Annotated in this window: 52 protein-coding genes, 1 tRNA gene and 1 pseudogene (1 of these 54 cut by a window edge); 8 read left to right on the top strand and 46 right to left on the bottom strand. The window is 68.0% G+C overall.

Annotated elements, in window-relative coordinates; translation table 11 throughout:
- From A2X88_01890 to A2X88_01715, 36 genes and pseudogenes are all read right to left on the bottom strand, one after another.
- Positions 1-525, bottom strand: a pseudogene (locus A2X88_01890) (hypothetical protein); it reaches 36 nt to the left of the window's first position.
- Positions 522-989, bottom strand: a complete 468-nt coding sequence (locus A2X88_01885) for a deoxyuridine 5'-triphosphate nucleotidohydrolase (protein ID OGP33849.1) — start codon at positions 987-989, stop codon at positions 522-524. Before A2X88_01885 ends, A2X88_01890 begins: the two are co-directional and overlap by 4 nt.
- 4 nt (positions 990-993) lie before the next feature.
- Positions 994-2241: a hypothetical protein gene (locus A2X88_01880; GenBank protein OGP33848.1), complete on the bottom strand. Its 1248-nt coding sequence runs from the start codon at positions 2239-2241 to the stop codon at positions 994-996.
- Between the two features lie 36 nt (positions 2242-2277).
- A complete protein-coding gene (locus A2X88_01875; protein OGP33847.1) occupies positions 2278-4485 on the bottom strand; it encodes a polyribonucleotide nucleotidyltransferase in 2208 nt (735 codons plus the stop codon).
- Positions 4486-4554: 69 nt separating this feature from the next.
- Positions 4555-4824 (bottom strand): 30S ribosomal protein S15, encoded by a 270-nt coding sequence (locus tag A2X88_01870; GenBank protein OGP33846.1) that lies wholly within the window; start codon positions 4822-4824, stop codon positions 4555-4557.
- A gap of 89 nt (positions 4825-4913) precedes the next feature.
- The gene (locus A2X88_01865) at positions 4914-5801 is read right to left on the bottom strand and encodes a tRNA pseudouridine(55) synthase TruB (protein ID OGP33907.1); all 888 of its coding nucleotides are present in this window, start codon (positions 5799-5801) and stop codon (positions 4914-4916) included.
- Positions 5801-6763, bottom strand: coding sequence for a hypothetical protein (locus A2X88_01860; protein OGP33845.1), 963 nt, complete (start codon positions 6761-6763; stop codon positions 5801-5803). The genes A2X88_01865 and A2X88_01860 overlap by 1 nt, the downstream gene beginning before the upstream one ends.
- Positions 6753-7121: a ribosome-binding factor A gene (locus tag A2X88_01855; GenBank protein ID OGP33844.1), complete on the bottom strand. Its 369-nt coding sequence runs from the start codon at positions 7119-7121 to the stop codon at positions 6753-6755. The genes A2X88_01860 and A2X88_01855 overlap by 11 nt, the downstream gene beginning before the upstream one ends.
- On the bottom strand, positions 7118-7420 hold the full coding sequence (locus tag A2X88_01850; protein ID OGP33843.1) for a hypothetical protein: 303 nt from the start codon (positions 7418-7420) through the stop codon (positions 7118-7120). Before A2X88_01850 ends, A2X88_01855 begins: the two co-directional genes overlap by 4 nt.
- Before the next feature lie 40 nt (positions 7421-7460).
- Positions 7461-9938 (bottom strand): hypothetical protein, encoded by a 2478-nt coding sequence (locus tag A2X88_01845; protein ID OGP33906.1) that lies wholly within the window; start codon positions 9936-9938, stop codon positions 7461-7463.
- 58 nt (positions 9939-9996) lie between these two features.
- Positions 9997-10290 (bottom strand): hypothetical protein, encoded by a 294-nt coding sequence (locus A2X88_01840; GenBank protein ID OGP33842.1) that lies wholly within the window; start codon positions 10288-10290, stop codon positions 9997-9999.
- A complete protein-coding gene (locus tag A2X88_01835) occupies positions 10274-11563 on the bottom strand; it encodes a hypothetical protein (GenBank protein OGP33841.1) in 1290 nt (429 codons plus the stop codon). Before A2X88_01835 ends, A2X88_01840 begins: the two co-directional genes overlap by 17 nt.
- A complete protein-coding gene (locus A2X88_01830; protein OGP33840.1) occupies positions 11560-12048 on the bottom strand; it encodes a hypothetical protein in 489 nt (162 codons plus the stop codon). The genes A2X88_01835 and A2X88_01830 overlap by 4 nt, the downstream gene beginning before the upstream one ends.
- Positions 12049-12152: 104 nt before the next feature.
- Complete coding sequence (locus A2X88_01825; GenBank protein OGP33905.1) at positions 12153-13070, bottom strand: dihydroorotate dehydrogenase B catalytic subunit; 918 nt, start codon at positions 13068-13070, stop codon at positions 12153-12155.
- Positions 13064-13870 carry a hypothetical protein gene (locus tag A2X88_01820; GenBank protein ID OGP33839.1) on the bottom strand — a complete coding sequence of 269 codons (807 nt, stop codon included), beginning with the start codon at positions 13868-13870 and terminating at the stop codon, positions 13064-13066. The genes A2X88_01825 and A2X88_01820 overlap by 7 nt, the downstream gene beginning before the upstream one ends.
- Positions 13871-13874: 4 nt before the next feature.
- A complete protein-coding gene (locus tag A2X88_01815; protein OGP33904.1) occupies positions 13875-14291 on the bottom strand; it encodes a ribosomal-protein-alanine N-acetyltransferase in 417 nt (138 codons plus the stop codon).
- A 60-nt stretch (positions 14292-14351) separates the two neighbouring features.
- Positions 14352-15344: a 3-oxoacyl-ACP synthase gene (locus tag A2X88_01810; protein ID OGP33838.1), complete on the bottom strand. Its 993-nt coding sequence runs from the start codon at positions 15342-15344 to the stop codon at positions 14352-14354.
- A gap of 10 nt (positions 15345-15354) precedes the next feature.
- Positions 15355-15894 (bottom strand): arginine decarboxylase, pyruvoyl-dependent, encoded by a 540-nt coding sequence (locus A2X88_01805; protein ID OGP33837.1) that lies wholly within the window; start codon positions 15892-15894, stop codon positions 15355-15357.
- An 11-nt stretch (positions 15895-15905) separates the two neighbouring features.
- The gene (locus A2X88_01800; protein OGP33836.1) at positions 15906-16793 is read right to left on the bottom strand and encodes an agmatinase; all 888 of its coding nucleotides are present in this window, start codon (positions 16791-16793) and stop codon (positions 15906-15908) included.
- A 13-nt stretch (positions 16794-16806) separates the two neighbouring features.
- Entirely contained in the window at positions 16807-17262 is a 456-nt protein-coding gene (locus tag A2X88_01795) for a hypothetical protein (GenBank protein OGP33835.1), read from the bottom strand.
- A gap of 13 nt (positions 17263-17275) precedes the next feature.
- Positions 17276-19015 (bottom strand): single-stranded-DNA-specific exonuclease RecJ, encoded by a 1740-nt coding sequence (locus tag A2X88_01790; GenBank protein ID OGP33834.1) that lies wholly within the window; start codon positions 19013-19015, stop codon positions 17276-17278.
- Positions 19016-19079: 64 nt separating this feature from the next.
- Positions 19080-19994 (bottom strand): protein-export membrane protein SecF, encoded by a 915-nt coding sequence (locus A2X88_01785; GenBank protein ID OGP33833.1) that lies wholly within the window; start codon positions 19992-19994, stop codon positions 19080-19082.
- 52 nt (positions 19995-20046) lie between these two features.
- Positions 20047-21642, bottom strand: coding sequence for a protein-export membrane protein SecD (locus A2X88_01780; GenBank protein ID OGP33832.1), 1596 nt, complete (start codon positions 21640-21642; stop codon positions 20047-20049).
- A 40-nt stretch (positions 21643-21682) separates the two neighbouring features.
- Entirely contained in the window at positions 21683-22030 is a 348-nt protein-coding gene (locus A2X88_01775; GenBank protein OGP33831.1) for a preprotein translocase subunit YajC, read from the bottom strand.
- 26 nt (positions 22031-22056) lie between these two features.
- Positions 22057-23166: a tRNA guanosine(34) transglycosylase Tgt gene (locus A2X88_01770; GenBank protein ID OGP33830.1), complete on the bottom strand. Its 1110-nt coding sequence runs from the start codon at positions 23164-23166 to the stop codon at positions 22057-22059.
- A gap of 67 nt (positions 23167-23233) precedes the next feature.
- Positions 23234-23461: a hypothetical protein gene (locus tag A2X88_01765; GenBank protein OGP33829.1), complete on the bottom strand. Its 228-nt coding sequence runs from the start codon at positions 23459-23461 to the stop codon at positions 23234-23236.
- A gap of 20 nt (positions 23462-23481) precedes the next feature.
- Entirely contained in the window at positions 23482-24531 is a 1050-nt protein-coding gene (locus A2X88_01760; GenBank protein ID OGP33903.1) for a tRNA preQ1(34) S-adenosylmethionine ribosyltransferase-isomerase QueA, read from the bottom strand.
- Positions 24528-25736: a hypothetical protein gene (locus A2X88_01755; GenBank protein ID OGP33828.1), complete on the bottom strand. Its 1209-nt coding sequence runs from the start codon at positions 25734-25736 to the stop codon at positions 24528-24530. The genes A2X88_01760 and A2X88_01755 overlap by 4 nt, the downstream gene beginning before the upstream one ends.
- Positions 25737-25753: 17 nt before the next feature.
- A complete protein-coding gene (locus A2X88_01750; protein OGP33827.1) occupies positions 25754-26554 on the bottom strand; it encodes a hypothetical protein in 801 nt (266 codons plus the stop codon).
- A gap of 43 nt (positions 26555-26597) precedes the next feature.
- A complete protein-coding gene (locus A2X88_01745; protein OGP33902.1) occupies positions 26598-27872 on the bottom strand; it encodes a serine protease in 1275 nt (424 codons plus the stop codon).
- A 26-nt stretch (positions 27873-27898) separates the two neighbouring features.
- A complete protein-coding gene (locus tag A2X88_01740) occupies positions 27899-29092 on the bottom strand; it encodes a hypothetical protein (protein OGP33826.1) in 1194 nt (397 codons plus the stop codon).
- 2 nt (positions 29093-29094) lie between these two features.
- Positions 29095-29691, bottom strand: a complete 597-nt coding sequence (locus A2X88_01735; protein ID OGP33901.1) for a hypothetical protein — start codon at positions 29689-29691, stop codon at positions 29095-29097.
- A gap of 50 nt (positions 29692-29741) precedes the next feature.
- Positions 29742-30932 carry a phosphopantothenoylcysteine decarboxylase gene (locus tag A2X88_01730; protein ID OGP33900.1) on the bottom strand — a complete coding sequence of 397 codons (1191 nt, stop codon included), beginning with the start codon at positions 30930-30932 and terminating at the stop codon, positions 29742-29744.
- An 8-nt stretch (positions 30933-30940) separates the two neighbouring features.
- Positions 30941-31555 (bottom strand): MBL fold metallo-hydrolase, encoded by a 615-nt coding sequence (locus tag A2X88_01725; GenBank protein ID OGP33899.1) that lies wholly within the window; start codon positions 31553-31555, stop codon positions 30941-30943.
- A gap of 26 nt (positions 31556-31581) precedes the next feature.
- The gene (locus A2X88_01720; protein ID OGP33825.1) at positions 31582-34080 is read right to left on the bottom strand and encodes a nucleotidyltransferase; all 2499 of its coding nucleotides are present in this window, start codon (positions 34078-34080) and stop codon (positions 31582-31584) included.
- Between the two features lie 31 nt (positions 34081-34111).
- Positions 34112-34798 (bottom strand): hypothetical protein, encoded by a 687-nt coding sequence (locus tag A2X88_01715; protein OGP33898.1) that lies wholly within the window; start codon positions 34796-34798, stop codon positions 34112-34114.
- Positions 34799-34890: 92 nt separating this feature from the next.
- On the opposite strand from A2X88_01715, the gene A2X88_01710 reads away from it, so the two are divergent.
- Positions 34891-35322, top strand: a complete 432-nt coding sequence (locus A2X88_01710; protein OGP33897.1) for an NUDIX hydrolase — start codon at positions 34891-34893, stop codon at positions 35320-35322.
- A 338-nt stretch (positions 35323-35660) separates the two neighbouring features.
- Here the strand turns inward: A2X88_01710 and A2X88_01705 are convergent, their stop codons facing one another.
- The 4 genes from A2X88_01705 to A2X88_01690 are packed head-to-tail and all read right to left on the bottom strand — an operon-like array spanning position 35661 to position 39043.
- Positions 35661-36857, bottom strand: a complete 1197-nt coding sequence (locus A2X88_01705) for an aspartate aminotransferase (protein ID OGP33824.1) — start codon at positions 36855-36857, stop codon at positions 35661-35663.
- Positions 36858-36896: 39 nt separating this feature from the next.
- On the bottom strand, positions 36897-37385 hold the full coding sequence (locus A2X88_01700) for a pantetheine-phosphate adenylyltransferase (protein ID OGP33823.1): 489 nt from the start codon (positions 37383-37385) through the stop codon (positions 36897-36899).
- Positions 37382-37948, bottom strand: a complete 567-nt coding sequence (locus A2X88_01695) for a 16S rRNA (guanine(966)-N(2))-methyltransferase RsmD (GenBank protein ID OGP33822.1) — start codon at positions 37946-37948, stop codon at positions 37382-37384. The genes A2X88_01700 and A2X88_01695 overlap by 4 nt, the downstream gene beginning before the upstream one ends.
- 6 nt (positions 37949-37954) lie before the next feature.
- Positions 37955-39043, bottom strand: a complete 1089-nt coding sequence (locus A2X88_01690) for a fructose-bisphosphate aldolase (GenBank protein ID OGP33821.1) — start codon at positions 39041-39043, stop codon at positions 37955-37957.
- A 151-nt stretch (positions 39044-39194) separates the two neighbouring features.
- On the opposite strand from A2X88_01690, the gene A2X88_01685 reads away from it, so the two are divergent.
- Genes A2X88_01685 through A2X88_01660 form a run of 6 tightly spaced genes read left to right on the top strand, consistent with a single transcriptional unit; the run spans position 39195 to position 44934 of the window.
- Positions 39195-40730: a hypothetical protein gene (locus A2X88_01685; protein OGP33820.1), complete on the top strand. Its 1536-nt coding sequence runs from the start codon at positions 39195-39197 to the stop codon at positions 40728-40730.
- On the top strand, positions 40727-41956 hold the full coding sequence (locus tag A2X88_01680; protein ID OGP33819.1) for a hypothetical protein: 1230 nt from the start codon (positions 40727-40729) through the stop codon (positions 41954-41956). The genes A2X88_01685 and A2X88_01680 overlap by 4 nt, the downstream gene beginning before the upstream one ends.
- Positions 41934-42650, top strand: coding sequence for a macrolide ABC transporter ATP-binding protein (locus tag A2X88_01675; GenBank protein ID OGP33818.1), 717 nt, complete (start codon positions 41934-41936; stop codon positions 42648-42650). The genes A2X88_01680 and A2X88_01675 overlap by 23 nt, the downstream gene beginning before the upstream one ends.
- Complete coding sequence (locus A2X88_01670; GenBank protein ID OGP33817.1) at positions 42647-43852, top strand: hypothetical protein; 1206 nt, start codon at positions 42647-42649, stop codon at positions 43850-43852. The genes A2X88_01675 and A2X88_01670 overlap by 4 nt, the downstream gene beginning before the upstream one ends.
- Entirely contained in the window at positions 43849-44688 is an 840-nt protein-coding gene (locus A2X88_01665) for a hypothetical protein (GenBank protein ID OGP33816.1), read from the top strand. The genes A2X88_01670 and A2X88_01665 overlap by 4 nt, the downstream gene beginning before the upstream one ends.
- A 45-nt stretch (positions 44689-44733) precedes the next feature.
- Entirely contained in the window at positions 44734-44934 is a 201-nt protein-coding gene (locus A2X88_01660; protein ID OGP33815.1) for a disulfide oxidoreductase, read from the top strand.
- A 3-nt stretch (positions 44935-44937) separates the two neighbouring features.
- Here A2X88_01660 and A2X88_01655 read toward each other — a convergent pair whose 3' ends face one another.
- The 6 genes from A2X88_01655 to A2X88_01630 all read right to left on the bottom strand — a co-directional run bounded on the left by A2X88_01655 (position 44938) and on the right by A2X88_01630 (position 52973).
- Positions 44938-45330 (bottom strand): 6-carboxytetrahydropterin synthase QueD, encoded by a 393-nt coding sequence (locus A2X88_01655; GenBank protein ID OGP33814.1) that lies wholly within the window; start codon positions 45328-45330, stop codon positions 44938-44940.
- A complete protein-coding gene (locus tag A2X88_01650) occupies positions 45327-46007 on the bottom strand; it encodes a hypothetical protein (protein ID OGP33813.1) in 681 nt (226 codons plus the stop codon). Before A2X88_01650 ends, A2X88_01655 begins: the two co-directional genes overlap by 4 nt.
- Positions 46004-46828, bottom strand: coding sequence for a nicotinate-nucleotide diphosphorylase (carboxylating) (locus A2X88_01645; GenBank protein ID OGP33812.1), 825 nt, complete (start codon positions 46826-46828; stop codon positions 46004-46006). Before A2X88_01645 ends, A2X88_01650 begins: the two co-directional genes overlap by 4 nt.
- A complete protein-coding gene (locus A2X88_01640) occupies positions 46825-49473 on the bottom strand; it encodes a valine--tRNA ligase (GenBank protein OGP33896.1) in 2649 nt (882 codons plus the stop codon). Before A2X88_01640 ends, A2X88_01645 begins: the two co-directional genes overlap by 4 nt.
- 119 nt (positions 49474-49592) lie before the next feature.
- A complete protein-coding gene (locus A2X88_01635) occupies positions 49593-50720 on the bottom strand; it encodes a hypothetical protein (protein OGP33811.1) in 1128 nt (375 codons plus the stop codon).
- Between the two features lie 24 nt (positions 50721-50744).
- Positions 50745-52973, bottom strand: coding sequence for a hypothetical protein (locus A2X88_01630; protein ID OGP33810.1), 2229 nt, complete (start codon positions 52971-52973; stop codon positions 50745-50747).
- Between the two features lie 293 nt (positions 52974-53266).
- On the opposite strand from A2X88_01630, the gene A2X88_01625 reads away from it, so the two are divergent.
- Positions 53267-53353, top strand: a tRNA-Leu gene (locus tag A2X88_01625).
- The last annotated feature ends 75 nt before the right edge of the window (positions 53354-53428 follow it).

Below are 53428 nucleotides of genomic sequence, written 5' to 3'. Positions count from 1 at the left end.
GATCACCTCCCGGGCGCGACGCAGGCGGGAAATGTTCCGGCGCATCTCGTCCGCCCAGATGGCCAACTTCAGCCCGAAGGTGACCGGCTCCGCGTGAACCCCGTGGGTGCGCCCGATCATCACGGTGTCCTTGTGCTCGAGGGCACGGGCCCGGAGCACCTCGAACACCTTCTCCGCCTCCCGGATCAGCAGGGTGAGTGCCTGGCGCATCTGGACGGCGAAGGAGGTGTCCAGCACGTCGGAGCTCGTCATCCCCACGTGAAGAAACCGGGAGTCGTCCCCGACATGCTCCGCGACCGAGGTCAGGAAGGCGATCACGTCGTGCTTGACCCGTTTTTCGATCTCCTCGATCCGGGCCGCGTCGAAGCCCGCCCGCTGGCGGACCCGCGCAAGGGCGTCCGCGGGAATCCTCCCCTGCCGGACCATCGCCTCCATGGCCAACAGCTCGATATCGAGCCAGATCCGGAACCGGTTTTCCGCCTGCCAGACCGCCGCCATCCCGGGTCTCGTGTACCGTTCGATCACCGCCCGCCTCCCCGTTCACCGGTGTGTCCGAACCCCCGCTCCCCGCGGGGTGTCCCGTCGAGCGTCCCCACCTCCCGCAGGGTGGCCCGCAGGACGGGGGAAAAGACCAGCTGGGCGATCCGGTCTCCCCTCCGGACGACGAAGGGTTCCTCCCCGAGGTTGACCAGGAGAACGCGGATCTCCCCGCGGTAGTCGGAATCGATGGTCCCGGGGCTGTTCAGGCAGGTGATCCCGCTGCGGGCGGCAAGCCCGCTTCTCGGCCTCACCTGTCCCTCCACCCCCGGGGGGATCGCCACCGCGATCCCGGTCGGGACGAGCGCCCTTCCGGCAGGCGGTAGAACCACCTCCCCCTCCAGGTCCGCGAACAGGTCCATCCCCGAGGCCCCTTCGGTCTGGTACGCCGGGAGAAGCCCGCGGCTTCCCTCCCGCACGAACCGCACCGGGACGGTCAGGCCGGGCTCCATCCCGTCAGAAGGAGAGGCGGGAGGCGTCCGGAAGCTCCCCCACCGCGGCCAGCGTGAATCTCTCCCGGCACAGCATCTCCGCCGCGAGCTCCCGCACCGCGTCGGGGGTCACCGCGTCCACCTTCCCCAGGGTCTCCTCGGGCGTCTCGAACCGCCCGAGAAACATCTCGCACATCGCCATCCGGCTCATCCGGAACTCGGCGTTCTCCAGCGAGAGGAGCATGTTCCCCTTGATCAGGTCGCGTGCGAAGGCCACTTCCTCGTCGCCGAACCGTCCGGCGCACAGCGCCTCCACCACCCCGGAGGTCACCTGCAGCACCTCCGGAACCTTGTCCGGCGTCGTGCCGACGCAGATCTTCAGGATCCCGGAATCGGTGTAGGCGGAAAGGGAGGAGTAGACGGAATAGGCGAGCCCCCGCTGCTCGCGGATCTCCTGGAAGAGCCGGCTGCTCATGCTGCCGCCGAGGATGGCGTTCAGGATCAGTGCGATGTACTTCCGGTCGCTGGTCCGCGGAACCGCGGGCGCGCCGAGGCACAGGCAGACCTGCTCGATCGGACGTTGCCGGAGGAAGGTCTCCCGCCGGGGGGACGGCGACGCGTCCGGCCGGTGGCGCTCCCCCAGCCGGAGCGGACCGAAGGCGCGCTCCAGCTCCTCCGCGACCCGCTCGTGCGGGAGGTTGCCGACCACCGTCACGACGAGCCCCTCGCGCCGGAAGCGGTCCCGGAAGTACCCGATGACCTTCCCCTTCGAGAATTCGGAGACGTTCCCCGCGGTGCCCTGCACCGGGAGCCCGAGGGGATGCCCTCCCCAGTAGGATTCATGGAAGAAGTCGTGCAGGAACTCCTCGGGGTTGTCCTCGACCATCAGGATCTCCTGCAGGACGACCCCTTTTTCCCGCTCCAGCTCCAGGGAGTCGAAGCAGGAGTTCAGGTAGATGTCGGAGAGGATATCGACGGCCAGGGAGAAATCCCGGGAAAGGACCTTCGCGAAGAAGTAGACATACTCCCGGTCGGTGCAGGCGTTCATGTTTCCGCCGACCGACTCGATCTCCCGGGAGATGTCGAGCGCCTTCCTCCGGACCGTCCCCTTGAAGAGCATATGCTCGATGAAGTGGCCGATCCCGTTCTCGGCGGGAGATTCGCCCCTCGAGCCGGCGGGCACCCAGATTCCCACCGTCGTCGACACCAGGTGGGGAACCTGCTCTGAGAGGATCGTGACGCCGTTGTCCAGAACCGTCCTGGCGACCTTCATGCCGCGCCGCTCACCGGTTCTTCCCGGCCGGTCCGGCTACCGGCGGCCTCTCCGGCCGCCGCGTCCGCGCTCCCCGTCCCGGGGACGATCCCTGTCGCCGCGGTCCGCCGGTTCCGGTCTCGGCGGAGGCTCTCCCCCCTCCCCTTCCACGTAGGGGTTCTCCCCCCCCTTCTCGAACTCCTTGTGGGAGAGGCGGATCTTCCCATCCCGGTCGACCTCGATCACCCGCACCGTGACCGGGTCTCCCTCCTTGTAGATGTCCGACACGGAGCGGACCCGGTTCTTGCTGATCTGGGAGATGTGCAGGAGGCCGTCGGTCCCGGGGAACAGCTCCACGAAGGCGCCGAAGTCCATGATGCGGCGGACCTTCCCCTCGTACACCTTCCCGACCTCCGCCTCCTGGACGATCCCCTCGATGATGGAGATCGCCGCCTTCGCCGCCTCGGCGTCCACCGCCGCGATCTTGATGGTGCCGTCGTCGTCGATGTCGATCTTGACGCCGGTCTGCTCCTGGATCCCCCGGATGACCTTGCCTCCCGGGCCGATGATCTCGCGGATCTTCTCGGTCTTGACCGTCATCACGTAGATCCTGGGAGCGAAGGGAGAGAGCTCCTGTCGGGGCGTCGCGAGCGCCGCGTCCATCTTCCCGAGGATGTGCAGGCAGCCTTCCCTGGCCTGTTTCAGCGCCGACAGCAGGACCTCCCGGCTCACCCCGCCGATCTTGATGTCCATCTGGATGGCGGTGATCCCCTTCGCGGTCCCCGCGATCTTGAAGTCCATGTCCCCCAGGTGGTCCTCGTCCCCCAGGATGTCGGAGAGGACCGCCACATCGTCCCCCTCCTTGATCAGCCCCATCGCGATGCCGGAGACGCTCCCCTTCGTGGGGACCCCCGCGTCCATCATCGCCAGCGACGACCCGCACACCGTGGCCATGGAGGAGGAGCCGTTCGATTCCAGGACCTCGGAGACGAGCCGGATCGTATAGGGGAAATCCATCTCGGGCGGGAGGACCTTGGAAACCGCCCGCTCGGCGAGGACTCCGTGTCCCACCTCCCGGCGGGCGGGGGCCCGCAGCATCTTCACCTCTCCCACGGAGAAGGGTGGAAAGTTGTAGTGGAGCATGAACGATTTTGTCGTGTCCCCGAGGAGCGAGTCGATCCTCTGCTCGTCCTGCGAAGTCCCCAGGGTGGCGGTGACGAGGACCTGGGTCTCCCCGCGCGTGAAGAGGGCCGACCCGTGTGTCCTGGGAAGGATGCCCACCCGGCAGTCGATCGCCCGGACGTCCGCGAGCCCCCTTCCGTCGATCCGCCGCTTTTCCGCGAGGACCTTCCCGCGGACGATCTTCTTTTCGATGTTCTTGAAGGCCCCCGCGATGAGGTTCCTCTTCGCCAGTCGCTCCTCCTCGGGAAAGAGGTTCCGCACCGCCTCGGCGATTTCCTCGATCCGCTTGCGGCGATCCTGCTTCCCGACGATCGCGTACGCCTCCCGGAGCTCCTTCTCCGCCGTCTGGGTGATCCTGCGGATCTCCTCGTCCCCCAGTTCCTCCTTCGCGAAGATCCGCTTGGCCTTCCCCGTCTCCTTCGCCATCCGATCCTGCATGTCCAGGAGGGGAACCAGGGAGCGGTGCGCGAAGAGAATGGCGTCGAGGACATCCCCTTCGGGAACCTCGGAGGCTTCCCCCTCCACCATGAGGATCGCCTCGCGGCTCCCGGAGACGAAGATGTTCATGTCGCTCTTCTCCATGTCGGGAATCCTCGGATTGATGACGAGCTCGCCGTCGATCCTCCCCACCCGCGCGCCTGCGATCGGTCCGGCGAAGGGGATGTCGGAGATGGACAGGGCGGCCGACGCCCCGATCATCGCGATCACCCCCGTATCGTTCTCCTTGTCGGCGGAGAGCACGGTGGCGATGACCTGGATCTCGTTGTAGAACCCTTTCGGAAAGAGCGGCCGGATCGGCCGGTCGATCAGGCGGGAGGTGAGCACCTCGTACTCCGAAAGCCGCCCCTCCCGCTTGAAGAAGCCGCCGGGGATCTTCCCCGCGGCAAACGTCTTTTCCACGTAGTCGACCACGAGCGGGAGGAAGTCGATCCCGGGACGCGGGGTCTCGCTCGCGCAGGCGGTCACCAGGACGACGGAATCCCCGTACCGGACGACGGCCGAGCCGCCCGCCTGCTTCGCCAGATCTCCCGTTTCGATGGAAAGTTTCCTGCCGGACAGTTCCGTTTCGTACACGTTTCCCACGGTATTGTTTTCCCTTCTGTTCGGCCGGGAACCGGCCTGGAGTGTGTCGGTCGAGAGCGGGTTGCCGGACTACTTCCGCAGGCCCAGCGATTCCAGCACCGCTTTGTAGCGGAGCGATTCCTTCGCCTTCAGGTAATCGAGAAGCCGGCGCCGCTGGCCGACCAGCTTCAGTAGGCCGCGCCGGGTATTGAAATCCTTGGAGTGGGTCTTGAGGTGATCGGTGATCATGTTGATCCGCTCCGTCAGGAGCGCGATCTGCACCTCGGGCGAGCCGGTGTCCGACTCATGCAACCGGAACTTTCCGATCAGGTCCTTTTTCTTCTCCGTCACCAGGCTCATTTCCCCATCCTTCTCCTGTCGAGGGTGTCATGAAATCCGCGGAATAACTCGATTATTCGTTTATATCATATCGCCCGGGGGAAGTAAAATCATAACCCCCGGACGATCCTCCAGATCCCTTCCGGACTGCGCCCGACCAGGGCGACCGGGCCGCCGTCGGCCCCCGTCAGCAGGACCACCCCCAACCCCGCCGGGATCGTCTCACTCGCGAGCCAGGGGCCGGGGCCGCGTCCGGTACGGATCGCCGCGACCGCCTCGTGGGGAATCCTCACCTGGGGAAATCCCTCGAGGGCCTTCGTGATCGGAAGCAGGTGCTTCCGGGCCTCCTCCCGCCGCCCGGCCTCGGCCAGTTCGTCGAGGGAGACCGATTCCTCCAGTCGGAACGGGCCGCACCGGAGGCGGGACAGCGCCGCCACCGTCATCGGAACGCCGAACTCCCTTCCCATGTCCCGGGAGAGCGCACGGACGTAGAACCCCTTCGAGGTCCGCAGAAGCAGGCGGAACCCCTCCCGGCTCCACCCGAGCAGCCGAGCCTCGTAGACGGTGACGCTTCTGGGGGCGAGCTCCGGAGTCTTCCCCTGGCGGGCCAGCACGTAGGCCCGCTTTCCGCCCACCTTCACGGCGGAATAGGCCGGGGGGACCTGGGCCCAGTTCCCTTCGAGCCTTTCCACCGCGGCCCGGACCGCTCCTTCGTCCGCGAAGGCTCCCGGGGCCGAGGCGGTCTCCTTCCCCTCGCGGTCTCCCGTGTCCGTCTCCGCGCCGAACCGGAAGAGGACGTCGTACTCCTTCTCCTGCCCGGCCAGGTACCCCGCGATCTTGGTGGCCCGCCCCAGGCAGATCGGCAGAACCCCCGTGGCCATCGGGTCGAGCGTGCCGGCATGCCCGCCCTTCTTTTCCCGGAACACCCTCCGCACCTGCTCGACGGCCCGGAAGGAGGTGATCCCCGGCGGTTTGTCGAGAACGACCACTCCGTCGATCACGAGAGGGCCTCCTCCAGCGCCGCGAATACCCTGCGCTTCGCCTCGGAAAGGGTCCCCGTCACGGTGCACCCGGCCGCGTTCCGGTGCCCCCCTCCTCCGAAGGCGGCCGCGACCCGCGCGACATCCACCCGTCCCTTCGAGCGGAAACTCACGCGGAACTCCCGGTCTCCCTCCTCGCGGAAGGCCACGGCGACTTCGACACCCGCGATGGAGCGGGGATAGTTGATGAAGCCCTCCAGGCTGTCCTTCCTCGCACGGAAATCCTCCAGATCCTTCCGCATCGTCGTGATGGCCGCCATCTTCCCGGACGGCGACGTCTCCAGGGAGGAGAGGACCCTCCCGAGCAGCCCGATGCTTTCCCGGCTCCGGGTCTCGTAGACCTGCTCCGACACGCTCCAGGGATCGACTCCGCGCCGTACCATCTCCGCCGCGATCTCGAAGGCTTCCGGGTTGGCGTTGGAATAGTGGAACGACCCCGTGTCCGTCAGGATCGACACGTACAGGTTCACGGCGATCTCCGGATCGATCGGAACCCCCATCGCGTCCAGGACCCGGTAGACCAGCACGCCGGTGGCCGCGGCTTCCGGATCGACCAGGCAAACCTCGCCGTGCCGCCCGTTCGTCACATGGTGGTCGATGTTCACCGTCAGCGGGCACTTCCGCAGCTCCGCCCCCACCCGGCCAGTCCGCTCGGGCGATCCGCAGTCCAGCACCACCGCCACCTCGTACCCGTCCCCGTCCCCGTCGAAGACGACCGTGTCCGCCCCCGGCAGAAACTTCAGGTTCGCGGGTACGGGATCGGAGTTCAGCACCGTCGCCGTTTTCCCCGTCTTCCGCAGCGCCAGGGCGAGCGCCAGCTCCGACCCGATGGCGTCCCCCTCCGGATTCTCGTGGCAGGCGATCAGGAACCGGTCCCGCTCCCGGAACAGGCGGACGATCCGCTCGAGGTCATTCCTCATCGGCGACCCCGTCCGACCCGGCTTCCCTCAGGAGGCTGTCGATCCGGGCCCCTTTCTCGTAGGAGGCGTCGTACAGGAAGGTCAGGTCGGGGGAGTACCGGATCTGCAGGACGCGCCCCAGCTCCCGCCGGAGAAAACCCTTCGACCGCCGAAGGCCCTTCCGGGCGGCCGCCCGCTCCTCCTCCCCTCCGAGCACGGAATAGAAGATCCGCGCCATCCGGAGATCGGGCGTCACCGTCACGTCGGTCACGGTGACGGGGCCGGTCCCGGGGTCCTTCACCCGGTTCAGGAGAAGCAGGGAGACCTCCTCCCGGATCCGCTCCGCGACGCGGACATGCCGGTCCCCTCGTCCCTTCATCGCGCTTCGTCATCGATCCGGAGAATTTCGATCGTGCGGTCGGTCATCTCCACCTCGCCGTCCCCGCCGAGAATGTCGGTGATCCTGTCAAGCATCGACTGGGCCAGCCGGGCGTCGGTCGTCACCAGCGCGACGCCGATCCGCCCCCGCTGCAGCAGGTCCCGGCAGCCGACCTCGGCCACCGAAACCGGGAACTTCGCGCGGATCCTTCCGGTCAGGGCGCTCATCCTCCTCCGCTTGTCCTTCAGCGACAGGGCGTCGGGGATGCGAAGTTCCGCTACGAGCACCGCGACCAGCATTCCGGTCTCCGTACGAAATCGGGAAAGGGCGCCTGGGGCGCTACAGGGTCTCGACGACCTTCTCCATCACGAACGCCTCGATCTGGTCGCCGATCTTGATGTCGTTGAAGCTCTCCAGCCCGATTCCGCACTCGTACCCCTCGACCACCTCGCGGACGTCGTCCTTGAAGCGCTTGAGGGAGGCGAACTTCCCCTCGTGGATCACGACGCTGTCCCGCAGCAGCCGGGCGTTCGCGCTCCGGGCGATCTTGCCGGAGAGCACGAAGCATCCCGCGATCGTGCCGAGCCGGGAGATGTGGAAGGTGTTCCGGACCTCCGCCCGCCCCGTGGTGGCCTCCCGGAAGGAGGGCTCCAGCAGCCCCTCCATCGCCTTCCGGATATCCTCCACCACCTCGTAGATGACCGTGTAGAGACGGACGTCGACCCGCTCCCGCTCGGCCAGTTCCGCCCCCTTGGGCTCGGGGCGGACGTTGAACCCGATCACCACGGCGGTCGACGCCGACGCGAGCATCACGTCGGACTCGGAGATCCCGCCGACCCCGGCGTGGATGACGTTCACCTTCACCTTCTCGGTGGGAAGCTTCTTCAGGGAGAAGAGGAGGGCCTCCATCGATCCCTGCACGTCGCACTTGCAGACGATGTTCAGCTCCTTGAGATCCCCCTCCTCGATCCTGCGGTGAAGCTCGTCCAGGCTGAACTTCGGGCGAACCACCGCCCGCTCCCGCTCCTTCTCGAGCCGGTGCATCGCGATCTGCCGGACGGTCCGCTCGTCCTTCAGGACGGCGTATTTCTGTCCCGCCTCCGGGAGGCCGCTCAGGCCCTGGATCTCCACCGGTTTTCCCGGGAGGCACTCCGAAAGCCGCTTCCCCTTGGAATCCGTGAGGGAACGGACGCGGCCGTAGTGGACGCCGATCACCATCGGGTCGCCCACCCTCAGCGTTCCCTCCTGGACGAGCACGGTGGCGACCGCCCCGCGCCCCTTGTCCAGGCGGGACTCGATCACCGTCCCCCGGGCCATCTTGGAGGGATTGGACTTCAGCTCGAGGAGGTCCGCCTGGAGCAGGACCAGCTCGAGCAGCGCGTCGATCCCGGTCTTCTTCTTCGCGGAGACGTTCGCGTAGAGCGTCTGCCCCCCCCACTCCTCCGGGACGAGAGCATGCTCGGAAAGCTGCTGCCGGATCCGGTCCGGCTGGGCCCCGGACTTGTCGATCTTGTTCACCGCCACCACGATCGGGACCCCGGCCGCCTTCGCATGGTCGATCGCCTCGACCGTCTGCGGCATCACGCCGTCGTCCGCCGCGACCACCAGGACCACGATGTCGGTCACCTGCGCCCCACGGGCCCGCATCGCGGTGAAGGCCTCATGGCCCGGCGTGTCCAGCAGGACGAGCGCCCTCCCGGCATGCTCGACCTCGTAGGCCCCGATATGCTGCGTGATTCCCCCCGCCTCGGTGTCGATCACGTTGCTGGCCCGGATCACGTCGAGCAGGGAGGTCTTTCCGTGGTCGACATGCCCCATGATCGTGACCACGGGGGGCCGGGAAACCAGGTCCTCCTCCCGGTCCTCCTCCTGGTCGATCAGCCCCTCCATCTCCGGGGTCACGTTCTCCACCTCGTACTCGTACTCCTGGGCCAGGATCCTGGCCGTGTCCGTGTCGAGCAGCTGGTTCACCGTGGTGGGCATCCCCATCTCGATCAGCTTCTTTACCGCCTCTCCCGCCTTGATCCCCATCCGGTGCGCCAGATCGCCGACGGTGATCACCTCCTCGATCTTCAGGACCCGCTTGCTGGCCTTCGGAGGAATCGTCGAGGGGGCCTTCTTTTCGCGGACGGCCCGTCCCCTCTTCCGCTGCACGCGCACCGGGTGGAACTGCCGGACGACGGCCGGGTCAGCCTCCGGAACGACCTTCTCTCCGGCGATCTTGGCGGCCTCAGGCTCCTCGACGATCTCCTGGATGATGTGCTTTTTCAGAATCCCCTTCTGGACCTTCTTCTCCTGGGGCCTGGCCTTCTTCCACTTCTTCTCCTTCCGCTCCTCTTCCGGCTTCGGGGGAGGCGCGGGAGCCTCCACGACGCGGACATCCGGCTCGGCCGGCTTCTCCGCGGGCTCGGACACGGGATCCACCTCGAACTCCGGAACGGCGATTTCGGCCGCCTCCAGGGATTTCTCCTCGGCCGCCGGAAGCTCCTGCGGCGCTCCGACTTCCAGGGGAGGTTCGGGGAGCTCTTCGCCCGGCGGTGGCGGAGAAGGCTCAGGCGCGCTGCGCCGCAGGACCACCCGCTTCGAGATCCTCTCCAGAGATCCGTCGGAGCGCTGGACCTCGACCGGCTTCTGCGGGGGCGGAGGGGCCGGCGTGCCCTTGCGGAAATGGGTCCGAACCCGCTCGATCACCTCACCCTCGATGTTGCTGGAGGCGGATTTTCCCTTCTGGCCGATCCGTTCCAGGAACGCCAGGAGTTCCTTGCTCGAGGACATCCCCAACTCCTTGGCCAACTCCCTTACGCGAACCTTCTCCATCCACTCCCCCTGCAACGATTGCGGTCCCCCGCCGTATTCCGTTTCCGCCTCACCGCGTCTATTCCTCCCGGGAGGACCACCAGGTTTCCAGCTCCCCGGCGAGCGCGACGGCATGCGTTCCCATCCTCCACCGGCCGGCCCCCTTCCGGGTGCCCAGCCTGCGGGAGAGTCCGCGCACGCACGCCTCCGCCCGGCACAGGTAGATCCCTCGGCCGGGCCTTCTCCCCTCCGGGTCTATCTCCCAACGCTCCCCGGGCCGTCCCGCGATCCGGAGGAAACTTCCCTTTTCCCCCGTCCGCCCGCAGGTCACGCAGGTCCGCCGGGGGGCGCTACGCTCACGCGGGAGGAGCATTCTCCGGCGTTCCGGAAGGGTCCTTCTCACCGGGCGCTTCCTCCCCGGGCGCTTCCTCCGCAGGCGCTTCCTCCGCGGGATCCTGAACCCCGCTTTCCGGAGCCGGCGTTTCCGCAGCCTCTCCGGTCGGCTCCGTGCTTTCTTCCGCCGTCGTGCCGGCCGCCTCCGCCTCGGGCGCACCTTCCGGATCATCCACCGGCTTTTTCGGGGCGAAGAGCCCCTCCGCCTTCTTCAGCGCGTCCTCGACCTGCCCTTCCGCCCGGACGTCGATCGACCATCCGACCAGCTTGGAGGCCAGCTTCACGTTCTGCCCCCGCTTCCCGATCGCCAGCAGGAGCTGCTCCTCCGGGACGATCACCTCCATGTTCTTCTCGGACTCGTTCACCAGGACGCGGATGATCTCGGCAGGCTGGAGGGCGTTGCAGACGAACTTCGCGGGGTCCTCGTCCCAGGCGATGATGTCGATCCGCTCCCCGCGGAGCTCCTGCACGATGCTCTGGACCCGGGACCCCTTCATCCCGACGCAGGCCCCCACCGGGTCCACCGCCCGGTCCTTGGAGCGCACGCCGATCTTCGTGCGGAAGCCGGGCTCCCGCGCCACGGCCAGGATCGACACGACCCCCTCGTAGACCTCCGGGACCTCCTGCTCGAAGAGCTTCAGAATGATCCGTGGGTCCGAGCGCGACAGCAGGATCTCCGGACCCCGGCTGGTCTTGGAGACCTCCTTGATGTAGGCGCGGATCCGGTCGCCCTGCCGGTACCGCTCCCTCGGGATCTGCTCGGCCGGCGGCATCACCGCCTCCGTCTTCCCCAGGTCGACGACGAGGGTGTCCCGCTCGTACCGCTGGACGATCCCGTTGATGATCTCCCCCTTGCGGGTGATGAACTCATTGTAGATCACCTCCCGCTCGGCATCCTTGACCTTCTGCATGATGATCTGCCGGGCGGTCTGCGCGGCGATCCGTCCGAGATCCCGGGTGCTCGTCCGGAAGCCGATGGAGTCCCCCAGGATCGCCACGGGATCCAGCTTCTGCGCCTCCTCCAGGGAGATCTCCAGGTCCTTGTCCTGGACCATCTCCACGACGGTGCGGAACTCGAGGACCTCGAACTCTCCCGTCCCCTCGTCGTAGGTCGCCTCGACCCGCTTGTTCATCCCGAACTTCTTCCGCGCGGCGCTCTCGAGGGCCTCCTTGATCGCGTCGACGATCAGGTTCTTCTCGATCCGCTTTTCCTTCCCCAGCTGGGAGATTATCTGTCCGATATCCAGAATCATCGCTTCCTCTTCCCTGTTCCGAAAAGTTCTTCGTGGTTGACTTCGAGATTCGCCTTCCGCACCAGCCGGTAGGGAATCCGGTAGACCGTATGGTCCCGTTCGAGCTCGAATCCCTCGTCGTCGCTGGCCAGCAGCCTTCCCCGGAAATTCCGGCTTCCCTCCAGGAATTCGGTCAGCGAGACCTTCAGCGTCCTGCCCCGACAGCCATGGAAGTGAGAGGGGCGAACCAGCTTCCGCTCCAGCCCGGGGGAGGAGACCTCCAGCAGGTAGGAACCCGGGACGGGATCCTCGACCTCCAGCAGCGCGCTGATCCGCCGGCTGAAGGATTCGCAGTCCCCGAGCCGGATCCCGCCTTCCCTGTCGAGATAGATGCGGATCACCGCGCGCGGACCCACCGCGCCGATCTCGACGTCCACCAGTTCCAGCGCCTCGTCCAGGGCGAGCCGTTCGGCGAGAGCCGTGATTTTTTCGGTATCCACCTTCATCGGCGCGGTCGAAAAAAAAAGTGGGCTGCCGGCCCACTTCCCTTGAACCCCCCCCCAACGGCATCATTCTACACGGTCCGCCCTTACAAGAACAAGGGTTTTCTTTACGTGGAAAGGGCACCCCGGTAGTCCTCCAGCCGGGCGATCCGCTCCTCCCGCAGGAACGCCTCGATTCCCTCCAGGATCTCGATGCAGACCCCGGGATTCCTGAAGTTCGCGGTTCCCACCTGCACCGCCTTCGCCCCGACGAGGATGAACTCCAGCGCGTCCGCCGCGGTCTGGATTCCCCCGATGCCGATCACCGGGATCGAGACCGCCCGCGCCGCCTCCCAGACCATCCGGAGGGCCACCGGCTTGATCGCCGGACCGGAGAGCCCTCCCGTCACGTTCGACAGAAGCGGCCTGCGGGTCCGATGGTCGACCGCCATCCCCACGAGGGTGTTGATCAGGGACACGGCATCGGCCCCGCCCTCCTGGGCGGCCTTCGCGATGCGGCCCACGTCGGCCACGTTCGGGGTCAGCTTCACCCAGAGCGGCTTCGAGGTCCTCCGGCGCACCCGAGCGGTCAGCTCCCGGATCCCTTCCGGCGTGGCGCCGAACGCCATCCCTCCCTCCTGAACGTTCGGACAGGAGGCGTTCACCTCGATCGCGGACAGGGAGGCTACCTCCGACAGGCGGGAGGCCAACTCCTCGTACTCCTCGACCGTCTTGCCGTAGATGTTCGCCGCGTAGGAGGCCCCCGCCTCCTCCAGGCGGGGGACGACGTCGGCGACGAACCGGGCGACTCCGATGTTCTGCAGGCCGATGGCGTTCAGCATCCCCGCGGGGGTCTCCACGATCCGTCCCGGCCGGTTTCCGGCGGTCGGCGCGAGGGAGAGCCCCTTCACGACGATCATGCCGAGGCGGGAGATGTCGTAGAAAGGGGAGAACTCCAGCCCGTACCCGAAGGTCCCCGAGGCGCTCATCACCGGGTTCCGCACCGTCAGCGGCCCGAGCGTGACGGACAGGTCCGGCTTCACCAGACGACCTCCCTCCCGTCGAACACCGGCCCCTCCCGGCAGACGCGCCGGTAGGCGGTCCCCTCCCCGTCCCGGAGGGAGACCACGCATCCCCAGCAGACCCCGAACCCGCAGGCCATGTGGTTCTCCAGCGCCACCTGGATCGACACCCCCTTCCGGAGCGCCGAGGCGGCCAGCTCCTTCAGCATCGGCCAGGGCCCGCAGGCGAGGATCGTCAGGCGGGCGGCCTCCCCTTCGGAAAGCGAAGAGAGCCGCTCGAGCACGGCTTCGGTGACGCGTCCCCGGAAGCCGGCGCTTCCGTCCTCCGTGCAGAGGTGGATCCTTCCCGGCCCGGCCCCGCCCGGGGTCCACTCCCGCGGGGGAAGGTGCGCCCGCGCCTTCGCGCCGAGGAAGATCTCGTGCCCGATCCGCCTCCTGCCGAGAGAGACCGCGGCCGGGAACACGCTGGAGAATCCGACCCCTCCCCCCACGAGCCAGAACCGGCGTCCCTCCTCCGCGAGGTCGAAGCCTCTCCCGAGCGGAAGGGTCAGGGAAAGGGAATCCCCGTGGTGAAGGCCGGAGAGGAGGGCGGTCCCCCTGCCCACCACCTTGTAGACGAATTCCACCGTCCCGAACTCCTTTTTTTTTCCGGAACGGAAGACCGCCAGGGGGCGGGGAAGCAGCGGGTCGTTCCCGGGCCATCCCGAGACCATCGCGAACTGACCCGGGACGAAGCGCACCGGGGCGGGGATCTCCGCAACGAGCCGGTAGAAGATCCCCCCACGCTCCTCGTTCCGCAGGATCCTTCCGGCGACGAACCGCATCCCGCTACCCGGCATTCCCGCTCCCGATCCCCTTGGCCAGGACGATCGCATCCTCGCCCGTGTCCGTGTAATATCCTCTCCGTATCCCGACGAACCGGAACCCTTCGCGCCCGTACAGCCGGAGAGCCGCCTCGTTCCCCGGGCGAACCTCAAGATAGATGCTCCGGGAGCGCGCCCGCACGCCCCTCCGGATGCATTCCTCCAGGAGGGTCCCGCCGATCCCCTTTCCCCGAGCCCCGGGGCGGACCGCGATGTTCAGGAGGTGGGATTCCTCCGCCACCGTCCAGCAGACGGCGTATCCCTGCACGGCTCCTCCCGGCTCCTCCACCGCCACGATCGAATGTGAGAACTCCCTCCCGATCTCCTCTTCGAACAGCGCGCGGGCCCAGGGGGTGGGAAACGACGCCTGCTCGATCTCCATCACGCCGTCCAGATGCTCCTGGGCGAGGTCCCGGACGACGACCTTCGGGGGAGGCGCCACCTACCAGCGGATCAGGGTCGAGCCCCAGGTGAAGCCCGACCCGAACGCCGCGAGGCAGACGAGATCCCCCTCCCGGATCCTCCCCTGCTCGAGGCACTCGTCCAGCGCGATCGGGATCGAGGCCGCCGTGGTGTTTCCGTACTTCTCGACGTTCGAATAGACACGCTCCGCGGGAACGGCGAGGGCGTTCACCACCGCCTGGGTGATCCGGAGGTTCGCCTGGTGGGGGATCACCAGCGCGAGCTCCTCCATCGTCCTGCCGTTGGCCGCGAGCGCCTCCCGGATCGCCTCGGGGAACCGCCGCACGGCGTGGGTGAACACGTAGCGCCCGTTCATACGGCCGTAATGCCTCCCTGCGTCGAGCATCTCGTGGGAAATCCGGGGGTGCTCGATGGAGGCGGGCGCCTCCGCCATCAGCTCCCGCGCATACTTCCCCTCCGAGTGGAGGTGGGAGGAGAGGATCCCCGTCCCGGGTTCGGCGGGCCCCACGACGGCCGCTCCGGCCCCGTCGCCGAAGATCACCGAGATATCGCGCCCCGCGGTGCTCAGGTCCATCCCCGTGCTCTGCACCTCGGAGCCGATCACGAGGACATGGTCGTAGAATCCCCCCTTGACGTAGGCCTCGGCCACGGAGAGCCCGTACAGGAAACCTGTGCACTGCGTCCGGACGTCGAGCGCTCCGATCGTCTCCATACCCATCTTCTCCTGGACGAGGACGCCGCAGCCGGGAAAGAAATAATCCGGGGAGAGGGTCGCGAAGACCAGGAAATCGATCTCCTTCGTGGTGATCCCCGCCGCCGCGATCGCCTTGTGCGACGCTTCGACCCCGAGGTCCGACGAACCGGTCCCGGGATCGACGAACCTCCGCTCCCGGATGCCGGTCCGCTGGACGATCCACTCCTCCGTGGTGTCCATCAGGGTGGTGAGCTCCGCGTTCGTCACGACCCGGGGCGGCAGCGCCCGCCCGGTCCCCAGGATCCTGGCTCCCCTCATCTTCTCCCCCTCACAGGACGAACACCGCAACGGCGATCACCGTGGCATACTCGTCCTTCACGATCGCCGACTGGGTGATGTTGAAAGACCGGTAAATCTTCCCGCTGATCTTCCAGACCTCCTTCTTCTCGTCCCAGCTCTTCTCCTCGTCGAACTCGATCCCCAGAGTGGAGGCGAGCATCGCCGCCGCGAGATCCTCGGCGTAGTCGCCCGCCACCTTTTCGGTTTGCCCGTAGGCGTGGTGCTCGCTCAGGTACCCGTACACGGAGCGGTCGGAGGGGAGCGCGCATCCCACCGAGGCGGCGACCAGCCTGCGCGGCTCGTCGCTCTGGCAGCGGCTCATCACGACGAAGACGATCTCCCCGGGGGAGAGCTGCTTGAGCCCCGCCTCCTTCTTGATGATCCTGCACTTGGGCGGGAAGATGCTCGACACCTGGACGAGGTTGAACTTCTCGATCCCGGCGTCCCGGAGGGCGAGCTCGAAGGAGGTGAGCTGCTCCCGGTGGCGCCCGACCCCCTTGGTGAAGAAAACCTTCGAAGGCACGAACATCGGCGGCGTCCCTATTTCTCTTCCCTGCGGGCGAGGATCCACCCCATCAGGCGGTAGCAGAGCCTCGCGGCGAAAAAGTCGGGGGCGACCATTCCGGGAATCGGGGAAAGCTCCATGATGTCGAACCCCACGACGTTGCAGTCCGCCCGCATCACGTCCCGGAGGATGTCGATCGCCTCGAACCAGGAGAGACCGCCCGGCTCCGGCGTTCCCACCGCGGGCATGATCCCGGGGTCGAAGCAGTCCAGGTCGATGGAGATGTAGACGTTTCCGGAGAGGCTGCTGACGATCCCGCGCGTCACGTCCGCGAGGTTGTCCCGCATCTCCGAGGCGTAGAAGGTCTTGATCGTCTCGGCTTTCCGGAGATAGCGGTCCTCCTCCTCGGAGATGCTGCGGACCCCCACCTGCACCAGTTTCGCGCCGGCGTCCACCATCCGCCGGCCGACGCAGGCATGGTTCCACGGGGTCCCGAGGTAGCTGTCCCGCAGGTCCGCGTGGGCGTCGAACTGGATCACGGTGAGATCCTCGTACCGCTTCCGGAGCGCCGTCACCGCGCCGCAGGTCCCCGAGTGCTCCCCTCCGAGCAGGACGGGAAACTTCCCCACCCGGAGCACCGCGTTCACCCGCTTCTCCACCGCCTTCAGCATGGCGAGCGGACTGGTCAGGGAGGGAATCTCGGGGGAGACGAAGATCCCCGCCCGGTAGGGCTCGATCTTGTTCTCCTCGTCGAAGAGCTCCATGTGCCCGGAGGCCTCGATGATCGCCCGGGGGCCGTTCCGGGCTCCCGCCATGTAGGTGGTGGTAAAGTCGATCGGAAAGGGGATCACGACGAAGGCGGAGTTCTTCCATCCGGAGTATTTGTCCGGGATCCCCCCGAAACTGACGGAGTATGGCTTCACGGGAGTACCTCCTTCATTCCTGCGCGTTCCGTCGCGCCGATTGTATCCTGATCGCGACCCGGTAGACAACCAGGTAGGCGACCGCGGCGGCCAGGATCCCCACGAGGGTGGTTCCCAGCAACAGGGGGGCGGCATAGGGGGCCGCCGCCTGCAGCAGGGTCGTCGCCGTGATCTCCTCGAAATTCGGCGGCGGGATGTCGATCCCCAGGATCCGCTCCCCCAGCCGGAAGCAGCCGTAGAACACGAAGGGCATCGTATAGGGGTTGTTCACCCAGGCACCCGCCATCGCGGCCGCCTTGCTGAACCGGAACAGGATCGCCACGAGCAGGGCCAGCAGCATGTGGAGCGTGAACAGCGGGGTGAAGCTGAAGAAGACCCCTACGGCGAATCCACCCGCGATCGCCCTGACTTCGAAATCCCCCTCCAGGGCGTCCTGGAACTTCTGACGGATCTTCCGGAATCCCGCCATCGCGTTCCCACCGCTACGCCGGGGGCCTCGCCCCCCGGACCAGGAGGCGGATCGACCGGGACCCCCGGAAGACCGACCACTGGGGGGTGAAGAGGATGTCGACCGCCTCGCCCGGCTCCGCGGGGATCGAAGCGCCCTGGAAGGCGACCGCATCGAACCGTCGGGTCCCCTCCGAAAGCTCGAGCCTGTGATGCTGCCCGTTCCCTCCGAAGGGGGTCTTCCTCTCCACCCAGAGGTTCCGGGCCGCCAGCACCGGCTCCTCGTTTCCCATCCCGAACGGGCGCAGACGGTCGAACTCCTCCAGGAGGCGGGGGGAGACCTCCCCGAGCGGGACCTCCGCGTCGACCAGGGTCGCGGGAGATGTGTCGCGTCCCTGCGCGTACCGGCCGGCCAGCCGGTCCAGCCCCTCCCGGAAGGCCGGGAGGTTCTCCGCGGGAAGAGAGACCCCCGCAGCCTGGGAATGTCCCCCGTAGCGGCTCAGCAGCGGGGAGAGCTCGGAGAGCGCCGTAAGGAGCGGGAAGCCGTCCGCGCTCCGCAGCGAGCCGGTCGCCTCCCCATCCTTGAACGTCAGAAAGGCCGAGGGGCGGAAGTACCGCTCGGCGAACTTCGAGGCCACGATCCCCAGCACTCCCAAGGGCCATCCGGGGTCGGCCAGCACGATCGCCCCCGGGACGCCGGACGGAAAGCCGGCGCGAAGGGCCTCCTCGGCCTCCCGGACCGCCCGCTCCTCCTCCCGCTGCCTCCTCGCGTTGTCCGCGTGAAGCTCGCGGGCGATCCTCCCCGCCGTTTCCGGATCTCCCGCGAGAAGCAGCTCGGAGCTGCGCCGGGAATCCCCCATCCGCCCCGCCGCGTTCAGGCGCGGCCCCACGCGGAAGCCGAGGTCCGCCTCCGTCACATGCTCCGGGTCGACCCCGGCCAGCGCGAGCAGGGCCCGGATCCCCGGCCTGGGCCGTTTCCGGATCTCCTCGATCCCCGCCCTCACGAAGAGCCGGTTGTCCCCCCGAAGAGGAACCATGTCGGCGACGGTCCCCAGGGCGACCAGGTCGAGGTACCTGCGCAGGTTCGGCTCGTCGCCCTCCCCGCGGAACCCCCCTCCGTCCCGCAGCAGGCGGCGCACGCCGCACACCAGGAGGAAGGCCACACCGACCCCCGCGATCTCCTTCTCCGGGTAGGGACAGTCGTTTTGCTTCGGGTTCAGGACGGCATAGGCGGGAGGGAGCCGCTCTCCCGGGGTGTGGTGATCCGTCACGATCACATCCATCCCCAGCCCCGCGGCCTGCCGGATCGCCTCCTCGTCGGAGATGCCGCAATCCACCGTGACGACCAGCCGGAAACCCTCCTCCGCCGCGGCGGCGAGGTGCGGGATCCGCAGGCCGTACCCGTCGTCTACCCGGTGGTTCTGGTGGATCCGGACCGGAAGGCCGGGGAAGACCTCCCCGAGGAACAGGTGCAGGACGGCGGCCCCGGTCGCCCCGTCCACGTCGTAGTCGGCGTAGATGAGAACCTTCTCGTTCCGCCGGCCCGCATCCACGACCCGCGCGGCCGCCTTCTCGAGATCCTTCATCAGAAACGGGGAAGTGACTTCCCGGAGAGTTCCGGAGAGGAAATCCCTCGCCCCGAGGGGATCGGTGATCCCCCGGTTCACGAGGACCCTGGCCGACGGTTCGGAAAGGCCGGTCGCCTCCCGGATCTCCCGGACCTGCCGGGCCTCCGGGGTCCGGAGCACCCATCCCCTCTCGAACCGCGTTCTCACTCCTCGATCGCTCGTCCCCCGGCCGCGCCTCCGGTCCCGGCGACCCGGTGGGAGCGGCGGGCGGTCATTTCCTCACCTGGGCGATCTTCTCCCCCCTCCAGGCCGCCACGATCGGGCTGGCCACGAACACGGAGGAGTAGGTGCCGATCACGATGCCGACCGCGAGGGCGAGGGCGAAGCTCTTCAGGACGATCCCGCCGAAGAAGAGCAGGGCCAGGGAGGCCAGCAGGGTCGTCAGGGCGGTGATGATGGTCCGGCTCAGGACCTCGTTCACGCTTACGTTGATCGTCTCCGAGAAGGTCCCCTTCTTCCGGAGGCGGAGATTCTCCCGGATCCGGTCGAAGACCACCACCGTGTCGGTCAGGGAGTACCCCCCGATGGTGAGCAGGGCGGTGATGAAGAGCAGGTCGATCTCCTTCCCCAGGAGGTAGAATATCCCGGTCAGGCCGACCACGTCGTGGAAGGTGGCCAGGGTGGCGGCCACCCCGAACTTGAACTCGAACCGCCAGGCGATGTAGGACACGATCGCCAGGGCGGAGATCGCGAGGGCGAAGAGCGCGTCGCTCCGCAGCTTCTTCCCGATCGCCGGCCCGATCTCGCTCGTGCTCTCCACGGTGAGGGGATTGGAGGAAAACTGCTTCCGGAGCAGCTCGACGATCCGCTCCGCGACCATCTTCTCCTCCTTCCCGTGCGCTCCCACCTTGACGATCAGGATGTTCTCCCCCGGGACCGCCTGCAGGGCCGCCTCCCGGTACCCGCCGTCCGCAAGGGCCTTCCGCATCTCCTCCATCCGGAACGGCTTCTCGAACCGCACCTGGATGGAGGTTCCCCCGGCGATCTCGATCCCGAGGTTGGCGTTTCCGGTGAAGATCTGGAACACGCCGAAGAACCCCAGCGCCATCAGCAGCCCGGACACCACCATCGTGTAGCGCCTCAGCCCCATGAAATCGATCTCGGTCTTCCGGATCAGTTCCCTCATCGCCGTCGACGCCCCTGTCCCTCCCGGATCTCCCGTGCCACTCCCGGCCCCATCAGATGCTGAGCGCCTGCATCGGGCGCTTCGCGTTGATGTAGTCGAAGATCACCTTCGTGCAGACCAGCGCGGTGAACAGGTTGATCGCGACCCCCATGGAGAGGGTGACGGCGAACCCCTTGATCGGGCCGGTCCCGAACTGGAAGAGGATCATCGCGGTGATCAGCGTGGTCACGTGGGAATCGACCACGGTCCAGAACGCCTTGTCGTACCCGGCGTCGATCGAGGCCCGCACCGATTTCCGGGCCCGGATCTCCTCCCGGATCCGCTCGTAGATCAGCACGTTCGAGTCGACCGCCATCCCGATGGCGAGGATGATCCCCGCGATTCCGGGAAGCGTCATGGTCGCCTCGAGCACCGCCATCCCCGCCAGGAGGAAAAGGATGTTGAAGACGAGGGCGAAGTCGGCGATCAGTCCCGCGAACCGGTAGTAGACCACCATGAAAACCACGACGAGCAGGGCCCCGATGAGAGCGGCCCGGACCCCCTTCTCGATGGAGTCGCGGCCGAGCGACGGCCCCACCGACACGTTCTGGATGACCTTCACGGGCGCCGGAAGGGATCCCGCCCGAAGGACGATCGCCAGGTCGGTGGCCTCCTCGGCCGTGAAGGACCCGGTGATCTGGGCGTCCCCGCCCGAAATCCGCTCCTGGATCACCGGAGCCGAGTAGACGGTGTCGTCCAGGACGATCGCCAGGCGCCGCTTCACGTTCTCCGCGGTCACCCGGTCGAAGATCTCGGCCCCCCGCGCGTTGAAGGAGAGCGACACATAGGCCCCCCCCCGGTTGGACTCGAAGCTCACCCGTGCGGTCTTGATCGTCTCGCCGGTCAGCAGCGCCCGCTTCCTCACCAGCATCGGCGACTTCGAGACCCGGCCGGTCTGCGGGTCGACCGACTTCTGGTAGAGCAGCTCGTCCCCCTCGGGGATGTTCCCTTTCATCGCCTCCTCGACGCTCGCCCCCTCGTCGACGAGCTTGAACTCCAGCAGCGCAGTCTTCCCCACCAGCTCGATCGCCCGTTGCTGGTCCTTGATCCCCGGGAGCTGGACGACGATCCGGTCGTCCCCCTCGGCGACGATCTGCGGCTCCCGGACGCCGAACTGGTCGATCCGGTTCCGGATCGTCTCCACCCCCTGCGTCACGGCGTTCGCCCGGATCGCCTGCACCTCGGAGGGAGTCATCTTTCCCCGGACGGAAGACCCGCCGGAGGTCACCTGCCCCAGGGAGAAGTCGAGGGAGCCCACATCCTCCTTGAGGAGGGAAAGCGCCCGCTCCGCGAAGTCGCCCGGGGGAAGCCGGAGAAGGAACCCGTCGAATCCCTCCTTCTCGAAGCCGAGGACCGGGATCCCCTTTTCCCGCAGCCTGGCCCGGGCGTCGTCCGCGTACCGCGATGCGGTGTTCTCGATCGCCTTGTCGATCTCCACGGCCAGCCGCAGGAACACCCCCCCTTGCAGGTCCAGCCCGAGGTGGATCTTCGGGGCCCGGTCCCGCCAGGCATCGGGTAGCCGGTCGGTGAGGCTGGGAAGCACGAGGATGATAGAAGCCGCCGTCAGCACGGCGATGAGGGTGAATCTCCACGCGATGCTCTTCCTCATGATCTGCCGGTCGCTCCTTTCGCAGCCTGTCCCGGCAGGCTCAGCCGGACTTCGTCTCGGCGGAAGCCGCCGCGTCCTGGCTGGAGCCCCCGATCGCGGTGCGGGTCACCTTCACCCGGACCTTGTCCGCGATCTCGAGGGTGACCGTGGTGTCGGTCATCCCCTTGACCTCGCCGTGAAGCCCCCCGGTGGTCACGACCCGGTCCCCCACCTTCAGGCTCCGGATGAATTCCCGGAGCTTCTTTGCCGTCTTCTGCTGCGGGCGGATCAGGAGAAAATAGAAGACGACGAACATCAGCAGAAGGGGGACCATCCCCGCGAGCCCGCCGGCCCCTCCGTCCCCTTTTCCACCCAATGCGTGCGCAACCCCGCTGAACAGGAAGATCATGTCCCCGTGTACCTCCTGGAAAATACTTAACGGTCTCTCGAAACTAGTGATTCTTTCATAGTTCCCGGGAAATTTCCAACAGAAATTGCCTCGCGGATCCGTCCCATAAGCGCCGCGTAATGCTGGAGGTTGTGGACCGTCAGCGCCATCGAGGAGAGGATCTCCCCCGACAGGTACAGGTGCCGGAGGTAGGCTCGGGAGAAGGAGCTGCAGGTCGGGCATGTGCAAGATTCGTCCGGCGGCCGGGGATCGTCCGCGTACCGGGCCTGCTTGATCGACATCGGCCCGTCGGATGTGTAGAGCATCCCGTTGCGCGCGTTGCGGGTGGGAATCACGCAGTCGAAGAGGTCCACCCCGCAGGACACGGCGTGCAGGATGTCCTCCGGGGTGCCCACTCCCATCAGGTATCTCGGCTTCTCCCCGGGGAGCAGCGGGGCCGTACCCCCCACCGTTTCCCGCTGGTGCTCCTTCCCCTCCCCCACGCTCACCCCCCCGATCGCGTACCCGTCGAACGGAATGGAGCAGATCTCCTCCACGCTCCGCCGGCGCAGGTCCGGGAACAGCCCCCCCTGGACGATCCCGAAGAGCCCCCCCTCCTCCCGGCGCGAGGCGGCGCGGCACCGCCGCGCCCAGTCCGTGGTCCGGCGGACCGCCTCCTCCGCCTCCCGCCGCCCGGCCGGAAGCTCCACGCACTCGTCCAGCGCCATCCGGATGTCCGAGCCCAGCGCCTCCTGGATTTCGACCGCCAGCTCCGGGGTCAGGAAGTGGAGCGACCCGTCCAGATGGGACCGGAAGGAAACCCCCTCGTCGGTCACCTTCCGCAGGGCGGCCAGGGAAAAGACCTGGAAGCCGCCGCTGTCGGTCAGGATCGTCCCGTCCCATCCCATGAAGCGGTGCAGCCCCCCGAGCCGGCGTATCCGCTCGTGCCCCGGCCGAAGGTACAGGTGGTAGGTGTTCGCGAGCACACACCCGTACCCCATGCCCCGGAGCTGGTCCGGCCAGGTTCCCTTGACGGCGGCGGAGGTCCCCACCGGCATGAAGGCCGGCGTCGGGAACTCCCCGTGCTCCGTCCGGATCGCCCCGGTCCGCGCGTTGGACCCGGCGTCACGCGCCGTCACGGTGAAGGAAAGCGGCATATGCGACTCCTGAGAACAGGGACGTTCCTAAGAACAGGGACGGTCCTGGAGAACGCTCCGCCCCTCATCACCCTTTGTCGTGGACTTCGATCCCCGGTGCCATTTCCGCCTCGCAAAGAACAGGGACGTTCCTGGAAATCGCTCCATCCATAAACAATCCTCCGTCGTGAACTGCGATCCCCAGTACCATCTTCACGCCTCGCCACAGGACGATAAAAACAGGGACGGTCCTGGAGAACACTCCGCCCATCGCCATCCCGCTGTCGTGGACTTCGGTCCCCTGTGCCTTCGTCATCCCCCTCCACAGGACCGTCCCTACAGCAAGAGCATCGCGTCGCCGTAGCTGAAGAACCGGTACTCCCGCTCCACCGCCTGCGCGTAGGCCTTCCGGACGAGATCCTCCCCCGCGAAGGCCATGACGAGCGCGAGGAGGCTGGAGCGCGGAAGGTGGAAGTTCGTGACCATCGCGTCCACGACGCGGAATCGGCAGCCGGGATAAAGGAAAAGCCGGGTCGTCCCATCCGACGGGTCGACCCGGCCGTCCTCCCGGCCGCAGCTCTCCAGCGTCCGCGCCGAGGTCGTTCCGACCGCGACCACCCGTCCCCCTCTGTCCCTCGCGTCGGCGACCGCGTGCGCGGCCTCCGGCCCGAGGCGGTATTTTTCCGGGTGGATGCGGAACTCCTCCACATTCTCCGTCCGGATCGGGGAAAAGGTTCCGTATCCCACCGCGAGCGTGACCTTCGCGATGGAGACGCCGGCCCGGGCCGCCTCCTCCAGCATCTCCCGGTCGAAGTGGAGCCCGGCGGTGGGGGCGGCCACGGAGCCGGGTACCTCCGCGTACACGGTCTGGTACCGTTCCCTGTCCACCGCTGCCGCGGGGTCCCCCGCGGTCCGGCGGATGTAGGGGGGCAGCGGGACGTCGCCCCCACGCTCGAGCGCCTCCTGGACGCCGCCTTCCGCCGCAAGCCGGACGTTCCAGGTTCCCTCCACGTTTCGGCCGAGCAGGGTCGCCCGCAGCGTCTCCCCGACGCGGAACTCCATCCCCTCCCGAAGCTTCCGGGAGGGGCGCGCCAGCGCTTCCCAGACTTCTTCCCTACCGCCCTCCTCCCGGGCCGCAAGCAGGAAGATCTCGACCGCGCCCCCCGTCTCCCTCGTCGCCCGCAGACGCCCCCGGATCACCTTCGTGTCGTTCAGGACCAGCAGGTCCCCCCGGCGAAGAAACCTCGGCAGCTCCGCGAACCGGTGGTGCAGGATCTCTTCCGGCGCGCGCCGGACCACCATCAGGCGCGCATCCCGCCTCCGTGCGGCGGGGATCTGCGCGACCAGCCGCTTTGGCAGCGGGTAGTCCAGCCGTCCGGTGTTCAGCGTCCTCCCCCCCGGATATCGGTGCCCGGGTAGTAGCGCAGGAGGATCTCCCGGTAGCCCTTCCCCGCCTTCGCCATCCCGTTCGCCCCCCACTGGCACATCCCCACTCCGTGCCCGTATCCTTCCCCCGAGATGTCCCATCCGTCCGCCTTCGGAACGATCTCCATCTTCAGGCTCCGGACCTTCGCGTATCCCGCCGCCCGCCGGAAGAGGGAGGCCTTCATGTCCCGGGAGACCCCCCCGGAGGAGATTCTCACCCGGGACGCCCTCCCCGTGGAGTTCCGCTCCGTCACCTCCAGGAGCAGCCGGCCGGCCGGCTGGATCCCCAGCGACTTCGCGACGCGCCGGCCTTCCTCGCTTCCCATCCGGTAGGCCCACCGCCACACCGGACTTCCCCGGCAATCGTCGCAGAAGACCGACCGGAGATAGGGGACCTCCTGTCCCCATGCGTTGGCCGCGCTCTCGGTTCTCCCGCCGCAGGTGGAGTGGTAGACCGCCCGGGCGAGCTCCCCGCGGTAGGTAATCGCCTCCCCCCGCGTGGATTCCGCCGCCCGGAGGAAGAGATCGCGCACGCCGTCGTTTCCGTCGAAGACCTGGTCCTCCACGTCGGAGACCAGGTCGTAGTCGGGACTGCGGGGCCGGGCCATCCCCAGGAGGGCATAGGTCCGCACGGCGACGGCCTGGGCGGCGAGCGCCTCCGGGAGGAAGGACGGGGCGGCTTCCTTCGAAAGGACCGCCGCCACATACTCCTCGAGCGGGACGGGGATCACCGCCTGGAGAGACCCGGCCGACGCGGTCAGCCGGACCCTCCCGCGGAGCGGTTTTCCGTCGATCCGCAACCCCCCGGGAGCCCACGCGTCGATCGGCGATTCGAACGTCCGGCCTCCGCCCCACGAAATCCGCGTCCCCTCGGCCGACACCGAAACGGGTCCGTCCGACATCGCGAGAAGCTCCCCCCGGGGGGCCCACGCCCGGATCGATTCCCCCGAGAGGTGCAGCTCCTTGCGGTCCGCCGCGATCCGGACGCGGACCGGCCGCTCGGAGGGAACCGGGGGAGGCGGGGGCGCCGGAGCCGGGAGCGCGACCGGGGGCGCGGGAGACGGAATCGGAGCCGGCGGCTCCGCCCGGCGCGGGGGGGCCGCGCATCCGGCAAAAACGAGAAGGAGCGCGACGATCCGCGCGCCCCCTTTCCCGCCAACCGTCATGGAGTTCAGGAAGCGGCTTATGCCCCGCCCTCTTCCTTCTCCAGGGTCCTGTCCGTTCCCATCTGCCCCTTGGCGATCTTTGCCAGCTCCATGAACGGAGTGAACAGGTCGATGGGAACCGGGAAAACGATGGTCGAGTTGTTCTCCGTCGCCACTTCCCGAAGCGTCTGCAGGAACCGGAGCTGCAGCGCTATCGAGTGCTTGCTGAGAATCCCCGCCGCGTCGGACAGCTTCTGCGCCGCCTGGAACTCCCCTTCCGCCCCGATGACCTTGGCGCGCCGCTCCCGCTCCGCCTCCGCCTGTTTCGCCATGGCGCGCTGCATCTCCTGCGGCAGGTCGATATGCTTGATCTCCACCTTCGCCACCTTGATCCCCCACGGATCCGTATCCTTGTCGAGGATCTCCTGAATGTGCGTGTTGATTTTCTCGCGCTCGGAGAGCAGGTCGTCGAGCTCTCCCTGACCGCACACCGACCGGAGCGTCGTCTGCGCGAGCTGGGAGGTGGCGTACAGGTAGTTCTCGACGGTGAGGATCGCCCGGTTGGGATCCAGCACCCGGAAGTAGAGGACGGCGTTCACCTTCACGGAGACGTTGTCCCGCGTGATCACGTCCTGGGGCGGGACGTCCATCGCCACCACGCGAAGGTCGACCCGGACCATCTTGTCGATCATGGGGATGAGGAGGATCAGCCCCGGCCCCTTTGCCCCGATCACCCGGCCCAGCCGGAAGATCACACCCCGCTCGTACTCGTTCAGGATCTTGATGGCGCTGTACAGGAACAGAACCGCGATGACCACAATGGCAGCGTAAGGAATCATTCTTCTCTCCTCTGGAAATAGTGTCCCGCCGGAACCGGTGCGGCTACGATTTTGGCTTCACCACAAGCGTCATTCCCTCTCTCCGCGTAACCGTCACCTCCTCCCCTTTCCGAAGCGGCGTATCGCAGGACGCGTCCCACAGCTCCCCCACGACGAAGACCTTCCCCTTCCCCTTCCCCGTGAAGTCCGTCACGGCCGCCCCGATCTCCCCGATCAGCCCCTCCGACCCCGTCACAGGCTTGCGGAGCTGGCTGCGCACCGCGAGGGTGACCACGGTCCCGAAGAACGCCGCGGAGATGCCGACCATCGCGAGAATGACTCCCCAGGAGATGCGAAGGTATGGATCCACCGAGGAACGAAACAGCATGAGACTCCCGAGAACGAGGGCGATGATTCCCCCGATGGTCAGGGCTCCGTGGGAGGCGATCTTGACCTCGAGAATGAACAGGATCAACGCGAGCGCGATCAGCAGGAACCCGGCGTAGTTCGCCGAGAGGGTCTGCAGGGAGTAGAAGCCGAGGATCAGTGCGATCCCGCCGACGATCCCCGGAAAGACCGCCCCGGGGTTGGAGAGCTCGAAGAAGATTCCGTAGACGCCGATCATCATGAGGATGTAGGCGATGTTCGGGTCGGCCAGCGAGGAGAGGATCCGGTGCCGCAGTCCCATCGGGTAGCGGACGACCCGGGCACTGCGGGTCGAAAGCACGACCGTCTTCCCGTTCTTCTCGATCTTCCGCCCGTGGATCCGGTCGAGCAGCGCCTCGAGGGAGGGGGACACCAGGTCGATCACCTTCTTCTCGAGGGCGTCGGTCGCCGTGAGCGACGCGCTCTCCCGGACGGCGCTCTCGGCCCAGTCGCCGTTGCGCCCCTTCTTCTCCGCGAGGGAGCGGGCATAGGTCGCGGCGTCGTTCTCCACCTTCTTCGCCATCGTGTTGTCCATCTGGCCGCCCCCCATGCTCACCGGATGGGCGGCGCCGATGTTCGTCCCCGTCGCCATGGCGGCCACGTCCGAGGCGATGGTGACCAGCACCCCCGCGGAGGCGGCCCGGGCCCCGGACGGGGAGACGTACACGGCCACGGGGACGTCGGTCCGGAGGATCTCCCGGACCATCTGCCGCATCGAGCTGTCGAGCCCCCCCGGGGTGTCCAGCTCCACGACGAGCAGCGCGGCGCCCTCCTCCTCCGCGCGCTCGATCGCGGAGACGAGGTACTCGGCGCTCACGGGGTTGATCGAGCCGGAGATCGTGGCGACCAGCACCCCGGGCGCGGAGGCGCTCTTCTGCCCCCACGCGGGAGCGGCGGCGGCGGAAAGCAACAGCAGGAGGAATGCGCAGGAACGGGTCTTCACGGCTCCCTCTTCCGGAACACGGCGAACTTCAGGTACTCGGTCTCCGGCATCCCCAGCAGCACCGGGTGGTCCGCCGGCTGCCCTCCCCGGCGCAGGAGCTGGGCGTCGACAGCCGCGTCCGCCGCCGCGTCCCGGAGGGCCTCCATCCATTTGGCCATATCGATGAGTTGCGTGCAAGACGAGGTGGCGACGATCCCCCCCGGCTCCGCCAGCAGGAAGCCGAGCCGGTTGATGTCCCGGTATCCCCGCAGCGCCCCCTCCCTCCCCTCCCGCGACTTGGCGAACGACGGCGGGTCGAGCACCACGAGCCCGAACCGGCGTCCCGCCTCGAGCATCGCGCGCATCTCCCGGAAGAGGTCCCCCGCCCTGCCTTCCCACCGTCCGCCGAACCCGTTCCGCGCGGCGTTCTCCCCGGCCGCCCGGACCGCCGGCTCGGAGGCGTCCACCGCGAGGACATTCCGGGCGCCCCCCGCAAGCGCCAGGATCCCGAAGGCCCCGGTCGAGCAGAACCCGTCGAGCACCGTCCTTCCCCCCGCCATCTCCCGGACGATCCTCCGGTTTTCCCGCTGGTCCAGGAAGAAGCCGGTCTTGGGGCCCGTCTCGACGTCCACCCGGAACCGGCAGCCGTCGATCTCGACCTCCTCGGCCGTGTCCCCCTCCCCGTACAGGGGACCCCGCCGCTCCGAAAGCCCCTCCTGCCTCCTTCCCCCGCCCTCCGACCGCTCGAAGATCAGGCGGGGGGAACAGGCCGCAACGAGGGCGGACACGATCTGTTCCCGGACCCGCTCCATCCCCGCGGTGAGGATCTGCACGACGAGGACGCCCCCGTAGCGGTCCGCGATCACCCCGGGGAGAAAATCGCCCTCCGAGTAGAGGAGCCGCAGGGCGGACAGCCCGCCCATTCCGGCCTCGTTCCGGCGGCGGAGGGCCTCCCCGATCCTTTCCGAGACGAACGACTCCGTCGGGGAGACGGCGCCGCGGGAGACGATCCGGAGGGAGATTCTGCTGGAGAGGTTCAGCGTGCCCGTCCCGAGGAGATCGCCGGAGCGGGAGCGCGCCAGGACCCACTCGCCGGGGGGGATCCCCGCGGGGACTTCCCGAAGGTCGTCCCCGAACACCCAGAGGTGTCCGCTTCGCACCCGCTCCTCGCCCTTGCGGCCGAGCCGGATTTCCGGAAGGGAAGGGGGCATCTTCAGCGGAATCCGAGCTTCTCCGCGATCCGGCCGAAATCCTCGAACACCTCTTCCTCCTTCGAGGCGTTGCGGAGGATGTAGGCGGGATGGTAGGTGGGAAGCACCGGGGTCCCGTCCAGATCCCGCCACCGTCCCCGTACGCGGGTGATCCGTTCGTCGATCCCGAACAGGTGATTCAACGCCACGCCCCCCAGCGTGCAGAGAACGTCCGGCCGGACGGCCCGGATCTGGCGCCGGAGGTAGGGAAGGCAGGAGGCGGCCTCCTCCGGCAGCGGGGCCCGGTTTCCGGGGGGCCTGCACTTGACGATGTTCGCGATGTAGACCTCCTCCCGCGAAAGCCCGATCCGGGCGATCCACCGGTTCAGCCGCTTCCCCGCGGCGCCGACGAACGGCTCCCCCTGGCGGTCCTCCTCCTCCCCGGGGCCCTCGCCCACGAACATCAGGCGGGCCTTCGGGCTCCCCGTCCCGAAGACGACGGTCCTCCTCCCGGAGCAGAGCGCGCATCCCCGGCATGCCAGCAGCTCGTCGCGGATCTCCTCGAGGCTCTCCCCGGGGGCCACCGAGGCGGGAGGCACGGGGACGAAGTCGATCCCGATCTCGCGGAGCCAGGCCGCCACCATCTTCCGGGGGATCCGCTTCACCACGGCTACAGCAGCTTTCCCTTGACGGCGATCCAGACGCCCACGGCGATCCCCTCCTTCGAGGAGAGAGGCAGCTCCCGCACCTCGCCGTCGGCGAAGAGGATCCTCACCTCGTTGTCGTCCGACTCGAATCCGATATCGGTGCGGGAGACGTCGTTCGCGACGATCGCGTCCAGGTTCTTGCGCCGCATCTTCTCTCCCGCGTGGCGGACGATGTCTTCGGTCTCGGCGGCGAACCCGATCAGGACCTTCTTCCCCTTGTCGTTCCCCAGCGATTCCAGGATGTCCGCCGTCGGGGCGAGATCGAGCCGCCAGGAGAAGCCCTCCTTCTTGATCTTGGAGCGGGAGACCTTCGCGGCACGGAAATCGGCCACCGCCGCGCACATCACCACCGCGTCGGCCTCCCGCGCGGCCTTCTCGACCGCGCGCTTCATCTCCTCCCCCGACCGGACGCGGACCGTGTCGATGAACGGGGGGTCCGGCAGCGCGCCGGGCCCGGCCACCAGCGTGACCTCCGCGCCGAACCTCCGGGCGACGCGGGCCATCGCGTACCCCATTTTTCCCGACGACCGGTTCGAGAGGACCCGGACGGGGTCCAGCGGCTCCACGGTCGGTCCCGCGCTCACGACGACCTTTTTCCCCGAGAGAATCTTCTCCGTCAGGACGATCCGGGACATCTCCACGATCTTCCCGACCGCCGCCAGCCTCCCCGGCCCGTGCGTCCCGCAGGCGAGATCCCCCACGTCCGGCTCCACGAAGTGGAACCCGCGGGCGCGCAGGACTCCGAGGTTCTCCTGGACCGCCGCCGAGGCGTACATCCGGTCGTTCATCGCCGGGGCAAGCAGCACCGGAGCGTCGGTCGCCGTGACCACGGTGGAGAGCATGTCGTCCGCGATCCCCCCGCGGATCTTTCCGAGGATGTTCGCGGTGGCGGGCGCGATCAGGAGCAGATCCGCACGCTGGGCGAGGGAGATGTGCCCGATCTCCGCCTCGGACCAGAGGTCGAACAGGTCGGTGACGACCGGGTTCTTCGACAGGGTCTGCAGCGTCAGCGGGGTGATGAACTTCGCCCCCGACGCCGTCAGGATCGTCCGGACGTTCGCCCCCTCCGCCGTCAGTTCCCGGAGGATCTCGCAGGCCTTGTAGGCGGCGATCCCCCCCGTCACCCCCAGGACAATTTCCTTCCCCGACAAGATGCCCACGGTCAGGTTCCTCCCGTGAAGAACGGATTTGTCCGCTTCTCCTCCCCGACGGTGGTCGCCGGCCCGTGGCCCGGGAACAGCACCGTGTCGTCGGAAAGGGTGAAAATCCTGGTCCGAACCGAATCGATCAGCGTTTCGTACGATCCTCCCGGAAGGTCGGTCCTCCCGATCGACCCGGCGAAGATCAGGTCTCCGACGAACGCCATCCCGCCGGCGATGTAGCAGACGCAGCCCGGGGTGTGCCCGGGAGTATGCGCCACGCGGAAATCGACCCCTCCGAAGGAGACGGTGTCCCCGTCGGCCACCAGGTGATCCGGCTTCGGGGGGTTCTGCACCGAGAGCCCGAACAGCATCCCCTGCCGGCGGGCCCCGAGCATCCTCTCCAGGTCGTCGGCGTGCACGTACACGGGGGCGCCCGTCTTCTCCCGGAGGAGCCCGACCGCGCCGACATGGTCGAAGTGCCCGTGGGTCAGCAGGATCTTCTCCACCGCTAGGCCGAGATTCCCGATCTCCCGGAGGAGCGACTCCCCGTCCCCCCCGGGGTCGACCACGACCGCCTTCCGGGCGGCCGGATCCTCCACGATGAAGGCATTCACCGCGAGCGGGCCGACCTCCATGATATGGACGCGGAACGGCAGCTTCTTCACAGCTTCTGCGCCCACGAGGAAAAGAGATCGGTGTAGTCGGCGGCGATCTCCTCCGCGACGTTCCGGTCCTCCGTCTCCACGACGAGGTGGAAATAGGCCTCGTCCTGGCTGGGGTAGACCAGCGCCCAGTCCTCGCCGCGGAAGATCTTGACCCCGTCTATGACCTGGGCCTGCTTCCCCTTGGCATGCTCGGTCAGCATCCGCATCAGGGTCCCCTTGTGCTCCCAGGCGCAGGGGATCTTCTTCTTCAGGAGCACGGTCGGCGGGATCTCCCGCAGGGTGTCGGAGAGGGAGCGGGATTCCCGCGCGAGCATCTCCATGAGCCGGACGATCGAGAACATCCCGTCGAAGGCGGGCTGGAACCTCGGGAACATGTAGCCGCCGTTGTCGTCGCCCACGAAGGAGATCCCCTCCCGCGCGGCGGTCTCCATCAGGGAGCGCGGCAGGGTCCGCGTCCGGACGACCTCCATCCCGAACCTCGCGGCGATCTTCTCGATGTTCCGGGAGGCGGTGACCGGGACCCCGACCTTTCCCTCCCGCTTCCTGCGGCAGGCGAGCAGCGCGACCACCTGGAGCGCCACCCAGTCCGGGAGGATCTCCCCCTTCTCGTCGGCGAGGAAGATCTTCTCGCCGCCGGTGTCGAGCATCACGGCGAAATCGGCCGAGAGGGAGCGGGCGATCGCCGTGAGGTGGCGCAGCCCGCGGTCGAACTCCTCCTCGGTCTTCGTGATGCGGGCCGCGTCCAGGTTCGCGTTCAGGGCGACCGTCTCGACTCCGAGGCGTCCCAGGATCCGGGGGAAGATCAGGGTGGAGGAGCCGTAGGAATAGTCGATCACGATGTTGAATCCCCGCTCCTTGACCGCCTTCCCGTCGATCGCCTTGATGAAGCCGTCGACGTAGGTGTCGAATCCGCCCACGGGGAAGGAGATCTCCCCCGTCTCCTCGCTGTCCGCCCGGACGAAGTCCTCCCGGAAGAAGAGCAGCTCGGCGTTTTTCTCGACGTTCATCGGGAGGTTCAGCCCGTTCTCGTCGAAGAACTTCAGGTCCACGAAGGAGGGGTTGAAGGGGCTCTTCCGCGTGTGCACCCCCCCCTTCTCCTCACGGTGGCTCCGGGAGAGGTAGCGCACGACCGGCAGCGGGGTCACGCCGTAGTCGTGGACGTCGACCCCCACCGAGAGCATCCCGGTCATGATCGCCCGGTTGATCATCCGCGAGGTCTTGTGGCTGTCCCGGCTCGTGGAGAGGACGACCTTCCGGCCGAAGGTGGCGGCGTAGGCCGCGCCGATCTTCGCGGCGAACTCCGGGGAGATCTCGTGGTTCGCCAGCCCGTAGACCCCGTAGGCCCCGAAGAGGGAGCGCGCCCACTTCTCCCCCCAGATGAGGGAGGAGGAGAGCACCGCGCCGTCCTCCACCGTCTTGTGGGGCCAGACCTTGACGTTCGCCTTCACCACCGCCTCGGTCCCGATCGTGCAGTGGTCGCTGATCACCGCCCGCTCGGCGATGAAGGCCCTCCCCCGGATCTCGCAGTCCGATCCGATGACGTTCTCCAGGAGCCGCGCCCCCTTGTGGATCCTCGTGCGGGGCCAGACGACCGTGGACTGGAGGACCGCTCCCTCCTCCACGACGCAGCCGTCCCCCAGGACCACGTTCTCCGCGGAGACCCCCGCCTCCACCACGCAGTCCTTCCCGAGCACGACGTTATGGAGCTCGGAGGTGTAGTCGACGCGGGAATTCTCCCCGATCCAGACGTTCCCGTCGCCCGCCTTCTTCCCGTCGAACTCGATCCCGCCCTTCCCCCCCAGGATGTCGAGGTGGACGTTCAGGTACTCGTCGAGGTTTCCGACGTCCTTCCAGTATCCTTCCGCGATGTAGCCGAGCAGCCGGTCCCCCCGCTCCAGCATCGCCGGGAAGAGGTTCTTGCTGAAGTCGAAGCTCTTCCCCGGGGGGATGAGGGAGAGCACCTCCGGCTCGAGGATGTAGATCCCGGTGTTGATGGTGTCGGAGAAGACCTCCCCCCAGGAGGGCTTCTCGAGGAACCGGACGATCCGCCCGTCCTCCGCGGTGATGACGATCCCGTACTGGAGCGGGTTGGGGACGCGGGTGAGGACGATCGTGGCGGCGGCGCCGCGCTCCCGGTGGAACTCGATCGCCCGGGAGAGATCGAAGTCGGTGATGATGTCGGCGCTGATGACGAGGAAGGTCCCGTCCATCCGGGACTCCGCGTTCTTGACCGCCCCCGCGGTGCCGTAGTCGGCCTCGGCGCCGATGTAGTGGATGGAGACCCCCCACCGGGAGCCGTCCCCGAAATAGGAGGTGATCTTGTCCGGGTAGAAGTAGAGCAGGACCTCCAGGTCGGTGATCCCCTCGCGCGCCAGGAGGCGGACCACATGCTCCATCATCGGGCGGTTCGCCACGTACGCCATCGGCTTCGGAAGCTTCTCCGTGAGAGGGCGCAGCCTCGTCCCGAACCCCCCCGCCATCACGACAGCCTTCATCCGGTGTACCTCTCGTCGGAAATCCGGGACATCAGACCATCCCGGCCAGCTTGCTCAACCCGAACCCGGCGAACGACAGGGAGAAGAAGAAGAGAAAGACCGCGCAGGTCCCCACGACCCCGCGGTAGGCCCGGTCGGAAAAGCGGCTCCGCCCCGCCGACACGGCGAACCCGACGAAGAGGTACCAGGCGAAGTCCGCCAGGATGTGGCCGGCGAAGAAAAGGAGGATCCCCAGGGTCCCCAGCTCCCGCGAGAGGACGAGGTATCCCAGGCCGATCGTGGCCCACCAGATCGTCCAGTAGGGGTTCGAGATCGAGGCCACGATCCCGTTCAGGACGGAGCGGGCCAGCCCCCCCTTCCCTTCCCCGGCCGACTCCCGGGACGGGGCGGAGGATTCGTCCCCTCCCACGTCGAAGCGGAGGGTGCGGATCTCCCGGACCATTCCGATCGCCATCCAGAAGAGCATCCCCCCCCCGGCCAGCGAGATCACCGTGACCGCGAGGTCCCCCCGGACCCATTCCGCGAGCCCCAGGAGGATGAGGGAGAGCAGGCAGGCCTCGAGAATGCCGTGCCCGAGGACGAGCAGCGGCGCCGCCGCGAACCCCCGGCGGGACGTGTCGCGGATCGTCACGGCGAGGAGCGGCCCCGGCATGAGGGCCCCGGAGAGGCCGATGATGAAGGAAGAGACGAAGATGGTGGCGGGGGTCGTGAAATTCATCATAATATTGAAGTGTATAGCACATCCGTGCGGAGGGAAAGGGCGACATGGCGAAGAAACCGGCTTCCCCCAGTGCGACCGCCTCCGTACGGCTGTCCGGGTCCGGCCCCGGGGCCTTCCGGGGACCCTCCCCCACCGCGGACGTCATCATCGAGGTCGGGGACCGGATCGTCCTGGTCCTTAGGAAGCATCCTCCCGCGGGCTGGGCCATCCCCGGGGGATTCATCGACGAGGGAGAGCGGGCCCGGGATGCCGCGGTGCGCGAGGCGCTCGAGGAGACCGGCCTTTCCGTGACCCTCACCGCGCTGCTCGGGGTCTACTCCGACCCGTCGAGGGACCCTCGCCGCCACACGATCTCCGCCGTCTACATCGGCCGGGCCCGCGGGACACCCGCCGCGGGAGACGACGCGGCCGAGGCGCGGCTGTTCGGGGAGTCCGACCTTCCCTCGCCGATCGCCTTCGACCACGCCGCGATCCTCGCGGACTACTTCCGGTTCCGCCGGACCGGGAAGCGGCCGCTGTGATGCGGCACCACCGGTGAGGGTCCCTCAATGCCCCCGCCGCCTCGGCCAAGTGGCGCCCGGGACCGGCTCCGCTGCCTCGGAGGGGGGCTTCGCTTCGCCCGCCCTCCGCCCCCGGCTCAATCCTTTTATCTCCGCTCATCCCCCCTCCTGCGGCAGCTCCGCCGGCACCCGGGGACCCGCAGCGATGCGGGGGGGGTCGACGAGGCGGCCTGTGGAGCGAGCATTGCCTTTTCGGCGAGCGGAACGGCAGCGAGCGGTCGAAGATCGCGAGCGTAGCCGAGGGGACCCCTCCCGCGAGCCAGGGTCCCCGATCGGCTGGTGTCTCCGTCAGCGCCGGGTCAGGCGAGCGCCTTGACGGCCTGCTCGATCCGGTCGATCCCCTTCTCGATGTTCTTCATCGAGGTCGCGTAGGAGAGACGCTGGCAGGCGTCGTCCCCGAACGCCACTCCTGGAACCGAGGCGACCTTGTGGTCGTCGAGCAGGTAGGCCGCCAGATCGGAGGATCCGCCGATCTTCTTCCCCGCCGGCGTCTTCTTCCCGTATGCCCCGGAGAAGTTCGGGAAGACGTAGAAGGCCCCCAGCGGGAGCAGGCAGGAGACGCCGGGGATCTTGTTCAGCCGGTCGACGATGTAACGCCGCCGCTTGTCGAACTCGGCGACCCAGCCCTTCAGGAACTCCTGGGAGCCGTTCAGCGCCTCGACCGACGCCTTGTCGCAGAAGGAAACCGGGTTGCTGGTGCTCTGGCTCTGGATGTTGTTCATCGCCGCGACCAGGTCCTTGTCGGCGGCCACGTACCCGATCCGCCATCCCGTCATCGAGTAGGCCTTCGACAGGCCGTTGACCAGGATCGTCCGCTTCCGGATCTCCTCCCCGAAGGAGGCGATGCTCGCGAACTGGAACCCGTCGTAGACCAGCTTCTCGTAGATCTCGTCGGAGAGGACGGTGATGTCCCGCTGGACGATCACCTCGGCCAGGCCTTTCAGCTCGTCCTTCGTGTAGGCCGCCCCCGTGGGGTTGGAAGGGCTGTTGAGGACGAAGCACTTCGTGCGCTTGGTGATCGCCTTGTCGAGCTGCTTCGGCGTCACCTTGAAGCCGTTCTTCTGACCCGTTTCCAGGATCACCGGGGTGGCGTCCGCCAGCAGCGCGATGTCCGGGTAGGAGACCCAGTAGGGCGCCGGGATGAGGATTTCGTCCCCCTTCTGCCACGCCGCCTGGGCCACGTTGTAGATCGAGTGCTTGGCCCCCACGGAAACGATGATGTTCTCCCGCTTGTACGAGAGGCCGTTGTCCCGGGAGAGTTTCGCCAGGATCGCGTCCTTGAGCTCCGGGGACCCCGGGACCGGGGTGTACTTCGTGTACCCCTCGTCCAGCGCCTTCTTGGCCGCCGCCTTGATGTGGTCCGGGGTGTCGAAATCGGGCTCCCCCGCCCCGAAGCCGACCACGTCGATTCCCTGCGCCTTCATCGCCTTCGCCTTGCTCGTGATCGCCAGCGTCGGGGACGGCTGGATCTTTCCCACCCTGTCTGCAAGCTTCATCGTCGCGATCTCCTTCCCCGTGCCGGGGGGGTGTTGGGATTATTTCCGCGCCGCGATCTTCCGGAGCACCTGGGACCGGACCAGCGGCGGAACGAGGTCGTCGATCTTCCCTCCGAACCGGGCGATCTCCTTGGCGATGTTCGAGCTGATGTAGGAATACCGCTCTCCCGTCATCATGAAGACGGTGTCTATGGAGGGGGCCAGCTTCTTGTTCATGTGCGCCATCTGGAACTCGTATTCGAAATCCGAGATCGCCCGCAGCCCCCGGATCACGACGTGGGCCCCCACCCCCTGCACGTACTCCACCAGGAGTCCCCGGAAGGAGGTCACCTCGACGTTCGGATAGGGGCGGGTGAGCTTCTTCAGCATCGCCACCCGCTCGGCGGGGGAGAAGATGACGTCCTTCCGGATGTTCTTCGCGACCGTCACGATCACCCGGGCGAAGACCCGGGAGGATCGCTCGACGATGTCGAGATGTCCGTAGGTCGGCGGATCGAACGAGCCCGGATAGACCGCGATGGTTCTCATGTTGTCTCCTTGGCCTCAGGAATTTCGTAGAAGATCACCCGGGTGTCGCCGTACCGCCGGTCGTCCGCGATTTCCCACCCGGGCGGCATTTGGGGAACGGCCTCTCTCGAGGACTCCTCCACCACCACCATCGCCCCCGGCTCCGCGACCCCGCAGGATTCCATCTCTTCGGCCGCCCGGGAGGCAAGTCCCCTTCCGTACGGGGGGTCCAGAAAGACCAGCCGGAATCTCCGGCCCCGGGACTTCAGGTGGCGGAGCGCCCGCAGGGAATCCATGTTCAGAAGCTCCGCCCCCTCCGCGCGAAGCGTCTCGACGTTCCGGCGCAGGACGGAGAAGGCGGCCGGATCCTGCTCCACCAGAATCGCCGACCGGGCCCCGCGCGACAGCGCCTCGAGCCCGAGCGCCCCGGTTCCCGCGAAGAGGTCGAGCACTCCGGCTCCCTCCACCCGGGATCCGAGGATCCCGAAGACCGACTCCCGGACGCGGTCCGAGGTCGGGCGCACCGCGCGTCCCTTCGGCGCCGCGAGCGGCCTCCCCCGCCATTTTCCCGCGACGATCCGCACTCCGGATCAGGAGCGCACGGAAAGGTGATCCGCCACCGCCTTCGCGGTGCCCTCCGCGCGGAAGGCGCGCAGCAGTTCCAGCGCCTCGCGGCGGGCCCCTTCCTCGATCTTCCGCGCGAATTCCGCCGGGATCGAGTCGATCTCCGGCTTGAACTGCTTCGTGGCGAACTTGATGTCCTTGCCGGCCGCCTTCGCCCAGTCGCGCATCTTCCCCATCAGGGCGGGGGGCAGCCCGGCGTGGGCGACGTTCTGCCACTGGGTCCCGACGTTCCCCTTCCGGATCCCGTAGTCGGCGAACCGCCCGACCAGGTGGAGCGGCGTCCCGGTGATCCCGTGCTGGGCGATGGAGACGCCGAACCGCCCGTACACCGCCTCGTAGATCTGCCCGGTCCGGTCCAGGTCGAGAGAGATCTGCTCCCCGTCGAGGTAGTTCCCGTGCTTGGACCCGTTGTTGATCGCGAGAAGGTCGGCCGGAACCTTCCCATCCGCCAGCCGCTCCATCAGTTCCACCGCCTCCTCCACCGTGGAGAGGGCACCTTCGCTCCCGGCCGCCTTGATCTCCCCGACCTCCACCTCCAGCCCCAGCCCCCGCTCCGTGATCGGGCGGGAGAGGTCGGCCACGATCCTCGCGTTGTCGGGGATCGGGTTGAACGAGGCGTCGATGGCGAAGCAGGTGTACCCCGCCTCGATCTCCGCGGCGATGAGGGCCCTGGAACCCTCGACCTCCTTTTCGGAAGTGTTCTTCACCGTGATATGGTCGCCGTGGATGAGGAAGGGAAGGGAAAAGCCGGTCCTCTTCGCGCAGTCGAAAATGGTGGAGGCGAAGATCTCCGGAGTCATGCCGGTATATCCCCCCGCCAGGTCCCCTTCCGACTTCGCCAGTTCGAAGGCGACGACGGCGCCCAGTTCCTCCGCGGCGCGCATGATCCCGGGGATCACCGACGGGATCCGAATGTTGCAGGCCATCACGATGACCTTCCGGGGCGCGAGCGCCCGGAACACGTCGTGCCCGTTCAGCGGGCAGGCCGGGTTCCCCGCGGGAATCCTGCGTGCGGCGTTCCCGGGCACGAACTTTCTCAGCGGTTTCCAGTCCATTCGTTCTCCTCCGGGAAAATCTGCCCCCTCATTATTGGAATTTCGCTCCCGTTCGTCAAGGCGCTCTCCCGGTGCCGGCCGCGATCCCGCGCCCGAATCCGTCGGAAAGGCATGGTACACTATCGGCTGCGTCGCCCGGGAAAAGGATGTCATGACCAGCTACCGGCTCGTAACCGCCCTCGCCGCCGCCTCCCTCTGCCTCCACGCATTGTCGGGATCGGCCGGCGATCCATCCCCCCGCCGTCTCACCGTCCGGGATTGCCTGGAAACGGCGCTGCGGGAAAACCTGGAGATCGCCGTCTCCCGGGAGGACCGGGAGATCGCGAGGTCCGGCGTCCCGTCGGCGGAGGCCGCCTTCCTCCCCCGGTTCACCGGGGAGCTCTCCGTCTCCCGCTCCGAGACCCCCAGCGGCTCCGCGCTGACCGGGGACCTTTCCCTGGACCAGCGCGTCTACCGGTTCGACCTGGGCGCCTCGACGCTTCTGCGCACCGGCACCACCCTTTCGCTCGACTTCCGCAACCTTCGCCAGGAGTCCGGCTCGGCGGTCTCCCTGCTCTCCCCCGAATACGACAGTTCCCTCACCCTCTCCGCCCGCCACCCGCTCCTCCGGGACGCGGGAAGGGAGACGACGGAGGCGCCGCTTTGGATCGCACGGGCGGGGGCGGAAGCTGGCGACTCCGACTTCCGGACCCGGGTCATGGATGTCGTGGCGGCCGTGCGGACCGGGTTCTTCGCACTCCATGCCTCCCTCCGGGAGGTCGAGGCCCGGAGTACCGCGCTGGCGCTCGCGGAGCGTCTTCTCGCCCGGACCCGGGCGGAGATCGAGGCGGGAACGCGAGCCCCCGTCGAGCGGCTTCCCCCGGAGGCCGCAGCAGCCGCCAGGAAGGAGGAGCTGATCCGGGCGGAGGCGACGGCCCGGAACGCGGAAGACGACCTGAAAACCCTGCTGGGGATCCCTTCCGCCGGGGACTGGGACCGCCCTCTTCTTCCGGACCTTCCCGCCGGCGGGGTGGAACCTCCCGGCCCGGAAGACACCTTCGAGGAGGCGCTGCGGAGGCGTCCCGAGCTGTCCGCACTCGCCGGACGGACACGGCAGTCGGAGCTCGAGGAGGCCGCCGCCCGGAACCGGATCCTCCCGTCGCTCGCCCTGAATGCTTCCGCGGGGCTCACCGGCCTGTCCGGCACCCCGAACCCCTCCCCCCTGTTCCCGGGTATAGCCCCCACGTTCGAGGGGGACTATGGAGACAGCGTCGACGAGATGCTGTCGGGCAGGTACTACACCGCGTTCCTGGGACTGTCGGCCGAGATCCCCTGGACGCTCCGGAAGGAGCGGGCGGAATGGGTCCGGGCGAAAGCCGCGCTGGCGAGGCAGCGGCTCTCCTCGGAATCGCTCCGTGCGGGAATCCGGGCGGAGGTCCGCAAGGCCCGCAGGGACCTCGAGTCCGCCATCGCCCGCATCGGGGCCGCAGCGGCTGCGGTCGCGGCGGCCGAGGCGTCTCTCGATGCCGAGGAGAAGAAACGGGAGCTGGGTGCGGCGACCTCGACCGACGTCCTGCGCTCCCAGCAGGAGGTTGCCGAGGCGCTGCTCGCGCGGGTCCGCGCGGAGGCCGACGCCCGCGCGGCCCAGACCCGCCTGTGGCGCTCCGTCGGCACGATCCTTACGAAGGAGGGGATCGCGATCCGATGAAACGGAAGGCCTGGATCCTGGGAGCCGTCCTGCTGCTCGTCCTGGCGGCGGCGGTCGTCTATCTCCGCTTCCGGTCCATCCTGGAGGTGGACGTGTTCGAGGCGAAACCGGCGAGGATCGAGGAGATCGTCACCTCGGTCTCCGCGGGAACCGTGAAGTCCCGGTGGGAGGCCACGATCTCCGCCGAGGCGCCGGGCCGGGTGACGAGGGTGGCGGTGGACGAGGGAGACGACGTCCGGAAGGGGAATCTCCTCCTCCAGATGGAAGATCCGGAGCTGGTCCGTCAGATCGAGGCCGCCGGGGCCGAGGTGAGGCTGGCGGAGGAGCTTCACCGCCAGGCGGAGGCGCGCCGGGAGGAGGTCCGCAGGAAAGCCGCCTCCGACAGGACCCGGTCGGAGAGCAACCTGAAAAAAGCCCGGGAGGACCATCGGCGCTCCGCCTCGCTGTTCGACGGCGGCTTCCTCTCCAGGGCGGAGATGGACCGGACGGACGCCGCCCTCTCGAACGCCGTCGAGGACGCCCGGCTCGCGGAGATCGGGGAGCTGTCGGTCCGGGCGGCCGACCGGGAAGTCGACTCGCTGCTCGCCCGGGTCGCGGCGGTGCGCGCCTCCCTGGAGGGGCTCCAGGAGAGAGAGCGGAAGATGCGGATCCTGGCCCCCTCCTCGGGGGTGGTGATCCGCCGGAGCGCCGAGCCCGGCGAGACGAAGCAGCCGGGGAGCCCCCTGTTCGTGCTGGCGGACCCCTCCTCCCCCTACGTCGAGGCCCCCATCGACGAGTCGGAGTCGGCCAGGGTCCGGGTGGGGCAGGAGGTTCGCCTCTACCCGGACGCCTACCTCGGGCAGACCTTCCCGGGGGTCGTCTCCGAGGTCAAGCCCACGATCGAGGCCTCCCGGGAGGTCTCCCGGGCGAACACGATCCGGGTGAAGGTCCTCTCCCCGCCGCGCCCCCTGCGGCTGGGGATGTCGGTGGACGTGGAGGTGCTGACCGGCAGCAAGGAGAAGGCGCTCCAGGTCCCCTCGTCGGCGGTGATGGAGCGCGAGGGGCAGAAGTTCGTGTACCGCGTCCGGGACGGGAAGGCCGAGAGGGCCGACGTGACCGCCGGGATCTCGAACTGGGACAGGACCGAGATCCTGTCCGGACTGTCGGCGGGGGACCTCGTCGTGACCTCCCTCGAGATCAAGAACCTCTCCCCCGGGAGCCGGGTTGGCATCCGAACCCGCCAGTGACCCCGTACTCCGGCTGCGGGAGGTGACCCGGATCTACAACCCGGGCGCGCAGCAGGTCGTCGGTCTGGACCGGGTGGACCTCTCCATCCGGGCCGGCGACTTTCTCGCGGTCATGGGGCCGTCGGGATCGGGGAAGTCCACGCTGATGAACATCCTGGGCTGCCTGGACGTCCCCACCTCCGGGAGCTACGAGATCCGGGGGACCCCGGTCGCGAACCTCTCTCCGGACGAGCTGGCCGACCTGCGGAACCGGGAGATCGGGTTCGTCTTCCAGGTCTTCCACCTCCTCCCGCGCTACACGGCGCAGCGCAACGTCGAGCTTCCGCTCCTGTACGCGGGAGTGGGGCGGGAAGAGCGGGCGCGGCGGGCGCTCGAGGCGCTGCAGTCGGTGGGGATCGGGGAGAGGCGCCACCACCGGTCGAACGAGCTCTCCGGCGGCCAGAAGCAGAAGGTGGCCATCGCCCGGGCTCTGGTGAACCGCCCCTCCCTGCTCCTGGCCGACGAGCCGACCGGGAACCTCGACTCGAAATCGGGAGAAGAGCTGCTGGACATCCTCGTCCGTCTCAATGAAGAGGGGACGACGATCGTCCTGGTGACCCACGACCCGGTGATCGCCCGCCGGGCGAAGCGGACGGTCTACATCGTGGACGGGCGGCTCGTGACGTCCGACGAGTTCCGGGAGATCCGGGGATGAACCTGTTCGAGCAGGCGGCCGTCTCCCTGGAGGCGCTCCGTGCGAACCGGCTCCGGTCGGTGCTGACGATGCTCGGGGTCGCCATCGGCGTCGCGGCAGTGATCCTCCTCGTGTCGCTGGGCCAGGGGACGAAGAACTACGTCGAGCAGCAGTTCGCGGGGCTGGGGAGCAACATCCTGATCGTCACGCCGGGGAAGATCGAGACCAAGGGAGGCCCGCCGATCATCGGGGCCACGCGGCACAAGCTGACGCTGGACGACTCCCGGGTGCTGGAGAAGAAGGGGTATCTCTTCGCCGGGGTGGCGCCGGTGGTCTTCGGGACCGCCGAGGTCCGGGCCGGAACCCGCTCCCGGAACGTCCCGGTCCTGGGGGTGAACCCCGCCTTCTCCGCGGTGCGGAACCTCCACGTGGAGATCGGCAGCTTCGTAACCGAGTCCGACGTGGAGGCCAAGCGCAGGGTCTGCGTCCTGGGAAGGACGCTGAAGCGGGAGCTGTTCGGAAACGCGAACCCGCTCGGGGAGATCGTGAAGGTCTCCGGCGCCCGCTTCCGGGTGGTGGGGATCATGGAGCGCAAGGGGGTGAGCCTCGGGATCGACCTGGACGACATCGTCTTCATCCCGGTCCGCTCCGCCCAGGAGATCTTCGACACCGACTCCCTCCTGGAGATCATCCTCTCGGTCCGGAACAAGAACGACATCGAGAGCGGGCGGGAGCTCGCCCGCTCGATCCTGTTTAGGAACCACAACCGCCACGAGGACTTCACGATCACGAACCAGGCGGCGATGCTCTCCTCCCTCTACACGATCCTGGACACCCTGACCTACGTGCTCGGCGGGATCGCCACGATCTCGCTTCTGGTGGGAGGGATCGGGATCATGAACATCATGCTGGTGACCGTGAAGGAGCGGACGAACGAGATCGGCATCCGCAAGGCCGTGGGGGCGAGGCACCGGGACATCCTCCTCCAGTTCCTCCTGGAGTCGACCGGGATCGCCGCCACCGGGGGCTTCCTCGGGATGCTCGCGGGGGTGCTGGGGGCGGGGGGAATCCGGCTCCTCGTCCCGAAGATCCCGGTGGAGATCCCCCCGTGGGCGATCGTCCTGGCCTTCTTCTTCTCGGTGTTCGTGGGGATCTTCTTCGGCGTCTATCCCGCGCGGAAGGCCGCCGCCCTGAATCCGATCGAGGCGCTGAGGTACGAATGAGCCGGGTCGCTCCGCTGCGGGTGGGAAAGATCCCGTACACGAACCTCTTCCCGATCTTCCGGATCCTGGAGGACCGGCTCCGTCCCGGGGAGGTCCACATCGTGACCGGGCATCCCGCCGACCTGAACCGGATGCTCCGGGAGGGGAGGCTGGACATCTCCCCCTCCTCCTCGATCGAGTATGCGCTCTCCCCCGGGAGCTACCGGCTCTGCCCCGGCATCTCCGTCGCCTCGAGGGAGAGGGTGATGAGCGTGGTCCTCCTCTCGAACATGCCGCTCTCCTCCCTCCCGGACGAGCCGGTGGCGGTCACGGGGAGATCCGACACCTCGAACGTCCTCCTGGAGATCCTGCTGCGGGAATCGCTGGGGAAACGCAACGCGCTGGTCCGGACCTCCCTCCCCCCCTCCGAGGCCCTGCTGCGGCACCCCGCCTACCTCGCGATCGGGGACGAGGCGATCCGGTCGACGCTGGAGGGGACCGCCCCGCACGTGACCGACCTCGGCGAATGGTGGCACAGGGAGACCGGCACCCCGTTCGTCTTCGCCCTCTGGATCGTCTCCCGGACGGCGACGCGGGGGCGCGAGGATTCCGTCCTCTCCTTCGCGCGCACCCTTCTGGACGCGAAGCGGGACGCCCTCGCGGAGATCGGCGGCGGCGGCGACGGCATCCCCCCCGGGCCGTCCTGGATCCCCGCGGACTTCCTGCGGGAGTACTGGCGGAACCTCTCCTACGACCTCGACGGGGAGCTGGAAGGGCTGGAACGGTTTTTCCGGCTGGCGCACGGGATCGGGCGGATCCCGGCGGTCCCCGCGCTGGATTTCCTCGAACTTCCGTAGACGCACGGCATGGTACAATCGGGTAGATCCGCCGGGAGGGCGATCATGCGCATCCACAAGGACATGAAGATCGAGGATGTCCTGCGGAACTTCCCCCAGACCATCCCCGTCTTCCAGCGGTTCGGAATCGATTGCGCCGGCTGCCAGCTCTCCGAGTACGAGAACCTGGAGCATGGCGCGAAGGTCCACCGGATCGACCTGGAGACGCTCCTGCGGGGGCTGAACGAATCGGTGCCGGAAGCTTAGTCCTTAGGCCGTTCCACGGGGGCGGGAATACTCCGCCCGGGCCTCCTCCGACTCCCACACGACGACCCGGCAGACCCTCGCCGGCTCCGGGATCCTCCGTTCCATCTCCTCGTAGATGTGCCGTGCGAGATTCTCCGAGGAGGGGTTCTCCTCCGTGAAGGGGGGAAGGTCGTTCAGATAGCCGTGGTCCAGGCGGGCCAGGATCTCGTTGAGGGCCCGCTTCATCACCCGGAAGTCGAGCGCGATCCCCCGGGAATCCAGCCGGTCCGCCTCGACCGAGGCCTCGACCCGCCAGTTGTGCCCGTGCAGCCGCTCGCAGTTCCCCTCGTATTCCCGGAGCCGGTGGGCCGCCGCGAACGAGGAGCGGACCAACAGGGTATAGGTTCCGCCGCTCATTTCTCCTCCAGAGGCGAACGCACGATCTTCGATTTCGATGCCACCCGGTCGTACCAGTTTCGGATCTCCCGGGAGGCCTTCTCCTCGAAGAGCTCCAGCCGGACCTGCTCCTCCGTAGGCGGATCCCCCTGGATCTCCCCGCGGGAGACCCGCCGCGCGATCTCCCGGCGGACCTCCTCCTCGTTCACGTCGACGAAGACGGCGACCCGCTTCCGAAGAAACTCCCGGACGACCAGCCGGTGCTCCACGAACGCGCGAAGGTCGGATGCGTCGATCTCCCGCGCGCAGGGGGAAGGGCAGGCCTTAAGGCGCGCATTCGCGGCGGCGGCGGCCGCCAGGACCGAGGCGTTGTCGACCTGTCCGAGCCCCAGCTTCTCCTCCTCCTGGAGGACGAGGATCTCCCGGATCCTCCGCTCCCGGACCTCCGGAAGGGGAAGCTCGGCCGGCTCGTCCCCGGGGAAGGCCCCGCAGCGCAGAAGGCAGGCCTCCCGGAGCAGTTCGGTCCGGAAGAGAACCCGGCCGTTCACCGAGGCGGCGGTCTCCTCGTAGAGCCGATATCCCCGCGATCCACGGGCAGGGGAGGCCTCTTCCCCCTGCCCGGCGAACGCCGCGTTCCCGCCGGTGGAGGAGAGAAAGGCGAGCAGGAGAAGGAGCGGGAAAACGGTCCGGGCGCTCATCGGTCCAGTTCGAACGAGATGTCCAGGGAGGGGGAGGAATGGGTCAGCGCGCCGACCGAGAGAGCCGGAACCCCCGTCCGCGCATACTCCTCGACGTTCTCGAGGCGGATACCGCCCGAGGCCTCGAGAAAGACCTTCGACCCGAACCGGGCGACCGCCTCGCGGACCTGCGCGGGGGCCATGTTGTCGAGAAGGAGGGCGTCCGCGCCGGCCGCGACCGCCGCTTCCGCGTCCTCCAGCGACTCCACCTCGACCTGCACGCGCGACAGGTGGTGGGCCGCCTGCCTCGCGGCGGCGACGGCTTCGGGGATCCCGCCCGCCGCGCGGATCCCGTTCTCCTTGACCAGGATCCCGTCCGAGAGGGTGAAGCGGTGATTCCTCCCCCCTCCGGTCCGCACCGCGTGCTTTTCGAGCGCCCGCCACAGGGGGGTGGTCTTCCGGGTGTCCAGGATCCGGGTACCGTAGGGGGCGACACGCGCGGCGAACGTGCCCGTCGCGGTGGCGATCCCTGAGAGACGCTGCAGGAAGTTCAGCGCGGTCCTCTCCGCCCTCAGGAGCGAGGAGAGCGGTCCGCCCGCCTCCCCCACCCGCATCCCCGGGGAGATGCGGGTCCCTTCCTCCGGGAAGGAGACCGTGGCCGCCGGGTCGACCTGCCGGAAGACCTCGACCGCGACCGGCCCCCCGCAGAACAGCCCCTCCGCTCCCGCGAGGAAGACCCCCCGGCCGGCCCGCGTGAAGGCCGACCCGAACGGATCCCCGAACGGGGCATCCTCCCGGAGCGCCGCCCGGACCGTTTCCTCGAATTCCAGCCGGTGGATCATGCGAGGTACCGGCTCACCAGCTCGAGATTCTTCGAGAGCTTCGCGATCTTCTCCTCCAGCCCCGTCCTCCTCTCGTGGTGCGCCTCGACGATGTCGGGGGGGGCGTTCTCCACGAACTTCTCGTTCGCCAGCTTGGCGCCGACGACCGACAGTTCCGCGGAGGCCTTGTCGATCTCCTTCCGGAGACGCTGCGCCTCCTGCCCGAAGTCGATCAGCCCCGCCAGCGGGATGCAGACCTCGATGTCGTTCACCACGGCGGTCGCGTCCTGGACGGGGATGTATTCGGGGTCCTTGTAGGCCACCCGCCCCGCCCGCGCGAGGCGGAGCAGGATCTCCTCGTGGGCCCTGACGAAACGCATCTCCTCCGCCCGCCCCTTCAGCCGGATCTCCACCTTCTTCGCGGGGGGGACGTTCAGCTCGCTCCGGATGTTTCGCACCGCGCGGACGATCTCCATCAGCCGCCCCATCCGCTCCTCGACGTCCACCTCCGCCGCGGCCGGGTCCGCTTCGGGATAGGACCGCGCCAGGAGGCTCCTCCGCTCCCCCGGCAGCAGGTGCCAGATCTCCTCCGTGATGTAGGGGATGAAGGGGTGCCCCAGCGCCAGCAGCGTCTCGAAGACGTGGAGCAGCACGGCGCGCTGGCTCTCCCGTGCCGCCGGATCCGACTCCTGCAGGAGGGAGGGCTTGATCATCTCCAGGTACCAGTCGCAGAACTCGTGCCAGGTGAACTGGTAGAAGGCGGAAGCCGCGTCGTTGTACCGGTATTCCTCGATCCCCTTCCGGATCCCGTCGACCGCCCGCGTCAGCCGGGACAGGATCCACCGGTCCACGTCGGGCAGGTCGGCCGGAAGCGCCCGGGACGTGTTCCCGTCGACATGCATCCGCACGAACCGGCCCGCCTGCCAGATCTTGTTCATGAAGTTCCGGTACCCTTCCAGGCGGTCGTCCGCCATCCGGATGTCCCGCCCCTGGACCGCCATCGCCAGCAGGGTGAACCGGAAGGCGTCGGTCCCGTACCGCTCCATCAGCTCGAGGGGATCGATCACGTTCCCCCGGGTCTTGCTCATCTTCTCCCCCTTCGCGTCCCGCACGAGGGCGTGGATGACCACGTCGCGGAAGGGGGCCTTCCCCGTGAACTCGATCCCCATCATCATCATCCGGGCGACCCAGAAGAAGAGGATGTCGAACCCGGTCACCAGCGCGGAGGTGGGATAGTACCGCTCCAGGTCTTCCGTGGCGTCGGGCCACCCCATCGTGGAGAAGGGCCAGAGCGAGGAGGAGAACCAGGTGTCCAGGACATCCTCCTCCTCCCGGACCTCCCCCGATCCGCAGGAGGAGCAGCGGTCCGGGCGGTCCGTCTCCACCATCGTGTGCCCGCACCCGTCGCAGTGGAAGGCGGGGATCCGGTGCCCCCACCAGATCTGCCGGGAGACGCACCAGTCGCGGATGTTCTCCATCCAGTCGAAATAGGTCCGCTCCCAGTTCCCGGGGACGATCCGGGTCTCCCCCGACCGGACGGCCCGGATGGCCGGTTCCGCGAGGGGGGCGGTCTTCACGAACCACTGGATGCTCTCCATCGGCTCCACGACGGTCCTGCACCGGTAGCAGTTCCCGACGTTGTGGAGATGGGGCTCCTCCCTCTCCAGGAGGTTCTCCGCCCGGAGGGCCTCGACCACCGCCTCCCGGCACCGGAACCGGTCCATCCCGGAGAAGCGGCCCGCCTCCTTCGTCATGACGCCGGAGTCGTCGATCACCTGCACGGAGGGAAGCTCGTGCCGGCGGGCCACCTCGAAGTCGTTCGGGTCGTGGGCGGGAGTGATCTTGACCGCACCCGTCCCGAAGGCCGGGTCGACCATCTCGTCGGCGAGCAGCGGAATCGGGCGGTTCATCAGGGGGAGGCGGAGCGTCGCGCCGGTCCGGCCCGCGTACCGCTCATCCTTGGGGTGCACCGCCACCGCGGTGTCCCCCAGCATCGTCTCGGGGCGGGTCGTGACCACCACCACGCTGCGGCGGCCCGAAAGCTCCGGGTACCGGATGTAGTAGAGGGCGCCCTTCGTCTCCTCGTAGGCGACCTCGAGGTCGGAGAGCGCGGTCCGGCAGCGGGGACACCAGTTGATGATGTACCGCCCCCGGTAGACGAGCCCCTTCCGGTAGAGCCGGACGAAGGCCTCGCGGACCGCGCGGGACAGCCCCTCGTCCATGGTGAACCGCTCCCGTTCCCAGTCGCACGCGGCCCCCAGCCGACGAAGCTGGTTCAGGATCGCCCCGCCGCTCTCCTCCTTCCAGCGCCATACCCGCTCGACGAACCGATCGCGCCCCAGCGTCTGCCGGTCCACCCCCTCCCGCGCGAGCAGCCGCTCGACCACGTTCTGCGTCGCGATCCCCGCGTGGTCGGTGCCGGGGAGCCAGAGCGTGTTTTTCCCGCACATCCTGTGGTACCGCACCAGGACATCCTGGAGCGTCACGTTCAGCGCGTGCCCCATGTGGAGGGAACCGGTCACGTTCGGGGGGGGGATGACGATCGAGTAGGCCTCACCGGGACCGGACGGGTCGGCGTGGAACAGCCGCTGTTCCATCCAGTACTCATACCACTTCGATTCGGCCTTCGCCGGATCGTACGATTTGTCCTGCTCCTGCGAACCCATCCGTCCCGCTCCCCGGAATCCTTCCCGCGCCCGGCGGGAGCGTCCCTCGCCTTTCCGCAAGAGCACCCGGCTCCACGCGAAAGGGACAGGCCTTCCGGCCGCTCTTCGTGCTCTGTGGATTATTCCCCGGTTTTCGTGCGGATCCGTTCGATCTCCTCGCGGATCACCGACTCCGCGGTCGCCGGGATGACTTCCCACGCCACAGCCTCGACCGCCTCCCGGATCTTCTCCGTGATCTCCGCGGAGAGGCGGTCCATCATCTCCCACATCACCTTCTCCACGGTCTCCGCAGCGACCCGCTCGAGGATCTCCCGTGCCCTGTCGGAAAATTCCTCCCGGAGCCGGTCCTCCGCCGGAAGGAGCGTCTCCGGGGCAGCCTGCACAGCGGTTATCGCCGGAACGAAGGGCTCCGCCCGGACCTCCGGTGCGGTTTCCGGCGCCTCGGCCGGCCCGGCCTCCTCCGTCGCGGCCGTAAACTCCTGCGTCTCCTCCATCTGCAAACCTCCGGCAGCTTCGATCGCGGAGGTCAGGTCGGTCACCGCGGGGGGAGAATCGTCGTAGGCGAGATCCTCCGCGTGGGAGACCACCGGGGCGATATCCTCCACGGCTTCCGCGGGAGCGGCCTCCTCGGCCTGCACGGACTCCAGCTCCTCCTCCCTCGCGATCTCCTCCAGGGAAACGTCGAATTCCTCCAGAGAGCCCAGCTCCTCCCCCTTTCCGGCCATCCCGCCGGCTCCGGGGAGAAGGCTCTCCGTAGGCGCAGCAGCGGCGGCTCCCTTCCCGGTCTCCTCGTTCACCTCCTCCAGGACGTCGCTGAAGTCCCAGAGTTCCTCCGCGCCCGCAGCCGCCTCTTCCGTCGGGCCTTCGGCGGGAACCTCCCCGCTCCGCAGCAGCGCCTCCACCTTGTCGATCAGCTCCTGGGACTCGAACGGCTTGAACAGCACCCCGTCGGCCCCGCATTTCCGGAACTTCTCCTCGTCGAACGGGGGAAGGCTTCCGGCGAGGATCAGGATCGGGCAGGAACGGGTCGCCTCCTGGCCGCGCAGCGTGGTAGCCACATCGAACCCGTCCCGGTCGGGAAGGGTGACGTCGGCGACCACGAGGTCCGGGGAGATCTCCCCGGCGAGGCGTACGGCATCCTCCCCGTTGTCCACCGTGGTCAGCGAGATGTCGGACTGTTGGAAGGTGAGGGCGAACACCTTCTGGATGGTCAGGCTGTCTTCCGCGAGAAGAAGTTTCTTGGCCATGGTCCCTCCAAATTGTCCCTCATTCTAGAGGGATTCCGGGAGTTTTTCAACGAAAAGGAAATCGATCTGCCCCCGGTCCGGATCCGCCCGGAACAGGCGGACCAGGACCCGGTCCGCGGGCGCAAGCCGTGTTCCGCGCACCGTCCCGTACCATTCCCCCCGCTCCGGAGAATACCGGTAGAGGTCGTCCCGGAGAGTCGACACGGGAACGTACCCCTCCACCGGAATCTCCTCCAGTTCCACGAAAAACCCGTGCCGGGTGACGGAGCCGATCGATCCCGGGAACGTTTCCCCCGTCCGTTTCGAGAGAAAGAGCGCTTTCGCGCGGGCGGAGACGTCCCGCTCCGCCTCCATCGCGGCCCGCTCGCGGGCGCTCAGATGCTCGCCAAGCGCCGTTCCCTTCGCGGCAACCGTGCCGGAGTACTCCGGATACCCCGCATCTCCCAGCGCCGCCTTGAGGACCCGGTGCACCACGAGGTCGGGGTACCGCCGGATCGGGGAGGTGAAATGGGCATAGCGTGCAAGGGCCAGCCCGAAGTGCCCCTTCTCCTCGGGCCCGTACCGGGCGAGCATCAGGCTCCGCAGCAGCGACAGGTGAACCTGCTTCTCGTACTTTCCCCCCTTCGCCGCGTCGGCCCAGGCCTGGAGGCGCCTGGGAATCTCCCGGCTCCCGGTCGCCCGGGAGCGCCGCAGCAGCCTGGCCGCGGTCTCCTCGAATTCCGCGACCCGCTCTTCCGCCGGCGGCTCGTGGATCCGGAACAGGAAGGAAAACCCGCGCGCGGACAGGAATTCCGCCACGGCCGCGTTCGCGAGCAGCATGAACTCCTCGATGATCCGGTGGGCCTCCCAGCGGGGCGCGTGCACCACGCCCACCGGCAGGGAATCGGCCACGTCGATCCTGGTCTCGGGAAGTTCGAGGTCCAGGGATCCGCGCCCGGCGCGGGCTCGTGTGAGCCGGCCGGCGAGGATCTCCATCTCCCGGAGCATCCTCCCGACCTGGCCCCCGATTCCTCCCCTCCGCCCGGACGCCTCCCCGGCGAGATGGGCATGCACGCGCGCGTAGGTGAGCCGGGACCGGCTGCGGATCACCGACGGGTAGAAGGAGGCCGCGAGAGGCTCTCCCCCCTCCCCGATCGGGATCTCCACCGTCACGGCAAGGCGGTTCACTTCGGGCTTGAGGCTGCAGATCCCCTCGGACAGCGGGGCCGGCAGCATGGGGATGCACCGGTCCGGGAAATACACGCTGGTTCCCCGCCGGTAGGCTTCCCGGTCGACCTCGCTCCCCGGGGGAACATAGTGCGACACGTCCGCGATCGCCACCAGAAGGCGGGTTCTCCCCCGCTCCCGGACCATGCAGACGGCGTCGTCGAAGTCGCGCGCATCCTCCCCGTCGATCGTCACAAAGGGCAGATGCCTCTGGTCCACCCGCCGGACTTCCCCCGGCGCCTCCCGCCCTCCGGATCGCGGGAGGCGCACCGATCGGGGCAGGCGCGCCGCCTCCTCCAGGGCCCCTTCCGGGAACCGGGACGGGACCCCTTTCGCGGAGACCACCGACAGGACGATCGTCTCGAGGGTATGCTCCTTCCCCAGGGTCCGGAGAAGGCTTGCCCTTCCTTCCTTTCCGGGTCGGGGATACTCGGATACCTCCGCGAGGACCAGCTCCCCCTGCTGCGGCCGCAGACCGTTCGGAACGGTCGCGGGGACGAGAAATTCCCCTTCACGGTCGCGGAACCGGACGAACGCGGAATCGCCGGACGCGGTGAAGCGTCCCACGAACTCCCGGAATCCCCGCTCGACGATGCGGACGACCCGGCCGTACGGAGGGGCGCCCCCTCTCCTTCTTTCCAGCCTCACCTCCACCCGGTCCCCGGGCCACGCCCCGGAAAGGGAATTCCCCGGGATCCGGATCGCAGGCTCCTGCGGAGAGCCCGTCAGGACGAGGGGGCGACCTTCCCGCGTAAACCGGAGCCTCCCCTCCCTTCGGGGACCGTGCGGTTCGCTCCTCGTGTCGTCGGAACGCGCGCCTCCATGCCCCCCCCCCGGCTTTTCCTCCCCGTCGCGCAGGCTGCGCCCTTTCCCTCGCTTTCGCGGGGAGGTCCACAGGGAGGCCCCCTGCAGGGCCGCCCGGAAGTGGCGGCGCTCCCCCTTCCGGACCCCGGCGGCCCGGTACCATTCCCGCACCGAGGAGGGTTTCGGCGCGAGCGTCTCCGCATGCTCCCGGAGCCACCGTTCCCAGAATCTTCTGTCCCTCATCGGTAGGGCTGTCCCTAAGTACTCCGCTTCATAAATACGGTGTCGCACCGAGAGCCTCGATGCGCCGCGCCGGCGAGGCGCGCGACTGAGGATGGCGGGGGACACTCTTTGTGTGATCAGCGAGAAAACCAAGAGTGTCCCCCCCCGGCGCAAGGAGCGCAACGAAGCTGGAGCGGACCGTTCCCGCGAATCCTCTGCGTCCATGAGTTTCCCGCGCCATGGCCCCGGGGAAGGCGTTTTCCCGCTTGCCTGGCCGGGGCCCTTTGCTATACTTTGTAGTTCCGCAGCCGGGCGCCGAAGTGGCGGAATTGGCAGACGCGCTAGATTCAGGGTCTAGTGTGGGCAACCACGTGGGGGTTCGAGTCCCCCCTTCGGCACCATCACCACGATTCATTTCACAACCATAGCCGACCCCGGGGACTCGAACCGTCCCCGGGCGCCGAGCGAATAGCGAG

The sequence above is a fragment of the Deltaproteobacteria bacterium GWC2_65_14 genome (assembly GCA_001797615.1).
Taxonomy (GTDB): Bacteria; Desulfobacterota; Deferrimicrobia; order Deferrimicrobiales; family Deferrimicrobiaceae; genus GWC2-65-14.
This window is presented reverse-complemented; position numbering and strand designations above follow the sequence as displayed.

Bases quoted from the DNA above. Each gene is read 5' to 3' on its own strand.
- A2X88_01655 (OGP33814.1), bottom strand. From the start codon at position 45,330: ATGAGCGGCGGAACCTATACCCTGTTGGTCCGCTCCTCGTTCGCGGCG.
- A2X88_01640 (OGP33896.1), bottom strand. From the start codon at position 49,473: ATGGGTTCGCAGGAGCAGGACAAATCGTACGATCCGGCGAAGGCCGAA.
- A2X88_01840 (OGP33842.1), bottom strand. From the start codon at position 10,290: ATGCTCCTCCCGCGTGAGCGTAGCGCCCCCCGGCGGACCTGCGTGACC.
- A2X88_01690 (OGP33821.1), bottom strand. From the start codon at position 39,043: ATGGACTGGAAACCGCTGAGAAAGTTCGTGCCCGGGAACGCCGCACGC.
- A2X88_01795 (OGP33835.1), bottom strand. From the start codon at position 17,262: ATGGCGGGATTCCGGAAGATCCGTCAGAAGTTCCAGGACGCCCTGGAG.
- A2X88_01850 (OGP33843.1), bottom strand. From the start codon at position 7,420: ATGCTGGTCGCGGTGCTCGTAGCGGAACTTCGCATCCCCGACGCCCTG.
- A2X88_01860 (OGP33845.1), bottom strand. From the start codon at position 6,763: ATGAGGAATGACCTCGAGCGGATCGTCCGCCTGTTCCGGGAGCGGGAC.
- A2X88_01770 (OGP33830.1), bottom strand. From the start codon at position 23,166: ATGCCGCTTTCCTTCACCGTGACGGCGCGTGACGCCGGGTCCAACGCG.
- A2X88_01635 (OGP33811.1), bottom strand. From the start codon at position 50,720: ATGGCCAAGAAACTTCTTCTCGCGGAAGACAGCCTGACCATCCAGAAG.
- A2X88_01660 (OGP33815.1), top strand. From the start codon at position 44,734: ATGCGCATCCACAAGGACATGAAGATCGAGGATGTCCTGCGGAACTTC.
- A2X88_01715 (OGP33898.1), bottom strand. From the start codon at position 34,798: ATGAATTTCACGACCCCCGCCACCATCTTCGTCTCTTCCTTCATCATC.
- A2X88_01755 (OGP33828.1), bottom strand. From the start codon at position 25,736: ATGACGGTTGGCGGGAAAGGGGGCGCGCGGATCGTCGCGCTCCTTCTC.
- A2X88_01750 (OGP33827.1), bottom strand. From the start codon at position 26,554: ATGATTCCTTACGCTGCCATTGTGGTCATCGCGGTTCTGTTCCTGTAC.
- A2X88_01820 (OGP33839.1), bottom strand. From the start codon at position 13,870: ATGCGGTTCGTCGCCGGAAGGATCCTGCGGAACGAGGAGCGTGGGGGG.
- A2X88_01780 (OGP33832.1), bottom strand. From the start codon at position 21,642: ATGAGGAAGAGCATCGCGTGGAGATTCACCCTCATCGCCGTGCTGACG.
- A2X88_01720 (OGP33825.1), bottom strand. From the start codon at position 34,080: ATGAAGGCTGTCGTGATGGCGGGGGGGTTCGGGACGAGGCTGCGCCCT.
- A2X88_01740 (OGP33826.1), bottom strand. From the start codon at position 29,092: ATGCCCCCTTCCCTTCCGGAAATCCGGCTCGGCCGCAAGGGCGAGGAG.
- A2X88_01725 (OGP33899.1), bottom strand. From the start codon at position 31,555: ATGGAGGTCGGCCCGCTCGCGGTGAATGCCTTCATCGTGGAGGATCCG.
- A2X88_01775 (OGP33831.1), bottom strand. From the start codon at position 22,030: ATGATCTTCCTGTTCAGCGGGGTTGCGCACGCATTGGGTGGAAAAGGG.
- A2X88_01885 (OGP33849.1), bottom strand. From the start codon at position 989: ATGGAGCCCGGCCTGACCGTCCCGGTGCGGTTCGTGCGGGAGGGAAGC.
- A2X88_01705 (OGP33824.1), bottom strand. From the start codon at position 36,857: ATGAAGCTTGCAGACAGGGTGGGAAAGATCCAGCCGTCCCCGACGCTG.
- A2X88_01680 (OGP33819.1), top strand. From the start codon at position 40,727: ATGAAACGGAAGGCCTGGATCCTGGGAGCCGTCCTGCTGCTCGTCCTG.
- A2X88_01685 (OGP33820.1), top strand. From the start codon at position 39,195: ATGACCAGCTACCGGCTCGTAACCGCCCTCGCCGCCGCCTCCCTCTGC.
- A2X88_01845 (OGP33906.1), bottom strand. From the start codon at position 9,938: ATGGAGAAGGTTCGCGTAAGGGAGTTGGCCAAGGAGTTGGGGATGTCC.
- A2X88_01785 (OGP33833.1), bottom strand. From the start codon at position 19,994: ATGAGGGAACTGATCCGGAAGACCGAGATCGATTTCATGGGGCTGAGG.
- A2X88_01765 (OGP33829.1), bottom strand. From the start codon at position 23,461: ATGACGAAGGCACAGGGGACCGAAGTCCACGACAGCGGGATGGCGATG.
- A2X88_01645 (OGP33812.1), bottom strand. From the start codon at position 46,828: ATGATCCACCGGCTGGAATTCGAGGAAACGGTCCGGGCGGCGCTCCGG.
- A2X88_01630 (OGP33810.1), bottom strand. From the start codon at position 52,973: ATGAGGGACAGAAGATTCTGGGAACGGTGGCTCCGGGAGCATGCGGAG.
- A2X88_01805 (OGP33837.1), bottom strand. From the start codon at position 15,894: ATGTTCGTGCCTTCGAAGGTTTTCTTCACCAAGGGGGTCGGGCGCCAC.
- A2X88_01855 (OGP33844.1), bottom strand. From the start codon at position 7,121: ATGAAGGGACGAGGGGACCGGCATGTCCGCGTCGCGGAGCGGATCCGG.
- A2X88_01880 (OGP33848.1), bottom strand. From the start codon at position 2,241: ATGAAGGTCGCCAGGACGGTTCTGGACAACGGCGTCACGATCCTCTCA.
- A2X88_01810 (OGP33838.1), bottom strand. From the start codon at position 15,344: ATGAGGGGAGCCAGGATCCTGGGGACCGGGCGGGCGCTGCCGCCCCGG.
- A2X88_01815 (OGP33904.1), bottom strand. From the start codon at position 14,291: ATGGAGATCGAGCAGGCGTCGTTTCCCACCCCCTGGGCCCGCGCGCTG.
- A2X88_01665 (OGP33816.1), top strand. From the start codon at position 43,849: ATGAGCCGGGTCGCTCCGCTGCGGGTGGGAAAGATCCCGTACACGAAC.
- A2X88_01835 (OGP33841.1), bottom strand. From the start codon at position 11,563: ATGATTCTGGATATCGGACAGATAATCTCCCAGCTGGGGAAGGAAAAG.
- A2X88_01700 (OGP33823.1), bottom strand. From the start codon at position 37,385: ATGAGAACCATCGCGGTCTATCCGGGCTCGTTCGATCCGCCGACCTAC.
- A2X88_01830 (OGP33840.1), bottom strand. From the start codon at position 12,048: ATGAAGGTGGATACCGAAAAAATCACGGCTCTCGCCGAACGGCTCGCC.
- A2X88_01650 (OGP33813.1), bottom strand. From the start codon at position 46,007: ATGAGCGCCCGGACCGTTTTCCCGCTCCTTCTCCTGCTCGCCTTTCTC.
- A2X88_01670 (OGP33817.1), top strand. From the start codon at position 42,647: ATGAACCTGTTCGAGCAGGCGGCCGTCTCCCTGGAGGCGCTCCGTGCG.
- A2X88_01870 (OGP33846.1), bottom strand. From the start codon at position 4,824: ATGAGCCTGGTGACGGAGAAGAAAAAGGACCTGATCGGAAAGTTCCGG.